Origin of the sequence: Prosthecobacter fluviatilis, assembly GCF_042655725.1 — a bacterium.
GTDB classification, from domain to species: Bacteria; Verrucomicrobiota; Verrucomicrobiia; order Verrucomicrobiales; family Verrucomicrobiaceae; genus Prosthecobacter; species Prosthecobacter fluviatilis.
The window spans coordinates 1-57671 of sequence record NZ_JBHSMQ010000011.1; the positions used below are offsets into that span (position 1 = coordinate 1).

43 protein-coding genes (1 of these 43 running past the window's edge) are annotated in these 57671 nt (G+C 60.7%); 32 read left to right on the forward strand and 11 right to left on the reverse strand.

The window, feature by feature from the left end; genetic code table 11:
• Positions 1–359 precede the first annotated feature (359 nt).
• Positions 360–1694: a DUF4013 domain-containing protein gene (locus tag ACFQDI_RS21740; protein ID WP_377170884.1), complete on the reverse strand. Its 1335-nt coding sequence runs from the start codon at positions 1692–1694 to the stop codon at positions 360–362.
• Positions 1695–1801: 107 nt separating this feature from the next.
• Here ACFQDI_RS21740 and ACFQDI_RS21745 point away from each other — a divergent pair, with 107 nt between their 5' ends.
• Both ACFQDI_RS21745 and ACFQDI_RS21750 read left to right on the forward strand, forming a co-directional pair.
• Positions 1802–3460, forward strand: a complete 1659-nt coding sequence (locus ACFQDI_RS21745; RefSeq protein ID WP_377170886.1) for a DUF1549 domain-containing protein — start codon at positions 1802–1804, stop codon at positions 3458–3460.
• 305 nt (positions 3461–3765) lie between these two features.
• Complete coding sequence (locus ACFQDI_RS21750) at positions 3766–5061, forward strand: DUF1501 domain-containing protein (RefSeq protein ID WP_377170888.1); 1296 nt, start codon at positions 3766–3768, stop codon at positions 5059–5061.
• Here the strand turns inward: ACFQDI_RS21750 and ACFQDI_RS21755 are convergent, their stop codons facing one another.
• Positions 5062–5808 (reverse strand): c-type cytochrome, encoded by a 747-nt coding sequence (locus tag ACFQDI_RS21755; protein ID WP_377170890.1) that lies wholly within the window; start codon positions 5806–5808, stop codon positions 5062–5064. It lies immediately after the preceding gene.
• Between the two features lie 135 nt (positions 5809–5943).
• On the opposite strand from ACFQDI_RS21755, the gene ACFQDI_RS21760 reads away from it, so the two are divergent.
• Positions 5944–7083, forward strand: coding sequence for a M20 family metallopeptidase (locus ACFQDI_RS21760; RefSeq protein WP_377170892.1), 1140 nt, complete (start codon positions 5944–5946; stop codon positions 7081–7083).
• Positions 7084–7140: 57 nt separating this feature from the next.
• On the opposite strand, the gene ACFQDI_RS21765 is transcribed toward ACFQDI_RS21760, so the two are convergent.
• Both ACFQDI_RS21765 and gltB read right to left on the reverse strand, forming a co-directional pair.
• The gene (locus ACFQDI_RS21765) at positions 7141–8619 is read right to left on the reverse strand and encodes a glutamate synthase subunit beta (protein WP_377170894.1); all 1479 of its coding nucleotides are present in this window, start codon (positions 8617–8619) and stop codon (positions 7141–7143) included.
• Between the two features lie 56 nt (positions 8620–8675).
• Entirely contained in the window at positions 8676–13262 is a 4587-nt protein-coding gene (gltB, locus tag ACFQDI_RS21770; RefSeq protein WP_377170896.1) for a glutamate synthase large subunit, read from the reverse strand.
• A 174-nt stretch (positions 13263–13436) separates the two neighbouring features.
• Between gltB and ACFQDI_RS21775 the strand changes: the two genes are divergently transcribed.
• Both ACFQDI_RS21775 and ACFQDI_RS21780 read left to right on the forward strand, forming a co-directional pair.
• Positions 13437–14297 carry an MBL fold metallo-hydrolase gene (locus ACFQDI_RS21775; RefSeq protein ID WP_377170898.1) on the forward strand — a complete coding sequence of 287 codons (861 nt, stop codon included), beginning with the start codon at positions 13437–13439 and terminating at the stop codon, positions 14295–14297.
• Between the two features lie 2 nt (positions 14298–14299).
• Positions 14300–14785, forward strand: coding sequence for a hypothetical protein (locus tag ACFQDI_RS21780; RefSeq protein WP_377170900.1), 486 nt, complete (start codon positions 14300–14302; stop codon positions 14783–14785).
• A gap of 15 nt (positions 14786–14800) precedes the next feature.
• On the opposite strand, the gene ACFQDI_RS21785 is transcribed toward ACFQDI_RS21780, so the two are convergent.
• Together ACFQDI_RS21785 and rpsT are read right to left on the reverse strand one after the other, a co-directional pair.
• Positions 14801–15721, reverse strand: a complete 921-nt coding sequence (locus tag ACFQDI_RS21785; RefSeq protein WP_377170902.1) for an aldo/keto reductase — start codon at positions 15719–15721, stop codon at positions 14801–14803.
• 104 nt (positions 15722–15825) lie between these two features.
• Complete coding sequence (rpsT, locus tag ACFQDI_RS21790; protein WP_377170904.1) at positions 15826–16092, reverse strand: 30S ribosomal protein S20; 267 nt, start codon at positions 16090–16092, stop codon at positions 15826–15828.
• 137 nt (positions 16093–16229) lie between these two features.
• Between rpsT and ACFQDI_RS21795 the strand changes: the two genes are divergently transcribed.
• Positions 16230–16490 carry a hypothetical protein gene (locus ACFQDI_RS21795; protein ID WP_377170906.1) on the forward strand — a complete coding sequence of 87 codons (261 nt, stop codon included), beginning with the start codon at positions 16230–16232 and terminating at the stop codon, positions 16488–16490.
• On the opposite strand, the gene ACFQDI_RS21800 is transcribed toward ACFQDI_RS21795, so the two are convergent.
• The gene (locus ACFQDI_RS21800) at positions 16487–16933 is read right to left on the reverse strand and encodes a SufE family protein (RefSeq protein ID WP_377170908.1); all 447 of its coding nucleotides are present in this window, start codon (positions 16931–16933) and stop codon (positions 16487–16489) included. The genes ACFQDI_RS21795 and ACFQDI_RS21800 overlap by 4 nt on opposite strands.
• Positions 16934–16937: 4 nt before the next feature.
• Entirely contained in the window at positions 16938–17915 is a 978-nt protein-coding gene (locus ACFQDI_RS21805) for a DUF6807 domain-containing protein (RefSeq protein ID WP_377170910.1), read from the reverse strand.
• A gap of 89 nt (positions 17916–18004) precedes the next feature.
• On the opposite strand from ACFQDI_RS21805, the gene ACFQDI_RS21810 reads away from it, so the two are divergent.
• Entirely contained in the window at positions 18005–18856 is an 852-nt protein-coding gene (locus ACFQDI_RS21810; protein ID WP_377170912.1) for a sugar phosphate isomerase/epimerase family protein, read from the forward strand.
• Positions 18857–18910: 54 nt separating this feature from the next.
• Here the strand turns inward: ACFQDI_RS21810 and ACFQDI_RS21815 are convergent, their stop codons facing one another.
• Positions 18911–19903: a GDSL-type esterase/lipase family protein gene (locus tag ACFQDI_RS21815; protein ID WP_377170914.1), complete on the reverse strand. Its 993-nt coding sequence runs from the start codon at positions 19901–19903 to the stop codon at positions 18911–18913.
• Positions 19900–20274 (reverse strand): hypothetical protein, encoded by a 375-nt coding sequence (locus ACFQDI_RS21820; RefSeq protein WP_377170916.1) that lies wholly within the window; start codon positions 20272–20274, stop codon positions 19900–19902. The genes ACFQDI_RS21815 and ACFQDI_RS21820 overlap by 4 nt, the downstream gene beginning before the upstream one ends.
• 161 nt (positions 20275–20435) lie before the next feature.
• Here ACFQDI_RS21820 and ACFQDI_RS21825 point away from each other — a divergent pair, with 161 nt between their 5' ends.
• The 25 genes from ACFQDI_RS21825 (at position 20436) to ACFQDI_RS21945 (ending at position 57031) form a co-directional block, all read left to right on the forward strand.
• Positions 20436–22928 carry a PSD1 and planctomycete cytochrome C domain-containing protein gene (locus ACFQDI_RS21825; protein WP_377170918.1) on the forward strand — a complete coding sequence of 831 codons (2493 nt, stop codon included), beginning with the start codon at positions 20436–20438 and terminating at the stop codon, positions 22926–22928.
• Positions 22925–24349, forward strand: a complete 1425-nt coding sequence (locus tag ACFQDI_RS21830; protein WP_377170920.1) for a DUF1501 domain-containing protein — start codon at positions 22925–22927, stop codon at positions 24347–24349. The genes ACFQDI_RS21825 and ACFQDI_RS21830 overlap by 4 nt, the downstream gene beginning before the upstream one ends.
• Positions 24350–24412: 63 nt before the next feature.
• Entirely contained in the window at positions 24413–25441 is a 1029-nt protein-coding gene (tdh, locus tag ACFQDI_RS21835; RefSeq protein ID WP_377170922.1) for an L-threonine 3-dehydrogenase, read from the forward strand.
• 50 nt (positions 25442–25491) lie between these two features.
• Entirely contained in the window at positions 25492–26475 is a 984-nt protein-coding gene (locus ACFQDI_RS21840; protein ID WP_377170924.1) for a LysR family transcriptional regulator, read from the forward strand.
• Positions 26476–26684: 209 nt separating this feature from the next.
• Positions 26685–27875, forward strand: a complete 1191-nt coding sequence (gene kbl, locus ACFQDI_RS21845) for a glycine C-acetyltransferase (protein WP_377170926.1) — start codon at positions 26685–26687, stop codon at positions 27873–27875.
• A gap of 12 nt (positions 27876–27887) precedes the next feature.
• Positions 27888–31505, forward strand: a complete 3618-nt coding sequence (locus ACFQDI_RS21850; RefSeq protein WP_377170929.1) for a proline dehydrogenase family protein — start codon at positions 27888–27890, stop codon at positions 31503–31505.
• A gap of 8 nt (positions 31506–31513) precedes the next feature.
• Positions 31514–32098, forward strand: a complete 585-nt coding sequence (locus ACFQDI_RS21855) for a MarC family protein (RefSeq protein ID WP_377170932.1) — start codon at positions 31514–31516, stop codon at positions 32096–32098.
• Between the two features lie 13 nt (positions 32099–32111).
• The gene (locus ACFQDI_RS21860) at positions 32112–33131 is read left to right on the forward strand and encodes an alkaline phosphatase family protein (protein WP_377170935.1); all 1020 of its coding nucleotides are present in this window, start codon (positions 32112–32114) and stop codon (positions 33129–33131) included.
• Positions 33131–33751, forward strand: coding sequence for a trimeric intracellular cation channel family protein (locus tag ACFQDI_RS21865; protein WP_377170937.1), 621 nt, complete (start codon positions 33131–33133; stop codon positions 33749–33751). Before ACFQDI_RS21860 ends, ACFQDI_RS21865 begins: the two co-directional genes overlap by 1 nt.
• A 49-nt stretch (positions 33752–33800) precedes the next feature.
• Complete coding sequence (locus ACFQDI_RS21870) at positions 33801–34850, forward strand: NHL repeat-containing protein (protein WP_377170939.1); 1050 nt, start codon at positions 33801–33803, stop codon at positions 34848–34850.
• Positions 34851–34885: 35 nt separating this feature from the next.
• Positions 34886–36568, forward strand: coding sequence for an SGNH/GDSL hydrolase family protein (locus tag ACFQDI_RS21875; RefSeq protein WP_377170941.1), 1683 nt, complete (start codon positions 34886–34888; stop codon positions 36566–36568).
• 95 nt (positions 36569–36663) lie between these two features.
• Entirely contained in the window at positions 36664–37251 is a 588-nt protein-coding gene (locus tag ACFQDI_RS21880; RefSeq protein ID WP_377170944.1) for an RNA polymerase sigma factor, read from the forward strand.
• Positions 37248–37526: a hypothetical protein gene (locus tag ACFQDI_RS21885; RefSeq protein ID WP_377170946.1), complete on the forward strand. Its 279-nt coding sequence runs from the start codon at positions 37248–37250 to the stop codon at positions 37524–37526. Before ACFQDI_RS21880 ends, ACFQDI_RS21885 begins: the two co-directional genes overlap by 4 nt.
• Positions 37523–37891 (forward strand): hypothetical protein, encoded by a 369-nt coding sequence (locus ACFQDI_RS21890; protein ID WP_377170948.1) that lies wholly within the window; start codon positions 37523–37525, stop codon positions 37889–37891. The genes ACFQDI_RS21885 and ACFQDI_RS21890 overlap by 4 nt, the downstream gene beginning before the upstream one ends.
• A complete protein-coding gene (locus tag ACFQDI_RS21895; protein WP_377170950.1) occupies positions 37888–40704 on the forward strand; it encodes a DUF1549 domain-containing protein in 2817 nt (938 codons plus the stop codon). The genes ACFQDI_RS21890 and ACFQDI_RS21895 overlap by 4 nt, the downstream gene beginning before the upstream one ends.
• A gap of 4 nt (positions 40705–40708) precedes the next feature.
• Positions 40709–42055, forward strand: a complete 1347-nt coding sequence (locus tag ACFQDI_RS21900; RefSeq protein WP_377170952.1) for a DUF1501 domain-containing protein — start codon at positions 40709–40711, stop codon at positions 42053–42055.
• Positions 42056–42097: 42 nt separating this feature from the next.
• Positions 42098–42748 (forward strand): GntR family transcriptional regulator, encoded by a 651-nt coding sequence (locus ACFQDI_RS21905; protein ID WP_377170955.1) that lies wholly within the window; start codon positions 42098–42100, stop codon positions 42746–42748.
• Entirely contained in the window at positions 42745–45183 is a 2439-nt protein-coding gene (locus tag ACFQDI_RS21910; RefSeq protein ID WP_377170958.1) for a DUF1553 domain-containing protein, read from the forward strand. The genes ACFQDI_RS21905 and ACFQDI_RS21910 overlap by 4 nt, the downstream gene beginning before the upstream one ends.
• A complete protein-coding gene (locus ACFQDI_RS21915; protein WP_377170960.1) occupies positions 45180–46580 on the forward strand; it encodes a DUF1501 domain-containing protein in 1401 nt (466 codons plus the stop codon). Before ACFQDI_RS21910 ends, ACFQDI_RS21915 begins: the two co-directional genes overlap by 4 nt.
• A 23-nt stretch (positions 46581–46603) precedes the next feature.
• Complete coding sequence (locus ACFQDI_RS21920) at positions 46604–50560, forward strand: DUF1592 domain-containing protein (RefSeq protein WP_377170962.1); 3957 nt, start codon at positions 46604–46606, stop codon at positions 50558–50560.
• 10 nt (positions 50561–50570) lie between these two features.
• Complete coding sequence (locus tag ACFQDI_RS21925) at positions 50571–51902, forward strand: DUF1552 domain-containing protein (RefSeq protein ID WP_377170964.1); 1332 nt, start codon at positions 50571–50573, stop codon at positions 51900–51902.
• Between the two features lie 42 nt (positions 51903–51944).
• Positions 51945–53756: a GMC oxidoreductase gene (locus ACFQDI_RS21930; RefSeq protein WP_377170966.1), complete on the forward strand. Its 1812-nt coding sequence runs from the start codon at positions 51945–51947 to the stop codon at positions 53754–53756.
• Positions 53756–54400: a gluconate 2-dehydrogenase subunit 3 family protein gene (locus tag ACFQDI_RS21935; protein ID WP_377170968.1), complete on the forward strand. Its 645-nt coding sequence runs from the start codon at positions 53756–53758 to the stop codon at positions 54398–54400. The genes ACFQDI_RS21930 and ACFQDI_RS21935 overlap by 1 nt, the downstream gene beginning before the upstream one ends.
• A 73-nt stretch (positions 54401–54473) precedes the next feature.
• On the forward strand, positions 54474–56339 hold the full coding sequence (locus ACFQDI_RS21940; protein ID WP_377170971.1) for an alpha/beta hydrolase domain-containing protein: 1866 nt from the start codon (positions 54474–54476) through the stop codon (positions 56337–56339).
• A gap of 20 nt (positions 56340–56359) precedes the next feature.
• A complete protein-coding gene (locus ACFQDI_RS21945) occupies positions 56360–57031 on the forward strand; it encodes an SGNH/GDSL hydrolase family protein (RefSeq protein ID WP_377170973.1) in 672 nt (223 codons plus the stop codon).
• Between the two features lie 5 nt (positions 57032–57036).
• On the opposite strand, the gene ACFQDI_RS21950 is transcribed toward ACFQDI_RS21945, so the two are convergent.
• A protein-coding gene (locus ACFQDI_RS21950) for a hypothetical protein (RefSeq protein ID WP_377170975.1) crosses the window boundary here: on the reverse strand, positions 57037–57671 show its 3' portion. It continues 559 nt past the right edge of the window; only the last 635 of its 1194 coding nucleotides appear in the window; its start codon lies off the right edge, out of view; it ends in the stop codon at positions 57037–57039.

A 57671-nucleotide genomic window follows, 5' to 3' on the forward strand; every position in this document is an offset into this window, starting at 1 on the left:
CGTCTACGTCAACGCGGCAAACCTGCGAAGGTCGCCATCACAGCTCTCATGCGCAAAATCCTCTGCGTGCTCAACAAACTCCTCACCCAACCCAACTTCACACTTGCGTCGTAACACAGTTGCTGTCTGTCGATCAACGCGCCGCAAACACACTGACACCCGACTGACCCAGCTCATTCGGAGGCATGACGGTCATAGATGACACTCAGCAGCGCCAATCTTCCACCACCTCACCAACTCCACACCACCCTAGCAGCAACCAAACTCATATACCCACTCTTCACCTCCGCCCCCTCTGCCTCATCGCCCCTCTGCGGCAAAACCGAACGTCCCCACGTTCTCTAGACCGGAAACTCCCCCTACAGCGCCATCAGCGGTGCCGGCACCAGAAACGCATGCTGCTCCAGAAGGCTCCACGCCCCGTTCCATGACACATACGGCATGAAGTACACAAACACCGTGTACGCTACCGCCACCGGCACCATCCCCAGCCTCGCCGTCCATCGTGCAAACCAGTGCCTCGGCTGCTCATGCCTCATCGCCCGGCTCATCGCCCACCCCGTCAGCACGCGCGCAGGAAAAATGAAAGTCACAAACAGCAGGCTCGGCAGCCACGCCAGCTCCTTCGGCGTCAGCTCGATCTTCAGAAGATACAGCGGCATCGCAAACAGCAGCGTGATGAGCAGCGAAAACCAAAACGCCAGCGGTGCCCGTAGAAACAGCCGCCGCACCTCGCGCAGCTCAAACATCGCACCAAACCGCCCGCTCTCCGCAAACCGCGCCTGCAGAAACGGCAGGTGAATCGCCACCAGCAGCAGCAGCAGTCCTCCCAGTAGAGACAGCAGCACAGATCCCCCCACCGGCAGCCGCGTCGCCGCCAGCAGAATGCCCACCGGCACGATCAGCCACACCAGCGCCCCTATAAACCCGCGCAGCCCCAGCCAGAAATAAGTCGGCAGATGCAGCCCCACCACGTAGTCCGTGATCCGGCTCTGCACCCCCTCAAACTTTTGCCCCGTCCGCAACCATCGCACAAAGCGCAGCGGCTGCGGCCAGAGGAAATGCCGCAGTTTCCCCCCGCGCACGCACGACCAGGAAAGGTGCGCCAGCGTGATCACGATCACCACCACCAGCCCCGCATGCCACGCTCGCGCCACCCCGCTGCCCGGGGCGATCAGTTCCGCATCCTTCCACATCTTCGAAACCAGCCTCGCAGGCCACACCACGATCCACGTTCCCGCCGTTAGGCTTCCCAGCACCGCCGCCTTCCGCACGCCGATGAACCCATCCCGGAATCGTCCCGTCCTCGCCACCGTCCCGCTCGCCTGCAGCAGATACCCCAGGCTCAGAAAATTCAGCACCGGCACCACCGAGCACCCCGCCACCAGCACCAGCAGCGCCACAAAGCCAAACACCCACTCCAGTCCCGCCCCCACCTTCTCAAAAAAGCCCCGCCGCTTCACCATCGGCTCCGCCACTGTACTGCTGTCATTCCCGCCCTTCACCGCCAGCGGTCCACCGCTCTGAAGGGAGCGCGGGCACTCCTGCCCGCCTCCGTTCTGCAGTTCCGCATCCAGCCGGTCCGGTCCTTTTCTCTCAGCCTCCTCAATCATGCTCCCCTTTGCCCCACCATCAGCCAATGGCTGTGGCGAAGAGGACAAAAGCGTGACAGGCGGCAGCGTGAGCTCGGACATGATAGTGCGGCTATGAAAGCGCTGGGAGCACAGATAGTTGCAAATTTCCTGGAGAAACCAAAGATAACCCTGTGTGTTAGATAAGGGTTCGCTTCAAAAGCCCCCTCATGAACTCCGTTTCCTCCACCCCCAGCTGGCTGCTCTGGCTGCGCAATGCCGTCATCCTCGGTGCGCTGGCTTTGGGTGTCTGCTGGGGCGTCGCAGAGCTCCTCGCACCTCCGCTGCAGGTGTCCGGCAGTATCTCACGTCTCTCCAAAGTCACCCCGCCAGACGTCCAGCTCGCAGCCGCCAAGGTGGACGCAGAGTTCGCCAAGGACTGGGCGCAGAAGCAGCTCCAGCCCGTCGCCAGGGCGGACGATCTCACCATCGTCAGGCGGCTCTCACTCGCGCTCACCGGCAGCATTCCTTCCCTTGAGGAAATCCGCATGCTGGAGGCATTGAAACAGCCGGACCTGCCCCAGTGGTGGCTTTCCCGCCTGCTCTCCGACCGCCGCACCAGCAACTACCTCGCCGAGCGCCTCGCACGCGTGTACGTCGGCATCGAAAACGGCCAGCTCCTCATCTATCGCCGCCGTCGCCTCGTCGAGTGGCTCAGCGATGCCATCCAGCAAAACCGCCCCTACGATCAGATCGCCCGTTCCTTGATCGACTCTCACGGCATCTGGACCACCAACCCAGAAGTCAACTTCGTCTCAGTCACCCGCGAAAACAACAAAGGCCCCGACGAGGTCAAGCTCGCCGCCAAAGTCAGCCGCGCCTTCCTCGGCGTCCGCATCGACTGCGTCCAGTGTCACGACGGCAAGCTCGGCAGCACCTGGAAGCAGACCGATTTCCATCAGCTAGCCGCCTTCTTCGGTCAGGCCGACTTTTCACTCAACGGCCTCCGCGACGACCCCAAGCTCAGCTACAAAGTCCGCTACCTCGGCCAGACCGAGGAGGCCAAGGTCTCCCCCCTCGTGCCTTGGAAGCCCGAGCTGCTGCCCGCCAAAGGAGAGCCCCGCGCCAGACTCGCCGCCTGGGTCACCGCCAAAGAAAACAAAGCCTTCGCTCGCAGCATCGTGAACCGCATGTGGGCACTCCTCTTCAATCGTCCCTTGGTCTCCCCCGTGGATGAAATCCCCCTCGATGGCCCATTCCCTCCAGGCATGGAACTTCTCGCCGATGACTTCACCGCGCACCGCTACGACCTCCATCGCCTCATCCGCGTCATCGTCAGCACCCGTGCCTTCCAGATGTCCAGCCAGTCGGCGGACCCCGGTCATCCCGTCACCACCGCAGCGGAAAACGCCTGGGCCGCCTTTCCCGTCACCCGCCTCCGTCCCGAGCAGATGGCCGGCAGCGTCATCCAGGCCGCCTCCCTCAGCACCATCGACTCCGACACCCACGTTCTCTTCCGCATCAAACGCGACCTCGACGTCGCCAACTTCGTCAAACGCTACGGCGACTCCGGCGAGGACAATTTCGAAGACTCCGGCGGCACCATTCCTCAGCGCCTGCTGCTCATGAATGGAAACATGATCACCAACAACACCTCCGGAAATCCCTTCATCAACGCCAGCACCCGCATCAGCATGCTCGCCCCTGACACCGCCTCCGCCGTCGAGGCCGCCTACCTCTCCATCTTCACCCGCCGCCCCACCCCGGCGGAGGCCCGGCACTTCACCGGATTCCTCGCCTCTGCCCGCAGCCTCCAGGCCCGCAGCAACGCCATGTCCGACCTCTACTGGACACTCATGAACGCCACCGAGTTCTCCTGGAACCATTAACCCATAGGGGCACAAACCCTCCCCAATTTCTGAATTCATCATTCCTAAAAATTCGCGGTCATTCGCGCCCATTCGCGTTTTGAATTCTGATTTTGCCGGCGGTCTCAGTCCTCGAAATCCTGCACCCCCATTCCCCCCACAGCCTCAGAGCCGCCCGCCAAAGTAGCCCAGTTGCGCCGCAACTGGGACTCTCCCCAACAAGCCCCTCCACCCTCGCATATCCATCCGGGCTTTCCCCCCTCCTGCCTTTCTCATACCCCATTCTAATTTCGTCGTCTCGTCTCCTCATTCCGCCCGCGCCTGCCATGAACACCTCTCCCTGCCAAGGCCCTGACCACCTCACCCGCCGCTCCCTCCTTCGCGGCACCACCGCCGCAGGCCTCTCCTGGCTCACCCCTCTGGCCGACATCCTCGCCACCGAAGCCGCCACCGCCTCCTCCGGCAAACCCGCACGTTCCGTCATCCTTCTCTGGCTCGGCGGCGCCGCTTCCCAGCTCGACACCTTCGATCCCCACCCCGAAACCAAAATCGGCGGCGGCGTCAAAGCCATCCCCACCGCCATCAAAGGCGTCAGCTTCGCCTCCGGTCTCGAACAGACCGCCAGCGTCATGCAGGACGTCTCCCTCATCCGCTCCATGGTCAGCAAAGAGGGCGACCACGAGCGCGCCTTCTACAACATCAAGACCGGCTACCGACCCGATCCCACGCTCATCCATCCCAGCATCGGCGCCATCGTCTGCCACGAGCTGCCGGAAGCCAAAATCGAAATCCCCACCCACGTCTCCATCCTCCCCAATCAATGGCCCGCCCGCGGCGGTTTCTTCGGCGCCAAATACGACGCCTTCCAGATGTACGACCCCAAGTCCCCCGTGCCCGATGTCAAAGCACGCGTGAACGACAAACGCCTCGACCAGCGCATGGAAGGCCTCTCCGTGGTCGAGCAAGCCTTCGCCCGTGGCCGCGAGCCCGACATGGATCAGTCCAAAACCCTGCACCAGCTCTCCATGCAGCGTGCTCGCAAGATGATGTCTTCAGAACAACTGAAAGCCTTCAATGTTAGCGATGCTCCCGCCAAGGATCTCAATGCCTATGGTGACACCCCCTTCGGCCGCAGTTGCTTCGCCGCCGTCCGCCTCATCCAGGCCGGCGTCCGCTGCGTCGAGGTCACCCTCAATGGCTGGGACACCCACGCCAACAACCTCGAAGGTCAGGCTGCCCAGGTCAAAATCCTCGACGCCGCCTACGCCTCCCTCATTCGCGACCTCAAAAAGCTCGGCCTCCTCCAAAGCACCATCGTCGTCTGCGGCGGCGAATTCGGCCGCACCCCCAAGATCAACAACGTCGGCGGCCGTGACCACTGGCCCCATGCTTTCAGCATGCTCGTCGCCGGCGGCGGCTTCGCCGGTGGCCGCGTCATCGGCACCACCGACCCTCAGGGCGAGAAAAAAGAGCCCGAACACCCCGTCCTCGTCGAAGACCTCCACGCCACCATCCAAGATCTCCTCGGCATCGACTACTCCAAAGAAGTCATGACCCCCGTCGGCCGCCCTATGGCCCTCAGCAAAGGCGAGCCCGTCAAAGAACTGCAGGCTGGTGCATGATCACTTCTCCGCGCTCTCAAACGGACTGCCCTCAATGATCTGCTTTTGCTGCTGCTCCGGTGTGGCCACAGGGTCAGGATTGAGCGTCATGATGTAGGCCACCACATTGCGCAGCATCTGCTCGTCCTCGATGAAGAGCTTCGTCATCTGCACCATCTTGGCCCCGTTCACGTCGTTCTTCATCGCGCCGCGTTTCCCCGACTTAAACTTTTTAAGCTGCTCCTCCAGGTACCAGCTCTGGCGGCCAATCAACGGGGGGCTCCCGAAGGTCATCTCTCCGCTGGCATTGTACCGGTGGCATTCCATGCAGCGCTCGTGAAAGAGCTGCATGCCTTCCATCGCGTTCGTGTTGGCCAGCTCACGGTTCTGCCCAGTCGGAACCACCATGGGCATTTTTTCAACATACTCGATCACCGCCTTGATTTGCTCAGGCTGCAAGGCCTTGGCTATGGACGCCATCATGAATGACTGAGGGTCGGATGCATCATGTCCCCGGCGGCCTTCGCGCAAATTGGCAAACTGGGTGGTCATGTACCAGCCTGGCATCGCCGCGATGGATGGAGATTTCAGCTCCAGCTTCCCTTCGCCAGCAGTGCCGTGGCACTGGGCGCACACCGTCTGGAAGATCACCTTGCCATCCGTGGATTGGGTGGAGGCCACCGCAGGTGGCACTGGATCTGCCGAAAGCGCCACCCCGCCAATACCGAAGAGCATGGACGTCAGAAGATGAAGGCGGTTGATTTTCATGGGGCAAATTAACGCCGTATGTTGCACGCGGGTTACAACAATGCTGCCCGCCCACGGATTTTGCCAAATCCGACACACCCGCGGACAATTTTGTCCTACACTTGCGCCGGCTTCATGCCTGTGCCTTTCTGCCGCATGGCCTCACTCCCAGCGAACGTCGTCGAACTCACCCAGGCTCTCGTCCGCATCCCTTCGGTGAACCCGGATGGAGACCCTGGCACCGACGGCATCGGCGAGGAAGCCTGCGCCCGGTACGTCGCCGACTTCCTCCGCGCCTCCGGCGCCGAAGCCATCTTGGAAGAAGTGGAGCCTGGTCGCCCCAATGTCATTGGGCGCTTCCCGACGCAACCAGGTGCAAAACCTCGCATCCTCTTCGCTCCCCACACCGACACCGTCAGCGTCGGCGGCATGACCATCGATCCCTTTGGCGGTGAGCTTCGCGATGGCAAAATTTGGGGCAGGGGAGCCTCAGACACCAAGGGCCCCATGGCCTCCATGCTCTGGGCTCTCCACGAGATGCGCCACGAAATCCCCTCGCTTCCCGTCGAAGTCCACTTCGTCGGCTTCATGTCCGAGGAGAGCGCACAGCTTGGTTCTCAACACTTTGCGAAGCATCACGGCCGCTACGACCTCGCCATCATCGGGGAACCGACCAGCCTGAAGACCGTCTTCCGCCACAAAGGCTGCCTCTGGGCGGATGTGCACACCACCGGAGTGGCAGTGCATGGAGCCACCCCTGAACTGGGCGTGAATGCCATCGTGAAAATGGCAAAGCTCGTGCAGGCGATCGATACCGAGTTCCGTGAGATCCTTTCCGAAGCCGGAGGCGCGGATGAATGGCTTGGCTTTAGCACCATCAACTTGGGCATGGTCCAAGGCGGCACGCGGAGCAATATTGTGGCAGATTCCTGCAAATTGCGGGTGGACATTCGCACCACCCCCGGACTGCAGCGTGCAGGCGGAGCACTGGCGTTGCTGACTGAGTTTGTGCACCGGCATGACAACACCGCCAGAGTGACCGTGGCCAGCGAGGCCTTCCATCTTGATACCGATCCTTCGAACCCCTTCGTGCAGAAGCTGATCGCCGCCGGGGCCAGTTTGACCGGGGCACCTTGGTTCTGCGATGCGGCTTTCCTGGCTGCGGCGGGCACACCTGCCATTGCGATCGGTCCTGGCTCAATCGCCCAGGCGCATACCAAGGACGAGTTCATCGCCGTGCAGGATCTTGAGGATGGGGTGGCGTTTTTCCGGCGATTCCTGGCAAGTCTTGGCTGATGGGCGCAAAAAACCCGGGACTCATCAGATGAATCCCGGGTTTGAAGATGCTGAAGGTTACGGGAGAGAGGTTTCGCCCATCAGGTAGCGGTCGCACTCGCGTGCGGCGCCACGGCCTTCGTTGAAGGCCCAGACGACAAGAGACTGGCCACGGCGGCAGTCACCGGCGGCAAAGATGCCGGGGATGCTGGTGGTGTACTTGCCGTGCTCAGCCTTGATATTGCTGCGCGGGTCGCGTTCCACGTTGAGAGCGTCAAGCAGAGGCTGTTCAGGCCCAAGGAAGCCCATGGCGAGGAGCACGAGTTCGGCTGGCAGGACTTTTTCAGTTCCTGCCACCTTCTGCGGGCCGAAGTTGCCTTTTTCGTCCTTCTTCCATTCCACATCGACGACGTGGACGGCCTTCACGTTGCCGTCGGCATCGCCTTCGAAGTGGGTGGCGGTGGTGAGATAGACGCGGGGATCATCGCCGAACTTGGCGGCAGCTTCTTCCTGGCCGTAGTCCATCTTGTAGGTCTTGGGCCATTCGGGCCAGGGATTGTTGGCGGCGCGGGTGAGCGGCGGCTTGGCCATGATTTCCAGCTGGGTGACCGTGGTGCAGCCGTGGCGCACACTGGTGCCCACGCAGTCAGTGCCGGTGTCGCCGCCACCGATGATGACGACGTTTTTGCCCTTGGCGGAAATGTAGGGGCTGGCAGGATCCAGCACCGCCTTGGTGTTGGCGGTGAGGAAGTCCATGGCGAAGTGGATGCCCTTGAGCTCACGGCCCGGGATCGGGAGATCGCGCGGCTTGGTGGCGCCGGTGCAGACGACCACGGCGTCGAAATCCTTGGTGAGCTGCTCGGCAGTGATGTCGGTGCCGACGCTGACGCCGCACTTGAAGACCACGCCTTCATCTTCCAGCAGCTTCACGCGGCGGAGGACGACTTCCTTCTTGTCGAGCTTCATGTTTGGGATGCCATACATGAGGAGGCCGCCCGGACGGTCGGCACGTTCAAAGACGGTGACGGTGTGGCCCGCTTTGTTGAGCTGGGCGGCAGCGGTCAGGCCGGCAGGGCCGGAACCGATGACCGCGACTTTCTTGCCCGTGCGCCTGGCAGGAGGCTCGGGCTTCACCCAGCCTTCTTCCCAGCCCTTGTCGATGATGCTGACCTCGATGTTCTTGATTGTCACCGGGGGCTCGTGAATGCCGAGCACGCAGGAGCCTTCGCAGGGGGCGGGGCAGACGCGGCCGGTGAACTCCGGGAAGTTGTTCGTCTTGTGCAGACGGTCCAGCGCCTCCTTCCAGAGGCCGCGATACACAAGGTCGTTCCACTCGGGGATGACGTTGTTGATCGGGCAACCGCTGGCCATGCCGCTGATGAGAGTGCCGCTGTGGCAGAAAGGAATGCCGCAGTCCATGCAGCGCGCGCCCTGGTTTTTCAGGCGCTGCTCTGGCAGGTGCAGGTGGAACTCCTTCCAATCTTTGACGCGCTCAAGCGGGTCGCGGTCGGCGGGGATTTCGCGTTCGAATTCGATGAAGCCGGTTGGTTTTCCCATGGTCTCTTGTCTTTAAAAAGGTGATGTCTGTTGGTGTGTGACGCGTGATGTCGATGCTAGCTGCCGCCGATACGGGCGACGTCGCGGGCGTTGGCTTCGAAGGCGGCGTTGAGGGCGTCGTCGCCGGTGAGGCCGTCGTCCTTGGCCTTCTTGATGGCCTGGAGCACTCGCTTGTAATCCTTGGGCATCACTTTGACAAACTTGGGCACCATCTGCTCCCAGAGGGCGAGAACCTTGAAGGCTTTCTGGCTCTTGGTGAGGTCGGCGTGCTTCTTGATCAGCTCGTAGAGGCTGTCGATTTCTTCCTTGTCTTCGAGTTTTTCGAGACCGGCCATCTGCGTGTTGCAGCGGGTGGCAAAGTCGCCCTCCTCATCGAGCACATAGGCTTCGCCACCGCTCATGCCTGCGGCGAAGTTGCGTCCGGTGGTGCCGAGCACGACCACACGACCACCGGTCATATATTCGCAGCCGTGGTCACCCACGCCTTCGACGACGGTGTCCACGCCCGAGTTACGGACGGCGAAGCGTTCACCAGCTCTGCCGCGCAGGAAGAGCTCGCCGCTAGTCGCGCCATAGAGCGCGGTGTTGCCGGCGATGATGTTGTCTTCGGCGGCAAAGTCGGAACCTTCCGGCGGGTAGATGATGATGCGGCCGCCGCTGAGGCCCTTGCCGATGTAGTCGTTGCCGTCGCCTTCCAGCTCAAGGGTGACACCCTTCGGAACGAAGGCGCCGAAGCTCTGGCCGGCGGTGCCGTTGAACTTGATGTGAACGGTGTCGTCCGGCAGGCCGTGCCAGTGGCGCTTGGTGATCTCGTTGCCGAGGATCGTGCCGACGGTGCGGTTGACGTTGCGGATTTTGACGTTGGCAGTGACTTTTTCACCCTTCTCGATGGCGGGTTTGCACAGGTCGAGGAGCGTGGTGATGTCCAGCGAACGGTCGATGCCGTGATCCTGGATTTCGGTGCAGTAGCGACCGACTTCAGGGCCGACGTCCGGCTGGTAAAGCAGGTTGGAAAGGTCAATGCCGCGAGCCTTCCAGTGGTCGATGGCGTCGCGGGCTTCCAGCACTTCCGTGCGGCCCACCATTTCCTGCAGCGTGCGGAAGCCGAGCTGGGCCATGAGCTCACGCACTTCCTGGGCGATGAACTTCATGAAATTGGCAGCATGCTCAGGATCGCCGCTGAACTTGGCGCGCAGCTGAGGGTCCTGGGTGGCGACACCCACAGGGCAGGTGTTCAGATGGCAGACGCGCATCATGATGCAGCCCAGGGTTACAAGAGGAGCAGTGGCGAAACCGAACTCCTCAGCACCGAGCAAGGCGGCGATGACCACGTCACGGCCGGTCTTCATCTGACCGTCCGCCTCAACGACGATGCGGCTGCGGAGATTGTTGAGGACGAGGGTCTGGTGGGTTTCGGCGAGACCGAGCTCCCAAGGAAGACCGGCGTGCTTCACGGAGGTCTGCGGGGAGGCACCGGTGCCGCCGTCGAAACCGGAGATCAGCACGACGTCGGAGTGGGCTTTGGCCACACCTGCGGCGATGGTGCCGACGCCGACTTCGGACACGAGCTTGACGCTGACGCGGGCTTCGCGGTTGGCGTTCTTCAGGTCGTGGATGAGCTGGGCAAGGTCCTCGATGGAGTAGATGTCATGGTGTGGAGGCGGCGAGATGAGGCCGACGCCCGGCGTGGAGCCGCGCACCTTGGCGATCCAGGGATACACCTTTGTGCCAGGAAGCTGGCCGCCTTCACCGGGCTTGGCGCCCTGGGCCATCTTGATCTGGATTTCCTTGGCCTGGGACAGGTAGAGGCTGGTGACGCCGAAACGACCGGATGCCACCTGCTTGATGGCGCTGTTCTTGGAGTCGCCCTTCTCGTTGGTCCAGGTGTAGCGTTCGGGGTCTTCGCCGCCTTCGCCCGTGTTGGAACGACCGCCGATGCGGTTCATGGCGATGGCGAGGGATTCGTGCGCCTCCTTGGAGATGGAGCCGTAGCTCATGGCGCCCGTCTTGAAGCGCTTCATGATGGACTCGATGGGTTCCACTTCCTCGATCGGAATGGATTTGCGAGCCTTGAAGTCCAGCAGGCCACGCAGGGTGTAGAACTGCTTGATCTGCGTATTCACCAGCGCGGTGTACTGCTTGAAGGTCTCGTAGCTGCCGGTGCGGACCGCTTTCTGAAGCGTGTGGATGGTGAGCGGGTTGAAAAGGTGGGCCTCACCTTCCTTGCGCCACTGATAGTCGCCGCCGACGTCGAGGGCGTGCACCTGGGAGTCGCGCTCAGGGAAGCCACGCAGGTGGCGCTGGATGGCCTCTTCGGCGATGACCTTGATGTCGCTGCCTTCGATGCGGGTGGCGGTCCAGCTGAAGTACCTGTCCACCACGCTCTTGCTGAGACCCACGGCCTCGAAGATCTGCGCGCCGCGGTAGCTCTGCATCGTGGAGATGCCGATCTTGGAAGCGACCTTGATGACGCCCTTGGTGGCGGCTTTGATGAAGTTGTACACCGCTGTCTTGTGGTCCACATTGACCAGCAGGCCCTGGCGGATCATGTCATCCAGGGTTTCAAAGGCGAGGTAAGGATTGATGGCACCGCAGCCGTAGCCGATGAGGGTGCAGAAGTGATGCACTTCACGGGGTTCGCCGGACTCCAGCACGAGATCGCACTGAGTGCGGGTGCCTTTGCGGATGAGGTGATGGTGCAACCCGCCCACGGCGAGTAGCGCCGGGATGGCAGCCTTGTCAGCGCACACACCGCGGTCTGAAAGGATGAGGATGTTCCAGCCCTGGGTGACGAGCTCGTCTGCCTTGGCGCAGATGTCGGCCATGGCTTTTTCCAGACCAACAGCGCCCTGCTTGGGATCAAACAGGATGTTGATGGTGGCGGCTTTGAACTGGCCATGGGCCACGTTTTTCAGCTTGGCCAGGTCCTCATTGCTGAGGATCGGCGTCTTGAGCTCGATGAGGTGGCAGCTTTCAGGCTTCGGATCAAGCAGGTTGCCTTCAGCACCGATGGTGGTGATCGGCGAGGTGACGATTTCTTCGCGGATACAGTCGATTGGAGGATTCGTGACCTGGGCGAAGAGCTGCTTGAAGTAGTCGTAGAGCAGCTTGGATTTGTTGGAGAGGACCGCCAGAGGAATGTCGGTGCCCATGGAGCCGATGGCTTCCACGCCTTCACGGCCCATGGGGACCATGAGCTTGCGGAGGTCTTCAAAGCTGTAGCCAAAGGCCTGCTGGCGCTGCAGCATGGTCTCGTGGTCCGGCGGAGCCACAGGCTCGCCGTCCTTGATGTCTGCCAGCTTCACGAGGTGCTTGTCCAGCCAGTCGCGGTAGGGCTTTTCAGCGGCGATTTTGGCCTTGATTTCATCATCAGGGACGATGCGGCCTTCTTCCATGTTCACGATGAACATCTTGCCGGGCTGCAGGCGTCCTTTGAGCTTCACGTTTTCAGGAGCGATGGGGAGCACGCCGGCTTCAGAAGCCATGATGACGAGGTCGTCCTTGGTGACGTAGTAGCGGGAGGGGCGCAGACCATTGCGGTCCAGGGTGGCACCCATCATGGTGCCGTCCGTGAAGGCCACGGAAGCCGGGCCGTCCCAAGGTTCCATGAGGCAGGAGTGGTACTCATAGAAGGCCTTGCGCTGGTCATCCATCGACTCATGGCCGCTCCAGGGCTCTGGAATCATCATCATCATGGCATGCGGCAGTGAGCGGCCGCCCATGACGAGAAGCTCGAGCACGTTGTCGAACATGGCGGAGTCGGAGCCGCTTTCGTTGACGATGGGGAAGAGCTTCTTGACGTCTGGGAAGAGAGGGCTGGCCAGCAGGGACTGACGGGCCTTCATCCAGCTGATGTTGCCACGCAGCGTGTTGATTTCGCCGTTGTGGGCGATGTAGCGATAGGGATGGGAACGCTCCCAGCTCGGGAAGGTGTTGGTGGAGAAACGGGAGTGCACCAGCGCCAGGGCGGACTCCATGTCCGGATCCTGAAGGTCGAGGAAATACTGGCCCACCTGCTCAGGCATGAGCATGCCCTTGTAAACGAGCGTGCGGGAGGAGAGGCTGGAGCAGTACCAGAAGCTGTCTGCGTCGGCCGTGCGGATGGCGGTCACCGCGCGCTTGCGGATGATGTAGAGCTTGCGCTCAAAGGTCTGCTGGTCGGGGCAGTCTGCACTGCGCTGCAAGAAGGCCATGCGCATGAAGGGCTCGCTGGCTTTTGCCGAGAGGCCGATCATCGAGTTGTTCACCGGCACGTCACGCCAGCCGAGCACTTTCTGGCCTTCTTCTTCGGCCACTTGTTCAAAGATACGTGCGGCCGCGTCGCGCTGGGCTTTGTCTGGCGAGCAGTAGGCCATGGCAACGCCGTAGTGACCTTCTGCGGGGAGAGTGATGCCGAGCGGGGCGGTGACTTTGCGCAGGAACTTGTCCGGCACCTGCATGAGGATGCCCGCTCCGTCTCCCGTATTTTTTTCGCTGCCGACTGCGCCGCGGTGATCGAGATTGATAAGAATCGTCAGCCCCTGTTGTACTATGGAGTGAGAACGTTTGCCTTTCATCTGACAAATGAAGCCGACGCCGCAGGCGTCGTGCTCGAATTGCGGATCGTAAAGGCCTTGTTTCGGGGGAAGTCCGTAGTTTCTCATTTTTGCGTCAAAAGGGGGTCGGCACTTAGGCCATTCCAGGGAGTAAATCAACCAGCATTCTATTTGCCAAGAACACGCTTATTTTACGACTGTGAAACATTCCAAGATGTTTTTGGGGGCTGGAAGGGGTTCATCCGCCTTGCATCGGGGCGGGCAAGCCGCTAGAAAAAGCGCATGGTGCGTCTCACAATTCTCGGCAGCGGCAGTTCGGGGAACTGTGCTGTCATCTCGACGGAGCGCACCACCCTCCTGGTGGATGCCGGGCTGAGCGCCAAGCAAATCTGCCTGCGGCTGGAGGCTTGCGGCTTCTCGCTGGAGAGTCTGGACGGCATTCTGCTCACGCATGAGCACCAGGACCACACGGGGGGGCTGGAGGTGCTGAGCCGCAAACGGCAGGTGCCGCTTTTCTGCACGGCGCTGACGCAGGAGACGCTGGCGGGGAATCTCAAATTCCGCCAGACGCCCACCTGGCGGCTGATGACCACGGGGGCGGCTTTCGAATTTCAAGACCTGCGGATCGAGTCCTTCCCAGTCCCGCATGATGCGGTTGACCCGGTGGGTTTTGTGATCGCGGACGAGGAATCCCGCCTGGGGATACTGAGCGACGTGGGGTACGTGACCAACCTGATCAAGGACCGCCTCAGGAATGCCGACAGCCTGTTTATCGAGGCAAATTACGACACGCAGCTGCTGGAAAACGACACCAAGCGCCCCTGGTCCACCAAGCAGCGCATCAGCTCACGCCACGGGCATCTTTCCAATGAGCAAGCCGCCGAGCTGGTGCGGGAGGTGGCGCATCCTGGTCTCAGCCATGTGGTGCTGGGGCATCTGAGCGATGACTGCAACGACCCGGCCACCGCTTCCAGGTACATCCGCCAGGCGCTGGATGCAGCAGGGGCCGTCGATGCCAAGGTGCACTGCGCGGAGCGGCACAAGCCCACCCCGACGATCGAAGTGGTGCGCCGACGCAGCAGCGGTGTGAGTTTTTGTGTGGCGGCTTCAGCGGATTCCACCGGGCAGCTGGCCCTCTTTTAACCATGAAAAAGATCATTCTTCGCGGCCTGCTGGTTCTGGTTCTCATTGAGGGGCTATGGCTGGCATGGTGGGTTTTTGGGCGTTCTCCAGAGGCACAGGTGAGGGCGGCGCAGGCGAACCTGATCGAGGCGGTCGAAAAGCGCGACTGGAAGACCCTAGAGAGGCTGATCGCGCCCAATTATACGGATGCCTATGGCCACAACCGCGACACGGCGATCCAGGATGGGCGCAAATATCTCAGCGGATTCTTCACGCTGACCTTGAAGACCGACAAGACCACGGTCCGGGCTGCCCAAAAGCAGGGGCTGGTGACCACGATGCTGCGACTCGAAGGCAATGGCGTAGGCTACAGCCAGATGATCTCAGGGTACGTGAATCAGTTCACGGAGCCGTGGGCGTTTCACTGGAGCAATCCCGGCCGCTGGCCATGGAACTGGCAGGTGAGCCTGATCCATCACGACCAGCTTGTCATCCCGCCCCACGAATAGCGGTGCCGGGCGGCCTCATGGTACGCCGTGGCCCTTGGCGGCCTCCCAAAGGCCGTACCAGTCTTCGCGGTCCAGCCTGATGTCCGCGGCTTTGACCACGGCCTGAATGCGTTCCAATTTATTGGTGCCGATGATGGGCAGCGGGCAGGAAGGGTGGGCCATGATCCAGGCGTAGGCGAGCTGATCGAGCGTGGCTCCGTTGTATTTGGCGGAAAGCTCGGCGGCTTTGGCATGGAGACGGGCGGCGGCGGGATCTGTCTTGTCCATCAGGACACCTTTGGCCAGTGGGGACCAGGCCATGGGCAGGATGCGGTGGCGCTGGCACTGGTCTGCGGTGCCGTCGAATATCGGATCCATGTGAAGGAGGCTGAACTCGATCTGGTTTGTGACCAGAGGCTGGTCCATGCGTGAGTTCAGCAGGTCAAACTGGTGTGTGTTGTAGTTGGAAACTCCGGCGCTGCGGATTTTGCCGTCTTTGAGCAGTTTGTTCAGTCCCTCGGCGGTTTCATCCGCGCTGGTCAGCCAGTCGGGGCGGTGAACGAGGAGCAGGTCGATTTCATCAATGCCCATGAAGCGCAGAGACTTTTCGGCACTTTTGATGATGCGTGCGGCAGTGACATTGTAGTGGGCCACTTTGCGATCGGGGTGGAACTCGCAGGGAATGTAGATGCCGCATTTGGTGACGATCTCGATCTTGCTGCGAAAGGCAGGGTCCAGCCTGAGGGCGCTGCCGATGGCCTCCTCGACCTTGTAAACTCCATAGATTTCCGCCGTGTCCAAGGTGGTGATGCCCATGTCTGCGCAGGCTTTGAAGCGGCTGAGGAGGGCCTGCGGGGAGCAGTTGGCGGGGTCTGCATCGTCGAGAATGCGCCAAGTGCCGTAGATGAGGCGTGAAAACTCAGGGCCGTTGGGGGCGATTTTCTGGCGGGTGATCATGGTGGGAGGTCGATCTTTGCTGGCCTTGCCCCGTCCGACAAACAAAAAAACGGCATCTCATGCGAGATGCCGCTTCAAAATGGGAATGGAAAAAAGCCTGCCGCTTACTTCGTCAGGGCGCTGACCTTGACGGCAAGGCGGCTCTTGAGACGGGAGGAGGTGTTTTTCTTGAGGACGTTGGTCTTGGCGGCCTTGTCTGTGGCGGAGGCGAACTCGCTCAGGCTGGCGGCTGCGGCGGCTGCGTCCTTCTTGTCGATAGCGGCGATCACCTTCTTGCGCAGGGTGCGGATGCGGCTTTTCACCGTCTGGTTGTGAGCGGTGCGAGCCGTCGTTTTGCGGATGTCTTTTTCTGCGGAGCGGATGTTGGCCATAAAAGGGGCGGGGGGAAAGGGCGGCGAGAATAGGGCGACACCCCCCTTCTGTCAAATTGGAATCCTGCCCGTGTATAACCTGGCAGGTTTTGCTTGGCTCCGGCGGGCAATTCCGGTAGAACCTTCACATACCACCCATGATCGAAGTCGAAATCTACGCGCCCGGTCTCCGTTCCGAGTCCAATGTGATGCAGCTCCGCAATCAAATGGACCACTTTCCCAAGGTCCGTTACAAGGTGGATGCCCGTCATGACCTGGTCTATTTCGAGATCGACAGGCCGGGGGACATCAGCCAGATGGAGATTCACCAGATTTTCGACGCCATCGACCTGCAGCCCCGTTTTGTGGGGCAGATACCCGAGGAACTGCGTACCGGGCAGACCACGCGGCTGGCCTAGGCTGGCGGCTCTGAGAGTGCCTTGGCAGCCTGCTTCATGCGGCCCAGCACGTAGTAAACGGTCTGGCTGCGCAGGCGGACGAGATCCGCGCCGATGATGCGCGGGATGAAGTCCTGCGGCACTGCCAGCACCTGGGCAAGGGGGCAGCCATTCAGGCCGCGACAGAGGATGGTGGTGAGCGCCTTGGTCAAAGTCTGCACCCTGGGCCCCAGGCTGATGGCAAAGTGAACGTGGTCTCCGTGCTCCAGCCGTGCGTGCACTCCGACGGTGTCTGTGCATTCCGCATCATGGCGAATGTCCTCAAGGTCGAATTTTTCGCCTTGGTGGGGCGCGCAGGACTCTGCGGCGGCAGCGAAGTCGATCAAATTGTCCCGCCTCTCGCCTTCCGGGAGGGATTCGAAAAAGGAGATCAGTTCGCCAAGCGCGGGGGGATAGTCGGCCATGCCCTTATTTCTTGGCCGGTTTCAGCGCCAAATCCACCACGGGCATGGCGGAGAAGGTCTGCCACTGGGCCTCGCTCTCCGCCTGGGTGGCCACGCCATCATGAACCCAGAGGGCGTAGCGCACGCGCAGCTTTTTTTCCTCGGTGACTTCCACGGGGGTGTCCAGGCTCAGGCAGCAGCCCATCCAGCCGTCATTGCGCACATGGAAGGCGGTGGGGTTGTGCGGATTCATGGGGTGGTTCATGAGGGTGATGCCGCCGAAGCCGTCGGCGTCATTGGTGATGCGCCCGCTGTAGTCGCACCAGCGCGCGGGCTTGCGAAAAACGGCTTCCTCATTGAGCAGCCCCTCGGAGTTGAGGATGCGGCCGCCGCCATCATGCACGCCGATGCTCCTGGCCATGCGGACTGCCACCAGTCCGAAGCCGGTGGCGCCCAAGGTGGCGGTTTTGCCCTTGGGCGGGGAGAGCTCCAGATCGATGATCATGAACCAGCTTTTTGCTCCGTCGATGGGGCGGATCTCTGTGCGCCGGACCTCGATGAGCTGCACAGATTTGTCCGCCTCGCTGATCCAGTGGTTGACCATGCGCATGGAGGCGTGTTCGTCGGTGTCTTCGTAGCCTTCGCGGGAAACCTCCACATTCACGATGCGGCCCTGTTTTTTGGCGTAGTCGCCCCAGAAGTCGAGGTCGTTGACCATGTTGTGAGACACCCAGACGCTGTTGTGGTGGGAATGGGTGAGCGGATCGTGCGGGTGGCCCATGCGGGTGAGGCTCACATCCCGGGAGGCCCGGACGGGGTAGCAGAAGGGCCGCATGTCCTGAGGGTCGAAATGCATGGCGGAGAGCTCACGACCATCGAGCTGGAACGAGGTGACATGGTGGGGCAGCGGCACCGCCTGCATGCGGGGGATGGGCTTGGCGGAAGGCAGCTGGGCCAGGGCGGCTGTGGTGGAGATGAGGAGAAGGGTCGGGAATTTCAGCATTTCTTCAGAACGCGAATGCATGCGCTCATTTTCCATTCTCGGTTCTTCCATTTCGCCGGGAACTCGCCAGACTTTCGCCTCCACCCACCATGAAGCACCTACTTCTATCCCTCCTCTTCGCCACCGCGTCGTTTGCGGCCACGATTCCTGAAGCCGCCAAAGTCGGCCAGTTCTTTGCCGGCTGCCAGGCCTACAGCTTCCGCATGTACAATGTGTTTGAAGCCATCGACAAAACTGCGCAATGCGGCGGCAAGACGATTGAGTTTTACCCAGGGCAGAAGTTTTCCACGGCCAAGCCGGACGCGAAGTGGGACCACAATGCGACGCCGGAAATGATCGACGAGGTGATGAAGCACCTCGAAGCCAAGGGGCTCACGGCCGTGGGGTATGGTGTGGTCAAGCTTGGCCAGGACGACGCCTCCAACCGCAAGATTTTCGAATTCTGCAAAAAGCTCGGGATTGGCGTCATCGTCACCGAGCCGGATGTGACGGCTCTCGACAAAATCGAGGCGCTGGTGAAGGAATTCGACATCAAGATGGCCATCCACAACCATCCGAAGCGCCCGCTGGACCGAGCCTACATGTTCTGGGACCCGAACTACGTGCTCGATCTCGTCAAAAACCGCGACCCTCGCATGGGCTCCTGTGCTGACGTGGGCCACTGGGTGCGCAGCGGGCTGAACCCTGTGGACTGCATCAAGATTCTCAAAGGGCGCATCTTTGACAGCCACATGAAGGACCTTACGGCCTTCGGTGACGTCAAGGCCCATGACCTGCCTTTCGGCACCGGCAAGAGCGACATCCCCGCCATCCTCGCCGAGTATGCCGCGCAGGGGTATCCAGGCCCGCTGCATTGCGAGTACGAGCACAACTGGGAGACCAGCGTGCCGGAGATCACCCAGTGCCTCGATTTCGTGCGCAACTGGAAGCCTGCGAAGTAAGGCAGACGATCTTTCTGAGAAGCAGGGGATTTTCAATTCCCTGCTTTTTTGTGCCTATTGAGTCTCGCCCATCAGGTGCTTGACGGTGGGCTCGATGGCTTCCGCCCAGATGCGATAGCCTTTTTCGTTGGGGTGAAGGAAGTCGGGCATGATGTCTTTGGTGATCAGGCCTTCAGGCGTGAGGAATTTGGGGCCGATGTCGAGGAAGGCGACGTTGTGAGTGCCGTGGAGTTTGGCGATGATGCCGTTGATTTCAGTGATCTTCTCGCGCTGTGGGTTGGGCTTTTCGCCACGTGGGAAGATGCCCAGCAGGAGGATTTTCGACTGAGGCAGGCGTTTGGAGAGCTCCTGGACAATGGCTTCGATGCCGACGGCGATGTCTGGCGCGGAGCAAGTGCCCGTGTTGTTGGTGCCGATCATGATGACGATCAGCTCGGGGGAGATGCCGTCCACTGCACCGTGCTGCAGCCGCCAGAGGACGTTCTCGGTCTTGTCCCAGCCGAAGCCAAGGTTGCCGGCGTTGCGGGGTGCGTAAAACTCACCCCAGGTCTGCTGGCCGCGCAGTGAATAGCCGTCGAATTGTTCGCCGCCGAAGAAGTGTGTGATGGAGTCGCCGATGAAGAGGATCTGAGGTTTGGCTTTTTTCACGGCAGCGCTGGTGAGGGCGTGGCGCTTTGCCCAGTCATACTGTGGCCAGCTGCGGTCCTGGGTCACAGGAACCACGGTGCTCGGCAGCGGTTTGTGACCGGCCAGCGGTTCAAAAACAGCCTGGGCGGGTTCGCTCATGGTTTTGCGGTCCAGGGCAAAGGTTCTGGTTTTCAGCGTGCCGCCTGAGGGGAGGTCGATGGGGGCGAGGTAGGGGTTGGACTTGGCAATGGGGTCCGCGCCGTCGAGCGTGTAGAGGATCGTGGTGCCTGGAGCGGTGCTTTTCAAAGTCACGGTGCCTGCGGCGTCCCGGCTGATTTCCGGCGCTGTCAGCTGAAGTGCGCTCTGGGCGCAGAGCAGAGTGCTGGAGAGCAGAAAGGAAAGAAGCAGGGATTTGGTCATGGCAGGGCCACGCTAACGAGAAGGCCGCGTGCTGTCCATGCGAGCGTGCGGATCCAGTTGGTGCGGATGACATGACGGACGAGGGCGGCATCCAACCCGCGCATGAGTCTGGTGTGGGCGGGGGCCTGAAGGATGGCGGTGGAGAGCCAGATGACTCCGACCAGGCCCGCGCTGAAGAGAAACGGCACCGTCCTTTTTCCTTCGTAGATCAGCCATGCGGCGGAGCTGGCTTCAAGAAACAGCAAGGGGCCGACAATGAGGCTGATCCTGAAGCAGTGGGCCTGGTGGTAGTCTTTGAAGTCTGCAGCCGCAACCCGCAGGAACTGAGGATAAACGAGGATCTGCACCACCCAGATGAGTCCTACGAGCATCCAGGTGACGGCGAGGTGGGTCGTGGCGATCCAATGAATCGGCCATTCTGCAACGGGGCGGGCGGCTTCGCATCTGACTTTGTGGAGCAGGCGATGAGAAGATGCTTGTGGATCCTAAAGAGTCTCCCGGGATGCGGCGTAATGTCTGGGTCTCCCATTTCATGCAAAAAGCCGTGTTTCAGCCGTTGAGCCACCTCGTTCCGCCACGAGGCTGGATGGTGGGTGCGTGTGTGGCTTCACTGGCTCTGACGGTTTCGGCGGTGGATTATGAGAAAGAGATCAAGCCCCTGCTGAAGGAGCGCTGCTACGCCTGCCACGGAGCCCTGAAGCAGAAGGCCGAGCTCCGGGTGGACACGGCGGCCGCCATGCGCAAGGGCGGCGACGGGGGAAACATCCTGACCAAGGAGCACTCGATGCTGCTGGAGCGTGTGACCACCAGCGACAAAGACGACCGCATGCCGCCCGAGGGTGAGGGGGCCATGCTCACGAAGGAGCAGGTGGCCAAACTGAGGGAGTGGATTGCTGCGGGGGCTCCGGGGCCTGCGCAGGAAAAGCCGGAGGAAGACCCGCGTGCGCATTGGGCCTACCAGCCGCCCCGTTCATCCGGGCGCTCGATGGATGCTCTGCTGGCTGCCCGCCTGGCGGCGAAAGGCCTGAAGCCGCAGCCTGAGGCTGCGCCGGAGCTCTGGCTGCGCCGCGTGTATCTGGACCTCATCGGACTGCCGCCCACGCCGGCGCAAATCCAAGCCTTTTTGCAGGACACCTCTGTCCCGGCGCGGCAGCGGGTGGTGGATCAACTGCTGAGCACGCCACAGTACGGCGAACGGTGGGCGCGCCACTTCATGGACATCTGGCGCTACTGCGACTGGTATGGCCTTGGCGCTCAGCTGCGCCACAGCCAGAAGCACCTGTGGCACTGGCGGGACTGGATCGTGGAAGCGCTCAATGCCGACAAGGGCTACGACCAGATGATTGTGCAGATGCTGGCAGCCGACGAACTGGCGCCGGAGGATCGCAGCAATCTGCGCGCCACTGGTTTCCTGGCGCGCAGCTATTACCTCTTTAACCGCACCACCTGGCTGGATGAAACGATCGAGCACACCTGCCGTGCCTTCCTCGGGCTGACGATGCAGTGCGTGAAGTGCCATGACCACAAGTATGACCCAGTGGAGCAGGCTGACTACTACCGCATGCGCGCCATCTTTGAGCCTCTGCACGTGCGTCTCGATCCTTGGGAAGGGGAGTCTGATCTGGAGAAGAACGGGCTGCCGCGTGTCTATGACCTGCACCTCGACCAGAAGACCTACCGCCATGTGCGGGGAGACGAGAAAAATGAGGACAAGTCGCGGCCTATGACCGCAGGTATCCCGCGCGTGCTGGAGTTTGCCTCCTATGAGCCCAAGGCTGTGAAACTGCCGCCATTTTCGTCGCGTCCGGTGCTGCTGCCATTTGTGCTGAAGGATCATCTTGCAGCAGCGGATCAGCAGCTGGCCCAGGCACAGAAGGCCGGTGATGCCGGGGCGGTGAAGCTGGCGGGGCTCCGCCTCGCCATGATTCAGGCGGTGTATGCCGCCGACCTGGCGAAAGGGGACAAGGCGATTGCGCAGGCTGCAGCGCTGGCCGAGGCACGGTATGCCGAAGCCAAGGCGGAGGATGACCTGGCCAAAGCAGAGGCTGCGGCCAAGGCCAAGGATGCTGACAAGAAGATCAAGGCCGCCAAGGAGGTGCTGGAGCAAGCCCGTGCGAAGGCTGCTGCACCGGGGGACGTGTATGCTTCGCTGCCGGTGAGCTTCAAAGCTCAGGAAGGGCCCGAGGAGAATGGGAATGCCAAAGTGCAAACCTATCCTGAGACCAGCACGGGGCGCAGGCTGGCGCTGGCGCGATGGATCGCCGACAAGCGCAACCCGCTCACGGCACGCGTGTTGGTGAACCACGTGTGGACGCGCCATTTTGGTATGCCGTTGGTTGCCGATGTGGGCGACTTTGGCCGCCGCGCCAACGCTCCGCTGCATCAGGATGTGCTGGACAGTCTGACGACTGGCTTCATGGAGAGCGGCTGGAGCATGAAGTGGCTGCACCGCACGATGGTGCTGTCGGAGTTGTACCGGCGCAGTTCCTCCAATGCGGGAGCTGATCCGCACACGATTTCAGCAGACCCTGACAATCTTTTCCTCTGGCGCATGAACCCGCGCCGCATGGAGAGCCAGCTCGTGCGTGACAGCCTGCTGCATCTTTCGGGACGGCTGGACCTTGCCCTAGGAGGCCCGAGCATTGATCCTGCCATGGCGGAGACCAGCCCGCGGCGCTCGCTGTATTTTATCCAGAACGCCGATGTGGAGCACCGTTTCCTGGCGGTCTTTGACAACAGCAATGTGCTGGAGTGCTACCGCCGCAATGAAAGCGTGGTGCCGCAGCAGGCGCTGGCGCTGACCAACAGCCAGCTGAGCCGTGAGTGTGCGAATGCGCTGGCTGGCTCGCTGGCCAAGCTGGATGCGCCCGCTTTTATAGATCAGTCATTCCTGGCCATCCTGGGCCGTCTGCCGGCGCCTGCCGAGAGGCAGGCCAGCCTCGAAGGCTTTCGCGCTTTGAATGAGGACCGCAGCCTGTTTCTGCAGGCGCTCATCAACCACAACGACTTCGTCACTCTGAGATGACACCGCACCTGCCACCCACGCCTTTTCTCCGCCGGGACATTCTTGGCGGGCTGGGCAGCATTGCTGTCGCGTCCATGCTCAGGGCGGAGGATGCCTGGCAGCCGCCCGACGGTCTGCCGATGATCCCCCAGCGTGCCAAGCGTGTGATCTGGCTCTTCATGCGCGGCGGGGTGAGCCACATGGAGAGCTTTGACCCGAAGCCCATGCTCACGAAGTATGCGGGCAAGTCGATCGGTGAGACGCCCTACAAGGACGTGCAGGACCCCGAGAAGCTCAAGAAGGTGCGAGTGGTGGTGGTGAATGACGCGAACGGCAAGCAGCGCAATGTCATCTATCCGCTGCAGACCGGCTACAAGCGCTACGGGCAGTGTGGCATCGAGATCAGCGACTGGTTTCCAAACATCGGCTCCTGCGCGGACGAGATCGCCTTCATCCGCAGCATGTGGACCACGGATGACAATCATGGGGCGCAGGTGCAGTTTCACAGCGGACGGCACATGCTGGAGCCGCGGGTGCCGACGCTCGGCGCCTGGGTGACCTACGGCCTCGGCTCGATGACGGACAACCTGCCGTCCTTCATCAACATGGGGCCGCGCTTTTTTGATGTGCGGGACGGGCACTACCTGGGGCCGGCCTATGATGCGGTGAATCTGAAGGTGGACCCGAAGAATCCGCTCACCTATGCAGCACCGGAGTTTCAGATCGGCAAGCCACAGCAGGTGGCACAATTTGACCTCATTCACCGGCTCAACATGCTCAGTGCAGAGCAGTACCCTGGTGACAAGACGCTGGCCGCGCGCATGAAGAGCTACCAGCTGGCCTTCAACATGCAGACGGCCGTTCCGGAGACGATGAACCTGGACGCTGAGAGCGCGGAAACCAAGAAACTGTATGGCATGGATGACAAGGTGGCGGAGCCTTTTGCCCGGCAGCTGATCGTGGCGCGCCGTCTGGCGGAGCGCGGAGTGCGCTTTATCCAGCTGCAGCACGGAGACGGAGCCGCCGGCGCATGGGACTCGCACTCCGGGCTGAAGAAGAACCACTCCAGCCTGGCGCAGCAGGTGGACAAGCCCATCTCCGGCCTGCTGAAGGATCTCAAACAGCGCGGGATGCTGGAGGACACGCTCGTCGTTTTTGCCACCGAATTTGGCCGCACGCCCGGCAGTCAGGGCAGCGATGGCCGTGATCATCATCCGTATGGCTTCAGCGTGTGGATGGCCGGCGGCGGCATCAAGGGCGGCACGATCCACGGCAGGACGGATGAGCTGGGCTTTCACGCTGTGGAGCACCCCCACTATGTGACGGACGTGCATGCCACCATCCTGCATCTGCTGGGCCTGGACCCACACCGCCTGGAAGTGCCTGGCCGTAAGCGGCTGGAGCGCGATTTTGGCAGGGTGATTCCCCAGATCCTGGCCTGAGGTCAAAAATAACGTTTGCCAACTTAATGGACAAGTGTCCAATATATCGAATAACCAACCACTATGAAAGCACTCGTCAAGGCACGGTCGGAACGCGGTCTCTGGCTCCAGGATGTCCCGGAGCCGCAGGTGGGCATCAATGATGTCCTCATCAAAGTGCACAAGACCGGGATCTGCGGCACGGACCTGCACATTTACAAATGGGACGCCTGGGCGCAGAAGACGATACCCGTGCCGATGGTGGTGGGGCATGAGTTTGTGGGAGAGGTCGTCTCCGTGGGCTCCAACGTGAACGACTTCCATCCGGGCGAGATCGTCAGCGCGGAGGGGCATGTGGTGTGCGGGCGCTGCCGCAACTGCCTCGCGGGCCGGCGTCATCTTTGCAAAGACACCGTGGGCATCGGCGTGAACCGCACCGGGGCCTTTGCCGAATACATCAGCGTGCCGATGACGAATGTCTGGCACCACCGCGAGGGGGTGGATGAGGATGTGGCGAGCATCTTTGATCCCTTTGGCAATGCCGTGCACACGGCGCTGGCGTTTGAATGCCTGGGTGAGGATGTGCTGATCACAGGGGCGGGGCCCATCGGCATCATGGCCATTCCGGTGGTGAAGCATGCCGGGGCGCGCCATGTCGTCATCACGGATGTGAACGAATACCGGCTGGATCTGGCGCGCCAGATGGGGGCGACCCGGGCGGTGAACGTGAAGAACGAATCCATCGAAGACGTGCAAATGCAGCTCGGGATGAAGGAGGGCTTTGACGTCGGGCTGGAGATGAGCGGAAACGCCGCCGCCTTTCGCAGCATGATCGACAACATGTGCCACGGCGGCAAGATTGCCATGCTGGGCATCCCGAGCGAGCAGATCGCCATCGACTGGAACAAGGTCATCTTCAACATGCTGACCATCAAAGGCATCTACGGCCGCCAGATGTATGAGACGTGGTATTACATGAGCGTGCTGCTGGAGAGCGGCGTGAACATCAAGCCCGTGATCACGCACCGGTACCACTACACGGAATATGAAAAAGGCTTTGCCGCCATGGAGTCCGGCAACTGCGGGAAGGTCGTGCTGGACTGGTCCGCTTAAATTTACGGCTCTTGCTATCGTCTTAAAATTCTCTTAGGAGAAGACTGACGATGAAAGCAAAATCCAGCGCCCCCCAAAGAATCGGCAGAACAGCCGAGTCTCCGGCGCGTCGTTATTTCAAGGAGGTGCGTTTCCGGCAGATCCGCTCTCTGGTGGAGCTTTCGCGGCAGGGCAGCTTTGCGGCGACTGCGGCGGCCATGGGGCTGGCTGTACCCTCCGTCTGGCAGCAGATCCGTGCGCTGGAGGATGAATACGGGGTGCAGTTTGTCGTTGCGGAAGGATCCAAGGTTTCACTCACCGATGATGGGCGTGCGCTGGTGGACCTGGCTGCGCCGCTGGTCGAGTCCTTTGATGGTCTGCGGGCGTTGTTTGAGGATCAGCGCAGCACTGCTGCGCGCACACTGACGGTCGTGGCACCGGCTGCGATGCTCACCGGCGCGCTCAGGCGGCCCATCATCCTGTATCGTCAGAATCATCCCAATGTGAAGCTGGTGCTGCTGGACCGGCCCTCCTACCTTGCCCGGCAGGTGATCGAGAGGGATGAGGCGGATCTCGCCATCATGGGCAAGGCAGCCGGAGACCAGGTGATGCCGCAGTTTCAATACCAGCCGCTGGCGCGCTATGCCTTTTATCTCATGTGTCCCGCGGATCATGCGCTGGCGCGTGTGCGCCAGCTGACGCTGGAGGGCATCGTCAGCCAGCCCTTGGTGCTGGCTCCGGTGGAGAGCAGCTCCCACCGGCAGATCCGCCAGGTGTTTGCCCGGGCCGGGCTGGCAGACCGCATGAACGTCACAGTGACAGCCACGAACCGCGCCCTGCTGATGAACTATGTCGCCATCGGTTTTGGCATCGCGATCGGAACGAGTGCGGCGAGTGTGAAGCCGCCGAAGCGTGGAGCGGGTGAGGTCGAAGTCGTGGTGCGGGAAGCCGCCGCGCTGTTTGGCCACGAGGAGGTCTTTCTGGTGCAGCGCAAGGGGCGCTTCGAGCCTGCGCATGTCCGGGCTTTTCGTGAACTGGTGGTCAAAGCTTTTTGAGACGCTGGGATCCGGCGGTGCGCGCCGCTTCCGATTGCGTTATGGGTAGGGGTTGCGCCTGGTGCAAAGCTCAAGGTGACCCGACGTCATGAATTGTGAGGTGTGATACGCCTGGCGGGTGGCGTTCTTATGAAGGCAGCGCCTGTCCGAGCAGGCGAAAAATGCTTGTTGCTAATATATGGGAAGTTAATCCATTATACCGTTCAATCATGAGCCCAACCTTCACGACTCACCTTGGAACACAGCTCGATGCCATCCGCGCTGCGGGCACCTACAAACGCGAGCGGGTGCTGTCCACGCCCCAAGGGACGCTGGTGCGTGCCAACGGAGGCGGCGCGGTGCTCAACCTCTGTGCCAATAATTACCTCGGCCTGGCACAACACCCCAAGGTGCGGCAGGCTGCGCATGAGGCGCTGGAGCACTGGGGCTACGGGCTGGCCAGCGTGCGCTTCATCTGCGGGACGCAGGGGGTGCACAAGGAGCTGGAGGGTGCTCTGTCCGACTTTCTTGGCATGGAGGACACGATTCTCTACGGCTCCTGCTTTGATGCGAACGGCGGGCTGTTTGAAACGATTCTGGGCCCGGAAGATGCGATCATCAGCGACGAGCTCAACCACGCCTCCATCATCGACGGCGTGCGTTTGTGCAAAGCGCAGCGCTACCGCTACAAAAATTGCGACATGGCTGACCTGGAGGCACAGCTGATCGCGGCGGATGAAAAAGGCGCGCGCTTCAAGCTCATCGCGACGGATGGAGTCTTCTCCATGGATGGATTTATCGCGCCGCTGAAGGCCATCTGTGATCTGGCGGACAAATACCAGGCGCTGGTGATGGTGGATGACTCGCACGCGGTCGGCTTCATGGGCCGGACAGGCCGTGGGACTCACGAGCACTGCGAGGTCATGGGCCGCATTGACATTCTCACGGGCACTCTTGGCAAAGCGCTGGGAGGTGCCAGTGGCGGCTACACCAGCGGAAAAAAAGAAATCATCGATCTGCTGCGGCAGCGCTCGAGGCCGTATCTTTTTTCCAACACGCTTTGTCCCAGCATCGCAGGCGCGTCCATCGCGGCGCTGAACCTGCTGAAGCAGTCCACCAGCCTGAGGGATCATCTGGAGGTGAACACCCGTTTCTTCCGCGAACAGATGGCAGCGGCAGGTTTTAACATCGTGCCTGGGGAACACCCCATCGTGCCGGTGATGCTGGGTGACGCAGCACTGGCGGCACGGTTTGCGGATGCGATGCTGGAGCGCGGTGTCTATGTGATCGGCTTCAGCTATCCAGTCGTCCCGCAGGGCAGGGCGCGCATCCGCACACAGATCAGTGCCGCGCACACGCGTGCCGATCTCGAAAAAGCGGTGCAGGCGTTTATCGCTGTCAAAGAGCTGCTGGGAGTCTAACCTGGCAGCGCCATGAAAGAAGAACTGATTTCACAGGCAGTCGAGCTGGCGCGCCGGCTGCAGCTTCGTGCTGCCGAGCTGCAGACACCGGCGGAGAGGCGGCAGCAGGCGGAGCTGGACCGGATGCTGCAAAACCCTGCGGACAAAGCCACGCTGGTGCAGCTCACAGATCAGGCATTTCGTCCCAGGTCGGCGGCGCGGGTGGCAGATCAGTTCACCCACATTCTGGATGTGCAGGGCGTGCCCCGCTTCTTCAGCCCGCTGGACCGCGCGATGCTGCGCGGCTTTCAGACCTTTGGAGGCTGGCTGCCGGGTGTCTCCGTGCCGATGGTCAAGGAGCATATGAGGCATGAGACGGCCAATGTCATCCTGCCTGCGGAGCCCGAGGTGCTGGCCGAGCACCTGCGCCAACGCACTGCACAAGGGGTGCGAATGAATGTGAACTTCCTCGGGGAGGCCATTCTCAGCGAGGCGGAGGCGGAGCGCAGGCTCAGCTTGTACCTGGAAGCCTTGCAGCACGCGGAGACGGAGGTGTTTTCGGTCAAAATATCCACGCTTTACTCGCAGATGTCTCCGATCTCGCGGGAGCATACGATCTCGATTCTCAGCGAGCGGCTTGAGCGGCTGTATCGCAGCGCCGCACGCGCCACTTTCACGCGACGTGACGGAACGCAGGTGCCGAAATTCATCTACCTGGACATGGAGGAGTACCGGGACCTGAGCCTGACGTGCGAGGTTTTTATGCGCGCGCTGGAGCGGCATGGGCTGGAGAAGGTGAGTGCGGGCATCGTGCTGCAGGCCTACATTCCTGACTCATTCATCTGGCAGCAGCGCGTGCATGAGTGGGCGCGGGGGCGTGTGGCCGGAGGCGGGGCGGGCATCACGATGCGCATCGTGAAAGGGGCGAACATGGAGATGGAGCGCTTTGAGGCCGCCGTCAAAGGCTGGCCGCAGTCACCCTATGAAACCAAGGCTGACACGGATGCGAACTACAAGCGCATGCTGCATGAAGGATTCCGTGCTGACAATCTGGCTGCGGTGAAGCTGGGTGTGGCCTCGCACAATCTTTTTGATGTGGCCTATGCGCTCACGCTGGCCCGGCAGAACGACGCGATGGAGCGTGTACAGTTTGAAATGCTCGAAGGCATGGCCAACCATCAGCGGCGTGCGCTGTTTGAGGAGGCTCCGCAGCTGCTGCTGTACGCGCCTGTGTGCCGCAGGGAGCACTTTCTCAGCGCGATAGGCTACCTCATCCGCCGTCTGGATGAAAACACCGGGCCTGAAAATTTTCTGCGCCATGCCTTCAATCTCGTGCCGGGCAGTGAGCACTGGCACCAGCTGGAGCGGGGCTTTCGCGAGGCCTTTGCACGTATCAGCACACTCAGTGCCGAGCCACGCCGAACGCAGGACCGCAGAAAAGAGATCCGGGCGGATCAAGCCTCTCCCGCAGCGGGTGCAAAGTCTGATTTTCGGGCTTTCACCAACGAACCTGACACCGACTGGGCGCTGCCGCACCATGCGCAGTGGGCGCAGGGCATTGTGGCGTCATGGGAACGGCGTCTTGTGGAGGTGCCGCTGGTGATTGATGGCGTGGAAATTTCCGCCGGGCGTGAGGTGCGCGAGTGCCGTGACCCGTCGCGTCCGGGAGCGGTGGCAGGGCGCCATGTGCAGGCCGACAGCCAGGACATTGTGCGTGCGGTGGAATGCGCGGCCAGGGATGAAGATGGGTGGCGCGCCTTGTCCTGCCACGAAAGACAGGCGGTGATGGCGCAGGTGGCCAGGGAAGTGCGCCGGGCGCGTGCTGACCTGATGGGGGCTGCGCTGGCAAACTGCGGCAAGACGCTGGCTGAAGCGGACCCCGAGGTGAGCGAGGCGGTGGATTTCATCGAGTTCTACTCACGGGCGGCACACGCCTTCCACGAGCTGCCGGATGTCGCTGCTTCTGGCAAAGGAGTGGTGGTCGTAGTGTCGCCATGGAATTTCCCCATAGCCATTCCCTGCGGTGGCATTGCCGCTGCGCTGGCGGCGGGGAATACGGTCGTTCTGAAGCCTGCCTCTGATGCCGTGCTGCCTGCGTGGGAGCTGTGCCAGTGCTTCTGGCGCGGCGGTGTATCCAGAAAGACGCTGCAGTTTGCCCCCTGCTCAGGTGGCAGGGAAGGGGCGCAACTGGTGCAGCATGCCAAGGTGGATGCAGTCATTCTGACTGGAGGAACGGAGACGGCGCTGAGCATGCTGCGCGCCAAGCCGGACCTGCCGCTGAGCGCTGAGACGGGTGGCAAAAACGCCACCATCGTCACGGCAATGTCTGACCGTGACCAGGCCATCAAGAATGTGCTGCACTCGGCCTTCAGCCATGCGGGACAGAAGTGCTCCGCCACCTCCCTGCTGCTGCTGGAGGCGGAGGTGTATGATGATGAGGGGTTCAAACGTGCGCTTGTGGAGGCTGCGGAGAGCATCACCGTCGGTTCTGCGTGGCAGCTTCAGACCAAGATGGGCCCGCTGATCCGGCCACCGTCAGGAGATCTCGAAAACGCCCTGCTTACGCTTGAAGAAGGGGAATCCTGGGCGCTGATGCCGTGCAAGCTGGAGGGCAACGAATGCCTCTGGTCACCTGGCATCAAATGGGGGGTGCGGCCGGGCAGCTACACCCATATGACCGAGTTCTTCGGGCCGGTGCTGGGAGTGATGAGATTTGAAAAACTGCATGAGGCCATCGCGATCGTCAATCAAACCGGGTATGGCCTGACCAGCGGTCTGGAAAGCCTGGATGACCGTGAGCAGGCCGAGTGGAAGGCTGGCATCCGTGCCGGGAATCTCTACATCAACCGCGGAACCACAGGTGCTGTCGTGCTACGGCAGCCCTTTGGAGGCATGGGCAGGAGTGCTTTCGGTCCTGGGCTCAAAGCTGGCGGGCCAAACTATGTGGCGCAGTTCATGAAGTTTGAGGTGGCTCTGAAACGTCCGGGTGATGAACCTCTGAGCAATCCAGCTTTGGAGCAGCTGAATGCGAAAATCGTGAATGATTCGTGTGGCGTGCCGCCAGAGCAGCATTGGCGCACCCTGCAGGCATTGCAGAGCCTTGATCAATGGTGGCGCACTGAGTTCTGCTGTGAGCACGATCATTTCCGTCTTGCAGGCCAGGATAATGTCCGACGTTATCTGCCGCTGCGTGCTGTCCATGTGCGTGTAAGCCGCGAGGACGGCTTTTTTGAAATCTTCACGCGTGTGGCGGCAGTGAGGGCGACGGGTGCGAGAGCGATTGTCAGCAGGCCTTGTGGACTGGACACCTATGAATTGGATCTTCTGGAGAAGCTGACGCTGGACTGGGCAGGTCTGATCGAATTTGCAGAAGAAGACGACGAAGCATTCGCGGGGTCCATCCGTGACGGTCATGTGTGCCGTGTCCGCTACGCCGCCGCAGATCGTGTGCCTGAAGCAGTCCGGCGTGCCGCTGCGGAGTCCTGCATTTACATTGCCGATGCACCGGTGCTTGCTGAGGGGCGCGTGGAACTGCTGTGGTATGTGCAGGAGCAGAGCGTGAGCTTTGATTATCACCGCTACGGCAATCTGGGATCTCGAACGGGGGAAGAACGTGCAACCTTGGTTGCACCCGTCACAAACAAGGGCTGAATGCCGCCATGGACACGCTTTCCGCCACGCTGCTGCTGATCACGATCATGGACCCGCTGGGGAATGTGGCCACGTTTGTGTCAGGGCTGCGTCCGGTGCCGCCAGAGCGGCGCCTGCGGGTGATTGCGCGGGAACTCATCATAGCGCTGGTGATTCTGATCCTGTTTCTCTTCCTCGGCCCCTGGGTGCTGGGGCTTCTGCATTTGAAGCAGGAGGCCCTGTTCATCAGCGGTGGCATTGTGCTCTTTCTCATCGCCCTGAAGATGATTTTTCCGCCATCGCGCCGTGAGAAGGAGGAAGTGATGACAGAGCCGTTCATCGTGCCGCTTGCCGTTCCGATGATCGCGGGGCCTTCCGTGCTTGCCACGCTGCTGGTGCTGGTGAGCACGCATCCTGAGCAGCTCTGGAGGTGGTTTGCCGCGCTGATGATCGCGTGGTGCGTCACGGCTGCGGTGCTGCTGTGCGCACCTGCCATTGCCCGAGTGCTCAAGGAGAAAGGATCGATGGCCGTGGAGCGTCTCATGGGCATGCTGCTCGTCATGGTGGCAGTGCAGATGCTGCTCAACGGCATCGAGCAATACACCAAGCACTGAGCTGCTACATCCTATGAAATCTGCCATTACCCTTGTTTTGATCTGCCTTGGCTGCGCCGGCCAGCTGTCCGCCTACGGGCCGGGAAAAGACAGCGACTTTGCCGGCAAACGGGTGCTGTTTATTGGCATCGACGGCTGCCGGGCGGATGCGGTGGCTGCTGCCATGGAGCGTGGACTTGCGCCGCAACTGAAGATGCTCTGCGAGAGCGAGCGCGGGGTGTTTACACGAAAGTTTTATGCGGGTGGTGAAATGGGCGCGGCTACTCATCAGCCCACTGTCAGCGGGCCGGGCTGGACCAGCCTGCTCACCGGAGTGTGGATGGACCGGCACGGAGTCAAAGACAACCGGTTCATCGGCGGGCGCTTCCAGACTTATGCCCATTTCATGAGGCGGATCAAAGAGGTGCAGCCGCAGGCTTTTTGCGCGTCGTTTGCAGACTGGCCGCCGATCCATGACTTCATCGCGGACGGATCGCGCAAAGGGGATGCGGAGTTTCTGGATGTGAAATTTACCCGGGCGCCAGATGCTTCGCGACACTTTGTGGACAATCCTGAAAAGGACATCGAGGTGCGGGATGCCGCGCTCAAAACATTAAGCGGCAGAGATCCGGACGTGATGTTTGTCTATTTTGGACAGGTGGATGAATTTGGACATGGGGCGACAGATTCGCGAGCCAGCTTTTCGCCCGACAGCGCGCTGTATCTGAACGCCATCAGCCACGTGGACTCGCACATCGGAGAACTGCTGCGGGCCATGCGGGCGAGGCCCAGGTTTGCCGAAGAGGACTGGCTGGTGCTCGTCACGACGGATCATGGCGGGCTCGGCAACAAGCATGGCGGCGACAGCGATGAAGAGCGACAGATCTGGCTTGCTGCCCATGGTGCAAGTCTGCCCAAAGAGAAAATGCTCACAGAACCAACGCCACAAACCGCACTCGTGCCGATGATCTACCAGCATCTCGGCATCCGGCCCTCTCCGGAGTGGAACCCGGAACCGCCTCCTGTGCAAAAACCTGAACAACCCGTGAAGTGATGCCTGCCTGGATCGAATATTTTGCCGTCGCCGTCTGCGCCATTTCCGGTGTGCTGGCTGCTGAGGGGAAGCGAATGGATCTCTTTGGCGTGATGGTGCTGGCGCTGGTGACGGCGGTGGGCGGCGGCACGATCCGTGACCTCTGCCTCGGCGCCCAGCCGGTGTTCTGGATCAAGCAGCCGATGCATGTATGGACGGCGCTCATCGCTGCAGTGGCTATGTTTGTCTTTGTCCGCTTTACACACGTGCCCCCGAGGTTGCTGCTGCTGGCAGATGCCTTTGGGCTGGCGCTCTTTGGCATCGCCGGCACGGAGAAGGCGCTGGCCTTTGGCGTTCCCGGGGTCGTGGCGGTGCTGCTGGGGGTGGTGACTGGCGTGGCAGGCGGCATTTTGCGAGATGTGCTGCGTTGCGAGGTGCCGTGGGTTTTCCAGGCGGAGGTGTATCTGTATGCAACGGCTGCGTTTGCCGGGGCGCTGGTGTTTGTGCTGCTGCGCCAGTGGTTCCCAGCCTCGGAGAGCGACCGCTACATTGGCATGGCGGTCATCCTGTCGCTGAGGCTTGCGGCCATACGCTGGAAGCTGCGGCTGCCGACCTTCAGGAGCCGGATATCAGAGCTGTAGCGCTTTCTTTCTCGAAAGGAGCCGAGGGATTGGGGTGTTACGTTGGGTCATGAACCGCCGCCGTTTTATCTCCACGACCACTGCCTCCGCTCTCGCGGCCCCTTTTGTGAAGGCGCAGAGCAAGACCTCGCTTAACGGAGCCATCATCGGGCATGGCGAGCATCGCTACCGTGTGGATCTGGAATGGTGCAAGGCGAACCGGGAGAAACATCCCGTGAAAAACTGCCATGAGATGGTCATGGATGCGCAGAAGAGGCTGATCATGATCACTGACGAGGCGAAGAACAACATCCTCATCTTCGATAAAGAGGGCAAGGTGCTCGATGCCTGGACTCTGAAACTGCGCGGAGGCCATGGGCTGAGCCTGGATGTGCGAGATGGCAAAGAATCCCTGCTGCTTTGTGATCCGGGCGGTGGCCGCGTCGTCAAAACGAGCCTGTCGGGCGAGGTCGTGTTGGAACTGCCGCATGCGAAGGACTGTGGTGCTTACGATGCCGTGACCAAATACGCTCCCACCGAGGCAGTGGCGGGACCGAATGGCGACATCTACGTTGCAGACGGCTACGGCTCCCAGTTCATCCTGCAGTTTGACGCTGCTGGGAAATTCATCCGTAAATTCGGCGGTAACAGCACCCAGGCGATGAATGCGGGGAAGTTCATGCAGGCGCATGGTGTGACCATCGACACCCGTGGACCCACGCCGCTGGTGCTCTGCACGGAGCGTATACGTAATGAATTTCACTGGTATCAGCTCGATGGCACCTATTCGCATTCCGTGTATCTTCCCGGGGCCTTCATGAGCCGCCCGGTTATTGCGGGAGATCTGCTGCTCTCAGGCGTGTGCTTTGGCATGAAGCCCAATGACTACCGCATGTGGCGTGAGCGGGGCTTCATCATCATCCTGGACAAGAACAACCGCGTCATTTCCGCACCGGGCGGGCAGCAGCCCAAGTATGAGGGAGACCAGGTGAGTCTGCTGCTGCAGGACCAGCCTGTTTTCCGGAATGTGCATGACGTCTGCGTGGATGATGCAGGCGATCTTTATGGCTGCCAGTGGAATGCGGACCAAGTCTATCCTTACAAGCTGCACAAGGTGTGATAAAAGACTGCTGAAATCACCGACTTGATCATTCCATGCGTTCCATCCTGCTTTCCCTGCTCCTCACTGCCACCGCTGCTTTTGCGGCGGAGCTCCCCAAAGAACAGCGCATCGTCTTTTTGGGCGACAGCATCACCCAGGGAGGGGGCTACATCGAGTTCATTGATGCGGCCTTGATCGCCCAGCATCCGGAGGTGACGAAGGACATCATCCCGCTGGGGCTCAGTAGTGAGACGGTGAGCGGTCTGAGTGAGGAGGGGCATGCCGGTGGCAAGTTTCCGCGTCCGGACCTGCACGAGCGTCTGGACCGTGCGCTGGAAAAGACCAAGCCAGAGCTCGTCTTTGCCTGCTATGGCATGAATGACGGCATCTACCTGCCGCTGGGCGCGGTGCGCACGAAGGCGTTTCAGGATGGGATGAAGAAGCTGCATGACAAAGTCACCGCCGCAGGCGCACGCATCGTGCATCTCACACCGCCGGTGTTTGACCCCGTGCCGATCAAGGCGCGCGTGGTGCCTGGCGACCAGGTGAAGCCGGGCCAGTTTTACCAGGGTTACAACGAGGTGCTCGACTTCTACTCCGACTGGCTGCTGGAGATGCGCCAGAAAGGCTGGGAGGTGCTGGACATTCACGGGCCTATGAATGCCGCCATTGCAGAAAAGCGGAAGACGGAGCCTGAGTTTACCTTTTCCAAAGACGGTGTGCATCCTGGCCCGGAGGGGCATCTGATCATGGCCCGTGCCGTGCTCGATGCCTGGGGGCTCAAAGTAAAACCAGATGGCACACCTGACCATCCCAACGGGGCCGCCATCCTCGCGCTCGTCAAAAAGAAGCATGCGATCCTGCGTCCGGCCTGGCTGAGCTATGTGGGGCACAAGCGCCCCGGCAATCCTCCGGGGCTGCCCATTGAGGAAGCCAAGGCGAAGGCTGCCGAGCTCGATGCTGAGGCGCGCAAGCTCGCCAACTCCAAGGAAATCGTGTTTCCGAATCAGACTGGCGAATGGAACGGCTATGCAAAGCACGAGCTTACCATCGCTGGCAAGCCGGTGACCGTCGTCGCACCGAAGACCGCCGCTCCGGGCAGGCCATGGGTCTGGCATGGGGAATTCTTCGGGCACAAGCCCGCGCCGGACATCGCCCTGCTCGGCAAAGGCTTCCATATCGTGTATATGAAGATCAATGACATGCTCGGCTGTCCAGATGCCGTAAAGCTGTGGAACCAGTGCTACGCCGAGCTGACCAGCAACTACGCTCTCAGCACCAAGCCCTCACTTGTCGGGCTCAGCCGCGGCGGCTTGTACTGCTACAACTGGGCGATCGCCAATCCTGACAAGGTTTCCTGCATCTACGCCGATGCGCCGGTTTGCGACTTCAAGAGCTGGCCCGGCGGCAAGGGCAAAGGCAAAGGCGATGCGAAAAACTGGGCGCTGGTGCCCAAGCTGTGGGGCTTCAAGGACGAAGCCGAGGCGCTCGCTTACAAGGGCAACCCCGTGGACAATCTTGAGCCGCTGGCAAAGAATCATGTGCCGCTTCTGCATGTCTTTGGAGACGCCGACGACGTAGTGCCGTGGGATGAAAACACCGGTTTGATCGAGACGCGCTACAAGGCACTCGGGGGCAGCATCACCCTCATTCGCAAACCCGGCGTGGGCCACCATCCCCACGGTCTGGACGACTCGACGCCGATCATCGAGTTCATCGAAAAAAATGCGAAGTAAGCCCGTTGGGACATATCTTTTCCGGAAGCTGTAACCGCTGCTCATCCTGCCCGTAGAAGCCGGGAAAGGATGTGTCATCGTGATCTCCAGCTTCCATGATTCTGACCGACAGCGAATCCCGCGCCTGCATGGCAGCATGGCTGCGATGCAGCGACGAGCGGGCGGCACGCTCTCTGATGGAGGCGTTCTATCCCTTTGTCGCCTCCCTGATCCGTCGCCACGTCGCAGATTCCGGATGCGTGGAGGATCTGGCGCAGCAGACCTTTGTGCGGTGTTTTGCCAAGGCCTCGCAGTGGGATGTATCCAAGTCTCTGGAGCCCTGGCTGGCACGAATCGCCATCAATCAGTGCCGCGACTATTACCGCGCACGCCGTGCAAGGCCGGAGCTGCGCTGGAGCGATCTCACCCAGGGGGAGCAGGATGCCCTGCAGGCCACGCTGACGGCTGCGGAGCCGAAACCGGAGGCGCTGAACGACGAATCACGCTCACTCATGCTGCGCCTGCTGGACACGCTGACTGCGGACGACCGCATGGTGCTCAGCCTTTTGCATCTCGAAGGCAAATCGACCGAAGAAATCGCCGCAATCAGCGGCTGGAGCCGCACGCTGGTGAAGGTGCGTGCCTTCCGCGCCCGCCGCAGGCTGCGCGCGGCTTTTGAACAACTCGAAGCATCACACACATGAACGAAACTGATCAACGACTCGAACAACTCGCCTCTCGAGCACGAAGCGCGCCGACTGTTGTGCCGGAGGAACTGCCCTATGGCTTTGTGACACGTGTGCTGGCCGCCTCGACCGAAATGCCAGACAGCTCTACCCTGTGGGCCCGTTTTTCGCTCGGAGCCCTGCCCGTGGCTGCCGTAGCGACGGCCGCCTGCCTTTGGTGGTCTGCCGGTGCCATGAGCGCCGACGCGCACGATCTTGCGCAGGTCTTCATCCAAACGCCGCTTTTCCCATGAAAAAATTCTACATCGTCATCTCACTTGTCGGGCTCTTCATTCTAGGCACCCTGTTCGGTGTTGGTCTTGCGCTGCCTTTCGCGAAGAAGCTCATTAGCGAAGATCACTTCGTGCAGCAGCGCATGAAGGAGGAGATCAAGCGTCTGAAGCTCACTCCCGAGCAGATCGAAAAGTCGAAGCCGATCTATGACCAGCTTCTGCTGGATCTCGCAAATATCAAAAACGATACGCTCACCGCCATCGCCCAGGCTTCGATTCGTCAGTCCACCGAGCTGGCCGGGCTGCTCACACCCGAGCAAATTGAGGAGTTCAAGAAGCTCGGTGACGAGCGCCGCGTGAGATTTGAAAAATTCATGAAGCCATGAAGACGCATTCATTCCTCCTGCTGATCGCCTTTCTCGCCTCGGCTGCGGCCCAGGATGTCGCGCTAAATCAGAAGCTTGAACAGGGATTCACCGCTTTTGACCAGGACCATGATGCCGCCCTGAACGCTGCTGAGTTCAAGGCGCTCGGGGAGTATTCGCCGAAACTCAAGGGCAAGCCGCAAGTGGTGGACTACTTGTTTCACATACTTGATGTGAATCAGGATGGCAGGCTCTCGCATGATGAATACATGAACATCGCCGCCATCAGCGGCGGCACGAAGCCTTCTGCCGAAAAGCCGGTGGTCGCCGAGACTCCGGGCAGCGCTGACCAGGTGGCATTCTTTGAGAAGAAGATCCGGCCGGTACTCGCGGAAAAGTGCTACAAATGCCATGCCGAAAATGAAGAGAAAATCAAAGGAGGCCTAGTGCTGGATACCCGGGATGGCATCCGACGCGGTGGAGACAGCGGCCCGGCTATTGTTCCAGGTGATCTCGTGAAGAGCCTTCTCATCGAATCTCTGCGCTACACCAACAAGGATCTGCAGATGCCTCCGGAAAAGAGCGGCGGCAGGTTGCCGGATTCTGTCATCGCTGACTTTGAGCAGTGGGTGCGCATGGGGGCGCCCGATCCCCGCGAAGGCAAAGCTGCCGTGGTCAAATCCGAGTGGGACACGGAGAAGGCCAGAAGCCACTGGGCCTTTCAGCCAGTGAAGCAGCCAGCGGTGCCGTCTGTGAAACACACAGCATGGCCAAAAACAGACGTAGACCGCTTCATCCTTGCCGGGCTGGAAGCGCGGGGGCTGAAGCCGGTTGGTGATGCTGCGCCAGCCGTGCTGCTGCGCCGGGTGTGCTTTGATCTTACCGGACTGCCACCCACACCTGAGCAGGTAGATTTTTTTGTGGCGAATCCTGATGTGAAGTCTTTTGAAAAGATCGTCGATAGCCTTCTCAAGTCACCTCGTTTTGGCGAGCGCTGGGGGCGGCATTGGCTGGATGTGGCACGCTATGCCGAGTCCTCTGGAAAAGATGTAAACTGCCTCTATCCGCATGCCTGGCGCTATCGTGACTATGTCATTGAAGCATTCAACAGCGACAAGCCCTTCGATGACTTTGTCCGTGAGCAGATCGCTGGTGACCTGCTCCAGGCCAGAGACAACCGCGACCGTGCGATGAAGCAGGTCGCCACCGGCTTTCTTGCCATAGGCACACACAGTCTGAATGAGCGCAGCCCCAAGCAGCTGGCGCTCGACACGGCTGACGAGCAAATCGATGCCGTTTCCCAGGCCGTGCTCGGCCTCACGGCGGCCTGTGCGCGCTGTCATGATCACAAGTTTGATCCCATCTCTCAGCGCGACTACTACGCGCTCGCTGGCATCTTCCTCAGCACGGAGACGCTGTATGGAACCGCGCCAAATTTCCAAAATATTCATGCCACACCGCTGATCGAGCTGCCAACGGACTGCGGCCTTCCACGCATGCCCCTCGTGCTTACGCCAGAGCGCCGTGCCGAACTGGAAAAGGAACTCACCAAAACGGCGCGTTACGGCGCGCTGCAGTTTTACACCACAGCGGCAAAAGCCCTCTTCACGGGCAAGGGGTTCAATGTGAACAATGACCCGCAAAAGCTGGTCATGTTTGTGGGCATCAATGCCAAGATCGGCGAGTGCAAGACCGAGCTGGCTTCCTATGACAGTGAGGGTCGGCAGAAGCGGTTGGCCATGGGCGTGCGCGATTATCCCGCCACGCCCGCCGCCGGGCCGCCTACGAAACCGAAGTCCGTGGAGGAGACTTTTCAGATGATCGCTGGACGTCCAGCACAGTATTGCTCGATCAATGACAGCCCGCTGTTTGCTCGTGGCGATGTGGAGAAGCCCGGTGCCAAAGTGCCACGTGGCTTTGTCAGTGTGCTTTCAGCGGCAGCAGCCGAGATTCCTGCCAGGGAAAGTGGTCGCCGTGAGCTTGCCGAATGGCTGGTGTCATCTGCCAATCCTCTGACCGCACGTGTGTTTGCCAATCGCGTCTGGCACTGGCTTTTTGGCAGAGGAATTGTTTCTACAGTGGACAACTTTGGCACCACCGGCCAGCCTCCCGCCAATCAAGCGCTGCTAGACCATCTGGCGCTTCGTTTGCAGGCCGGAGGCTGGTCCATGAAGTCCCTCATCAAGGAAATCGTCATGAGTCGCGCCTACCAGATCTCCTCGGCACATGAGGCTGAATCCTTCGAGGCGGACCCTGAAAATGCGCTGGTCTGGCACATGTCTCCACGTCGCCTGGACGCAGAGTGCATCCGTGATGCCATGCTGGCCGTCAGTGGTGGGTTGAAGACGGATGCACCGGTTGGCTCTGCTGTCGCGCAGTGTGGAGATGCGGCGATCGGTGGCTTTCCCATTAAAAGCCTTCGTGCTCCTTTGAGCGAGGAGCCTTTCCTGACCGCAGGCGGTGACATGCGCAGCGTCTATCTTCCGGTGCCACGCAATGCCGTCCCTGATGCGCTCAACGTTTTTGACTTTGCCGAACCCAGTGCTGTGAATGGCAGCCGGGATGCGACCACGGTGCCCTCGCAGGCCTTGTTTCTTCTAAACAATGACTTCGTGGGTGCGCAGGCCAGACGTCTTGCGGACAGGCTCCGCCCTCTGCCTGAAGACCAGCGAACCGCCATGGCGTTCAAGCTCTCTTTCGCCAGGCTGCCCACCGCTGCCGAGACTCGTGCAGTTCAGCGCTTCTTTGCTGATTTCCCGCGTCTGGAAAATGACGTGCTCACCTCCTTCTGCCGCGCCCTGCTCGGCAGCGCTGAATTCCGCTCCATCGACTAAACTCATGAACTCCCGTCGTCATTTTCTTCAGACCAGCGGAGTCGGCTTTGGCTGGCTGGCATTTCAGGCACTGGCTCAGGCTGAGGCCGGCAACCCTCTGGCGGTTAAGCAGCCGCACTTCAGCGCCAGGGCCAAGCGCGTCATCTTCCTGTGCATGCGAGGTGCGCCCTCCCACGTGGACACCTTTGACTACAAGCCCAAGCTTGCCGAAGCTTCCGGAAAGGATGGACGTGCTCCTGGCACCAAGCTTCATGGCTCACAGTGGAAGTTTTCACCTCAGGGAAAATGCGGGCTGCCGATCAGTGAGCTCTTCCCTCATCTTTCCAAGCATGCGGATGAGCTGTGCCTCATCAATTCCATGCACACGGAGCTGCCAGCGCATGCTCAGTCTTTTCTGAAGCTGCATACGGGCAATTCACAGTTTGTGCGTCCCTCACTCGGGGCCTGGGCGCTTTACGGCCTCGGCACCCTGAATGAAAACCTGCCGGGTTTTGTCACCATCGCGCCTCCCTCCTTGTTTGGAGGAGCGCAAAATTATGGCAGTGCCTTTCTGCCCGAGATCTATCAGGGCACCCGCGTCGGATCGGACGCGCGGCCCATTGCCAATGCGCAGGTACGCAATATTACGCCACCCGTCAGCAGTGTCGCTCAGCGGAAGGAGATCGAACTGATCCAGACACTGAACCGGGAAAAAATGAAGCGCGATCAGTTCAATCCCGAAATCGAAGGGGCGATCGAGTCCTTTGAGCTGGCTTTTAAAATGCAGAGTGAGATGCCAAAGGTCATGGATCTTTCCAAGGAAAACCGACAGACGCTGGAGGCCTACGGTATTGGCGATGGCCGGGCGACGGATGATTTTGGCCGAAAATGCCTCCTCGCCCGACGCATGGTCGAGGCTGGAGTGCGATTTGTGGAAGTCACACACAGCGACTGGGACCATCATTTCAAAATCTCGCAGGACCTGCCAAAGACCGCCGCCGCCGTGGATCAATCCATCGCCGCGCTGCTCGCGGATCTGCAAAGCCGGGGCCTGCTCAAGGACACGCTCGTGGTCTGGTCAGGAGAGTTTGGCCGCACACCCCATGGACAGGGCGTGGATGGGCGCGATCACAACAGCAAAGGCTTCACCGCCTGGATGGCCGGCGGCGGTGTGAAGGGCGGGCTGCGCTACGGCAGCACGGACGATCTTGGCTACGAAGCGGTGGAGGACAAGATGCATACCCATGACTTTCACGCCACCATTCTGCATCTGCTGGGCCTGGACCACGAGCGGCTCACTTATCGCTACGCTGGCCGCGACTTCCGGCTCAGCGATGTGAAAGGCAGTGTGGCAAAAAAAATCCTCGCCTGAGATAGACAGTGGTATTCGGCCCGTATTAAAACGGTATACCGAATGAAAACAGCCGCTGCTTCTCCCTCGCGCTCAGATTCCACAGCCTTGCTGCTGCGGGCTGAAATTCTCAATGGCAGCTCTGCGCCTGGTGCGCTGCTGGCAGAGTCTGCCGTGGCCCGGAGGCTGGGGGTCAGCCGTGTGCCGGTGCGGGAGGCGCTCTTCGCGCTCGAGCGTGAGGGGCTCGTCGAGTTCAGCCCCACGGGGCGTGCTTTTGTCAAAGACCTGACTCCGCAGGATTTTGAAGAGCTGTATGTGCTGCGCCTTGCTCTGGAGCCGCTGGCTTCACGTCTCGCGGCGCAGTCATTCAGGGCAGATGTGACTCTGCTGGAAAAAAATCTGTCCGCCACCCGCAGGGCCCGCTCTGTGCAGGATGTGACGCTGCTGGATCTGGACTTTCACCAGATCATTCTCGAAGCCTCCGGAAATGCGCGTCTGGTCAAGCTCTGGAACTCCCTGCGTGGCGAACTGGAACTCTGGCTCGGACGTTTGCACCGCACGCATCAAATGCAGACCAAGGAGACCCTCCAGCAGACGGTCGATGCGCATCAGTCCATCGTCGAAAGTTTCAAGACTCAAACGCCCTCCACCTGCGAGCGCCTGATGCGCGAGCACATCCTCGGCTGGCGTGAATGGCTGCCTCTTGCCCCATGAACCGCGTCTTCCAAAGCCTGGGCATCGGCATGCTCGCGGTAGCCTCGATGAAGGCGGAGGATAACCTTGCCTTTTTTGAGGCCAAGGTGCTGCCATTGCTTCAGAGCCGCTGCTACGAGTGCCACTCGCATGAAAAGAAGATCAAAGGCGGGCTAGCTCTGGACTCAAAGACTGGCTGGCAGGCTGGTGGAGACAATGGCGCGGTCATCGTGCCAGGAAATCCGAAGCAGAGTCATCTCATTGAGGCGGTGCACTACACCAATCCTGAAATGGAAATGCCGCCCAAGGGGAGGCTCGCAGCAGATGAGATTGCCATTTTCGAGCAGTGGGTGTCCATGGGAGCGCCGGACTCTCGCGTCAAAAAAACTGCCAGCTCTGCTCGCGTGATCGATTGGGAGGCCGGGAAAAATTTCTGGGCCTTTCAGCCGGTGCACGCTGAAAAGCCGCCTGGAGTAAGACATAAGGAATGGCCGCTTGTTCCAGTGGACCGATACATACTGGCCGCACTTGAGGCCAAAGACATGATGCCTTCGCAAGATGCGGATGCCTATACCTGGCTGCGTCGTGTGACGCTTGACCTTACCGGCCTGCCACCGGCGCCGGAAGAGGCGGCTCGTTTTGATGGGGCGGCTTCTGAGCGTGCAGCGGTGGTCGAGCGTCTTTTGCAGTCACGCGCCTTTGGCGAGCGCTGGGCCCGCCATTGGCTGGACCTCGTCGGCTACGCAGATCAGATAGGCACTTCAAACAACGTCTTTGCCGAGCACGCGTGGCGTTACCGGGATTACGTCATCGACGCCTTCAATTCCGACAAACCGTTCGACCTGTTCATCCGTGAGCAGATCGCCGGAGATCTGCTGCCTGCTAAAACACCCCAAGAGCGCGCGGCAAACATCACCGCCACGGGATTTCTGGTGCTGGGGGATGTTGAAATCGTCGCCGTGGACAAGCTCAAGATGGAGCACGATCTCGTGGACCAGCAGGTCAGCAAGATCGGCACTGCCTTCCTTGGCATGACGCTGGGCTGCGTGCGCTGCCACGATCACAAGTTTGATCCCATCTCACAGGCCGATTATTACGCCATCGCCGGCATGTTCCGCAGCACGGATGCGACTTACAAGACTGACAATGGCGTCTGGAGCAGCGTCAACAAAACCGAGCTGCCGGAAACAGCGGCGCAGAAGGCCAGGCGTGAAGTGCTGCTCGCTGCAAACGACACTCAAATCCGTGAGTGGGAAGCCGAGCGCGATCTCGCAAACAAAGAAAAGGCCGAGGTGGAAGAGCAGATCGCGAAAGTGACCAAAGACGCGAAGCCAGAACTCGAAAAGAAACGCGATGAAACTGCCGCGCGCATCAAGACGCTCAATGCCCGGATCGAGCACGCGAGGTTCTTCGCCCCTGTAGCGCCGAAAGCCTTTGCCGTGCACGACCGCGAAAAGCCTGCCGATATGCGCATCACCATCCGCGGCAATCCTTACGCACTGGGAGACTCAGTGAAGCGCGGAGCCTTGCGTGTCGCATCGTGGTCTGATTTCCCTGCGATCCCAGCAGGGCAAAGCGGCAGGCTTCAGCTCGCGGACTGGGTGGCTGACGCACGCAACCCGCTCACCGCCCGGGTCACAGTGAACCGCATTTGGCAGAAGCTCTTTGGCGAAGGTCTTGTGCGCAGCGTTGACTACTTCGGTGTCCGTGGAGAGACCCCCACGCATCCAGAGCTGCTGGATTACCTCGCGGCACGTTTCATGAAAAACGGCTGGTCGCAGAAGCAGCTCATCCGCGAGCTCGTCCTCAGCCGTGCCTACCGCATGAGCAGCGCCAACAATGCCACCGCTGCAGCCAAAGATCCTGACAACCGCCTGCTCTGGCGCATGAACCGCCAGCGACTGGATGCCGAGGCGATCCGCGACTCCATGCTCGCAATCAGCGGCGGTCTTGCATCTTCAGTGGGTGGTCCTGCACTGCCGCTGGAGTTTCCAGAAAACGTCACCAGCCTTAGCCCCAAAGCGGTCAATCCTCCGGCGTTTTCATTCAAGAAGATGCGCCCGGTGCATGACTACGAGCGCACCATTTATCTGCCTGTCATCCGAACGGCTGCCCAGCCGGGCTCTGCCAAGCTCAGGGATGTGTTTGATTTTACCCAGCCTGCGCAGATTGCCGGCAGGCGTGCAGAGACAGCCGTGCCCACTCAGGCTTTGTTCCTGCTCAACAGCGAGCTCGTCCGCACCCGCGCCATTGAGACAGCCCGGCGGCTGACCGCTGAAGAGTCAAACGTGGGAGGAAGGCTTGAAGCACTGTGGCTGCGCATCCTCAGCCGCCCCATCAGCAGTGCCGAGCGCGAAGATGCCCTGAAATTTCTCGAATCCATGCCAGCTGACAAGTCGTGGGTCGAACTGTGCCACGCGCTGCTCTCCTCCAACGAATTTCTGCTCCGCCTATGAATGCACCTTCCATTTCCCGCCGCTCATGGCTGCAGCGTTCTGCCGCTGGTTTCGGTGCTCTCGCGCTGCATGATCTGGTGCAGGCGGCTCAAAGTCCCCTCGCCGCCCGGGCACCGCAGTTTCCGGCCAAAGCCAAACGCGTGATCTTTCTGTTCATGTCCGGCGGGCCTTCGCAGCCCGACTTGTTTGACCCCAAGGACTACATCCGCCGCATGCATGGCCAGACCATCACCGCGCCCATCAATACCAAGGAGCTGCGTGTCGGCACGGACAAGTTCCTGGCGCTGGCCACTCAGGGAGAGGTGCGTCCGCGTGGGCAGTCCGGCATGATGATCTCCGACCTGCTGCCACATACCGCAAGCATCGCCGATGAGATCTGCCTGCTGCGCGCCGTGCATGCGGACAACAACCAGCACCAGCCTGCTGCCTTGCAGTTTCATACCGGGGTGACAGCGGATGTGCGTCCGTCGATTGGGGCCTGGATCAGCTACGGCCTCGGCATGGAAAATCAAAATCTGCCGAGCTTCATCAGCATCCACCCTGACAGCGACACCCGGCTTTATGGTTCGTCCTTTCTGCCTGCGGCCCATCAGGGCACCAAGGTGGTCATCCCCACCAGCGACAAGCAGTCGCCCATCGACTACCTGGCGGATGTCTCCGGTGATGTGAAGGCTCAGCGTGCGCGCATCGATTTCACCCAGCGCATGAACCGCCGACTGATGGGACAGACGGGCTCCGATGCCCGCATGGAGGGCATGATTGAAAGCATGGAGACCGCCTTCCGCATGCAGACTACAGCTCCTGAGCTGGTGGACATTTCGAATGAGTCCGAGGCCACCCGGAAACTCTACGGAGTCGGAGGCAAGGACACGGATAAAAACGCCCGAGCCTGCCTTCTCGCCCGCAAGCTGAGCGAGGCTGGCGTGCGTTTTGTGCAGGTCACCATGGGTGGCTGGGACCATCACGGCGACATCCGCAATGCACTCCCCAAAAGCTGCGCCGCCAGCGATCAGCCCTGCGCTGCACTGATCAAAGACCTCAAGTCCCGTGGCTTGCTTGATGACACGCTGGTGGTCTGGAGCGGTGAGTTTGGCCGCACGCCATGGAGTCAGGATCTTAGCGGCACCTCGCCGATCGAAAAGCATGGGCGTGAGCATCAGCCTGAAAGCTTCTGCTCCTGGATGGCAGGTGGCGGCATCAGACCCGGATTCACTTTCGGTGAGACAGATGATTTCGGCTTCCGCCCCGTCTCAGGAAAGGTGCACCTGCATGACCTGCACGCCACCATCCTGCATCAGCTAGGGCTTGACCATGAAAAGCTGACATGGCGTCACCTCGGCCGCGACTTCCGGCTCACGGATGTGCATGGAAACGTCGTGAAGGAGATTTTGTCATGAGGCCTTTGTTTTCAGTCCTGTCTTTGTCTTCATTCCTGGCCCTGCATGGCGCAGCGTATGGTGCGGATGATTTTCAGGCATCGATCCTCCCTTTGCTCAAAGAGCGCTGCAACTCCTGCCACTCCACCGAGAAGCAGAAGGGCGATCTGGACCTGGAGCGCTTCACCTCCGTGGCGGACATCAAGCGCGAGCCCATGATCTGGGAGGGGGTGCTGGACCAGATTCACCTGGGTGAGATGCCGCCAAAAAAAGAGCCGCAGCTCACTGATGAGCAGAAAAAGCGGCTCGTGCAGTGGGTGCAGTCCAGGCTGGACGAAGTGGCCCTGGCCAATGCTGGAGATCCCGGCCCTGTGGTGCTGCGTCGTCTCTCCAACATGGAGTACACCTACACGCTGCGTGATCTCACCGGAGTGGAGTCGCTCGACCCCGCCAGAGAGTTTCCCGTGGATGGCGCTGCGGGTGAGGGGTTCACCAATGCCGGTGCGGCGCTCGTGATGTCCCCCGCATTGCTCAGCAAGTACCTTGATGCAGCCAAGGAGGTCGCTTCTCATGCGGTGCTCACTCCTCAGGGCATGCACTTCTCCCAGTCCAACTCACCGCGTGACTGGGCGGACGAGGCTCTGGCCAAGATCCGCCAGATCTACCGCCGCTACAGCGAATCTGCGGGACAGTCAGAAGTGAAAGTGGCGGGTGCCAAGATCATCGCCAAAGACGAGGGGCGTCTGCCGCTGGGTAAATACCTCGCTGCATTGCAGGGGCAGGGGAGTGCCGATGGGCTGAGTCCGAAATACCTGGCACTGCTCAGACAAGCTCTCAGCAGTTCGCAGCCATCCATGCTGCTGGATCCGCTGCGCGCCAGGTTTCGTGCAGGAAAGCTCACTGTGGCAGATGTGGCCGCCTGGCAGCAGGCCTTGTGGCGCTTTGCCAGTGTGGGGCACATCGGCAAGGAAAACGGTCCCAAAGCCTGGCAGGAGCCCGTGGCTCCTTTGGTGGCCCGGCATGAAATCCGCATGAAGCTCACGGCTCCCAAGGATGGAGGAGATCGCACCCTCTATCTCACCACGACAGACGCAGGAGATGGCAGTGAGAACGATTCGGCCGTGTGGGAAAATGCGCGGCTGGTGGCCCCTGGCCGTGCTGATCTTCCGCTGCGCGACTTGCCAAAGCTCATGGAGCGTCTGAAGCAGCGGCGTGCACAACTGATTGCCGGTGTGCAACCCTGCCTGGCTGCGGTGCATGAGGCACAGATGAACCCCGAGCGCACGGATGTGGTCGTGCTGGCGCAGAAACATGGCGTGGATCCCGCGCTGCTGCTGGGGTGGCTGGACTATGTCGGCGTCGGATCGGCCAGTCAGGTGAAGCTGGAGCCGCTGCTCACCAAGAAGGTCCAGAGTGTTCCGAATTACAATTTCATCAAGGGATGGTCCGGCGAGCAGGCGCTCAGCGTGCTGGCAAACTCTTCTGACAAGACTCCGCGTATTCCGGGTTTGATGCAGGCGCACAGCGTCGCCACGCATCCCTCTCCCACACGCGCTTCGGTCATCGCTTGGCGCAGCCCGGTCAGCGGCTCGCTGCATATCCAGGGGGATGTGGCGGACGCAGACGTAGCATGCGGCAATGGCATCACCTGGTCCCTGGAGGTGCGCCGGGGCCACATGCGGGATGTGCTCGCCTCCGGAGTCAGCAAAGGATCGGAACGCATTTCCACAGGAGCCTTCGACAAGGTTCAGGTTATGAAAGGAGACGTGGTAGCCCTGGTGATCGGCCCCAAGGATGGAAACCACAGCTGCGATCTTACCACGGTGAATCTGACTCTCACGGATGGCCAGACGACCTGGGATCTGGCAAAGGATGTGTCTCCCAACATCCTGGCGGGCAATCCCCACGGTCCCTGGCATTTCCTCACCCAACCTGCGTCTCAGCAAGTGGACTCGGCGATTCCTGATGGCTCTCCTCTGGCCCGCTGGCGCAAGACCAAGGATGCGGCCGAGCGTGAGATGATCGCTGGGGAGGTTCGGGCATTGCTGGAAAGAGATCCCGTCACACTTCCTGCCGCTTCGCCCGAGCAGGCTCTGCGCCGCCAGCTCCTTTCAGCAACGGGGCCTCTTCTCATGGCTGTCTTGAAGGAGCCTGCTCCGGGCACTCCTGCGGCATCCAGCTATGAGGTGAAAGCTCCCTCGGTGGTCGAGATCAAAGTTCCCGCCGAATTGATTGAAGACTCGGAACTGGTGGCTACAGCCCGGCTGCTGAACCCCGAAGGCAGCCTGCAGATGCAGGTGCATGAAGTCAGGCCCGAATCGCTCAAAGGCCTCGCCGTTGACGAAGCGCAAACCGCGCAGTCCAAGGGCCTGTGGTCTGACAACAATCTGCACACGCATCACAGCGCACCGGTGATCGTGAGCGAGCAAAGCGCCGCCCGCAGCCGCTTCCAGGCCGCCTTTGATGAGTTTCGCAGTCTTTTCCCCATCGCGCTATGCTACACCCAGATCGTGCCGATTGATGAAGTCGTCACGCTCACGCTCTTTCACCGTGAGGATGATCATCTGAAACGCCTCATGCTCTCCGAGGCCGAAGGCGCCGAACTCGACCGCCTCTGGGATGAGCTGCGCTTCGTCAGTGAATGGCCGCTGAAGCAGGTGGATGTCTTTGAGCAGCTTTTCCAGTTTGCCACGCAGGACGCCAAGCCCAGCGCCTTTGAGCCGATGCGTGCGCCTATCATGAATGCGGCCGCTGCCTTCAAGCGTCAGCTTGTTGAGACAGAGCCGGCGCAGGTTGCCGCCGTGGTTGAGTTCGCGGAAAAAGCCTGGCGTCGGGCACTGAGCCGTGGGGAGCGTGAAGGGCTGCAGGACCTCTACCAAAAAATGCGCAGCCAGGAGCTGCCGCATGCTGTTGCCACACGCATGATGCTGGCACGTGTGCTTGTCGCCCCTGCATTTCTCTATCGCGGGGAGAAGGCCATGCCCGGCTCCAAAGCCGCGCCGGTCAGTACGCATGAGCTTGCCACACGGCTCAGCTACTTTCTTTGGTCATCCTGCCCGGATGCTGAGCTGAGCCAGCTTGCTGCTTCTGGAAAGCTGAATGATCCCGCGGTGCTCTCGGTGCAGGTGCAGCGCATGATGAAAGACGCCAAAATACGCCGCCTCGCCACGGAGTTCGGCTGCCAGTGGCTGCATGTGCGCGATGTCGGCACGTTGGACGAGAAAAGCGAACGGCACTTTCCCACCTTCGTCTCACTGCGCGAGGACATGCAGGAGGAGGTGACCCGCTTCTTCATCGACATCCTTCAAAACAACGGCAACGTCCTCTCACTGCTGGATGCCGATCATACCTTTGTGAATGCCAGCCTCGCGAAGCACTATGCGCTGGAGGTGCAGGGGGATGCCTGGCAGCGCATTGATGGACTGCAGGCCAAAGGACGCGGTGGCATCCTCGGCTTTGCCGCCACGCTTGCCAAGCAGGCAGGCGCCTCCCGCACCAGCGCCATCTTGCGCGGCACATGGCTGAGCGAGGTCATCCTCGGAGACAAGCTGCCCATCCCGCCGAAAGGCGTGCCCGTGCTTCCTGAGGAAACGCCGGCCAATCTCAGCGAGCGGCAGCTTATCGAGCGCCACAGCCGCGATGAAAACTGCTCCGGCTGCCATCGCCGCATCGACCCCTTTGGCTTTGCTCTCGAAGGCTTCGACGCCATCGGACGCGCGCGCAAAGCAGATACAAAGACCATCTTGCCAGATGGCACGGCTGTCGATGGTCTGAATGATCTGCGTGCCTACCTGATCGACAAGCGAGGTGATGACTTCGTGCGTCAGTTCTGTCGCAAGCTGCTCGGTTATGCCCTGGGCCGCAGCGTGCAGCTTTCAGACAAGCCTTTGATCGAGTCCATGGTCAAAAGCGACCGCCGCATGGTTTCTCTGATCGACCTCATCATCCACAGCCCGCAGTTCCTGGAAGTGCGGGGAAAAAACACCATCGCCCAGCACTGATCTGACTCCTATGCACACACATCATTTTTCACGTCGAGCCTTCCTGCGTGGAGCAGGCGTCTCCATGGCACTGCCATGGATGGAGTCTTTCAATGTCTGGGGAGACGAACCCAAGCGTGACAAGCCCGCCAGCGAGGCTCCGGTGCGCCTGTGTGTCACCTTTTCAGGCAATGGCTTCCACTCCCAGGAATGGTGGGCCAAAGGCGAGGGGAAGGGGATGGAGCTGGGCAAAGTCCTGCAGCCCCTGCACGAATTCCGCGAAAAACTTCTCTTTGTGCGCGGTCTCTACCATGAGGAGGCCCGGAAGGGAAACATCCACTCTTCGCAGACCGGCAACATGCTCTCCGGCGCACCGATTGCCTCCGGTGGTGAGATTCGCTCAGGCACCAGCTTTGACCAGGTGCTCGCGCAGACCTATGGCCGCAGCACCAAGGTGCCCAGCCTCGTGCTCGCGTGTGAGAAGTCGAACCCCTCGGTGCATAAAAACTACTCCATGCTCTACAGCTCGCACATCTCGTGGAGCTCTCCCACCACACCGACTCCGCTGGAGCTCTACCCCGCGCTGGCCTTTGACCGCCTGTTTAAAGATGAGGCATCCCCTGCCGACAAAAGCGTACTGGATGCGGTGCTCGCTGAGGCACGGGACCTCAAACGTGACATCAGCCTCAATGATCAACGCAAACTTGATGAATATCTCGATTCCGTGCGCGATGTGGAAAAGCGCATCGAAAACGCCGGCAAGCGAGGCGAGCTGCAGGGGTGGCGGCCCACGCTCGAAAAGCCGAACATCAAGCGCCCTGCCGACGGCATCCCGCAGGACATCGGCGAGCACATGAAGCTCATGATTGATCTCCTCGTGCTGGGTTTCCAGACCGACACCACGCGCATCACCACGCTCAAGCTCAACAATGACCACAGTGCCCTGCGCTTCCCCAATCTCCCCAGTGTGCAGCAGGCGGGACATGGCATCGACTACATGATCCACCATCTGCTCTCCCACAGCGATGGCGAAGACTGGCTGAAAGTGAACCAGTTTTTCATGGAGCAGCTCGCCTATCTTGCCCGCAAGCTTGACTCCATCCAGGAAGGTCCGCGCACGCTGCTGGACAACACCATGATCATGCACTGCTCCAGCATGATGGCCGGGGCCAGGCACGACAACGACCAGCTCCCGGTCATCGTCCTCGGGGGGGCGGGCGGCAGAATCAAGGGCGGACGAGCACTCGATTACAAGGACAAGCCTGAGCGCCAGCTGTGCCGTCTATTTATTTCGATGATGGATAAAATGGACCATCATCCGAAGACTTTTGGCGATGCAAAAATGATGCTGGAAGAGGTTTGAAAAACGCGCGTTTTTCATTCTCTCCTTCCCCGACCGCACGCCATGCCCATCATCACCGCCGACAAGCTCCAGGATTCGTATGACGTCGTCATCGTCGGCTCCGGGGCAGGGGGCGGACAGACGGCCTACACGCTGACGATGGAGGGCCTGAAGGTCCTCATTCTGGAGGCGGGACGTTCCTTTGATGTGCAGTCCGAGGTGGCGATGCTGCAGCTGCCCAGCCACGCCCCGCTGCGCGGCGAGAAGACGCCGGACAAACAGTACGGTTTCCACGACTGCTCAATCAACAGCGGCTGGGACATTCCCGGCGAGCCCTACACCAATGCGAACAAGGAGCCGGAAAACCAGTTCCGCTGGTGGCGTCAGCGCATGATGGGCGGGCGCACCAACCACTGGGGGCGCATCACGCTGCGCAACGGTCCGTATGACTTCAAACCACGCACACGCTTTGGCCTGGGCTTCGACTGGCCGATCAGCTACGACGACATTGCGCCCTATTATGACAAGGTGGAGATGCTGATCGGCGTGTTTGGCACGAACGAGGGGCTGGAAAATTCGCCTGATTCATCACCCGGCGTTTTGCAGCCTGCGCCGAAGCTGAGAGTGGGCGAGCTTTACGCGCAGAAGCATGGCAAGAAAGTCGGTGCGCATGTGACCTCGATTCATCGGGCCGTGCTGACGCAGCCGCAGGATGCCAGTACGCTCCCCGCCAAGCTCCATCCGGGAAATGCGAAGGCGCAGAGCATTCTGGCAGACTCCATGCGCAGCCGGTCTCCCTGCTTCTGGGCCACCGACTGCCATCGCGGCTGCTCGATCCGGGCGAACTACGATTCGCAGACGGTGCACCTGCGGCCAGCACTGGCCACGGGGAACCTGGACATCCTACCCCATGCGATGGCGCGTGAGGTCACGCTGGACAAACAGGGCAGGGCCACAGGCATCACCTTCATCAACAAAAAAGACGGTAGCGAAGGCCATGCCAAAGGCCGAGCCGTGGTGCTGGCCGCCAGTTCGCAGGAGTCGGTGCGGCTGCTGCTGAATTCCAAATCGAACGCGTTTCCCCAAGGTCTCGCGAATTCCAGCGGCAAGGTGGGCAAATACATCACGGATTCGGTGTCGAGCAGTCTCAGTGCGCACATTCCCGCCTTTGAAGGCATGCCCATTCACAATGAAGACGGTGCGGGCGGGCCGCATGCCTACGTGCCATGGACGCGGCATGCGCAGAATGCCAAAGGTGAGCTCGGCTTCCCTGGCGGTTATCATCTGGAGTTCACCAGCGGTCGGCAGATGCCATCGCTTACAACATTGAACGGCATCGAGAGCAGGCTGGGGCACGAAGGTGTGCTGTTTGGCGCAAAGTTCAAGGAGGAGGCCCGACGCTACTACGGCTGCCACCTCGGCTTTGGGGCCCAGGGCACCATGCTGCCGAATGAGGGCTCCTTCTGCGAACTCGATCCCGAACTGAAGGATCAGTGGGGCATTCCCGTGCTGCGCTTTCACTGGAAGTGGACGGACTTCGAGCTCAATCAGGCGCGCCATCAGCAGCAGCACATCCGCGATCTTCTCGAAGCCATGGGCGGCAAAGTGTCTGCGAAGTCCACGCCAGATGTGGCCAAGCTGCTGAAAAAAGGCGGCGAAGTGATCCATGAGGTCGGCGGTGCCATCATGGGGGCGGACCGCGAGACCTCAGTGACAAATCAGTGGAGCCAGACTTGGGATGTGAAGAATCTTTTCATGGCCGATGGCGCACCCTTTGCCAGCACGGCGGACAAAAACCCCACCCTCACCATCATGGCGCTGGCCTGGCGCATGGCCGACCACCTGATGGATGAAATGAAGAAAGGAAACATCTGATGAGTGCTCCCGAAGACCTCACACGCATGGACCGCCGCAAGGCGCTGCAATGGATGCTCAGCGCCACGGCGACCATGGCCGTGCGCGATCCCAGCCTCTTCGCGGCGGATGCCGCCCCCGTCAAAGCGCAGGGTTACGGTCCAGATCCGGTCATGGTGAAGGTGTACAAACCTGGGGACGTGTGGCCACTCACGCTGACCGAGCCCCAGCGCCGCACCACGCGTGCCCTGTGTGATGTCATCATCCCTGCGGATGAGGCCTCTCCCAGTGCCTCATCTCTGGGTGTGCCGGACTTCATCGATGAATGGATCAGTTCACCTTATCCCGCGCAGGCAGGAGATCGTCGCCTCATACTCGAAGGGCTTCAATGGATCGACCAGGAGGCGACGACCCGCTTTGGCAAAGCCTTTGCCGATCTCGCACTCGCGCAGCAGACCGCCATCTGCACCGATCTTGCAGCCGCCAAGCCACAGGCGGCGCACAAAAAGGCCGCAGGGTTCTTCAAGCGCTTTCGCGATCTCACGGCCGGCGGCTACTACACCACGCCCGAAGGCATGAAGGCCCTCGGCTACGTGGGCAACATGCCCTCCGGCTCTTTTGAAGGTCCGCCCATCGAGGCTCTGAGGCATGTCGGGCTCGCATGAGCTCTGCACGGCCCCCCACGATCGTGAGGTGAGGCTGTTTCCAAAAAGCAAAAACCGCTGCTGTATTTAAACGATGTCCCTGCTTCCCCGTCTCCTCCTTTCACTCCTGATCGTCTGCCACACACGTGCCGCCGTCGTGCGCGTGGAGGTGCTGGAGCGTTCGGACATGGCGAAGACGGGCTATGAGCAGATTGTGGGACGTCTGCATTACGAGATCGATCCGGCGCTGCCGGGCAATGCTGTCATCGCCGATGTGGCGCTGGCTCCGGTGAATGAGGCTGGCCGTGTCACTTTCACCGCTGACCTGCGGCTCATGAAGCCCAAGGATATGGCGCGCAGCAATGGTGCGGCGTGGGTGGAGATACCAAACCGTGGCGGCAAGGCTGCGCTGAGAGATTGGATCGTGAAGCATGGCTTCACCGTGCTCAATGTCGGGTGGGAGTTTGATGTGCCTGCGCAGCCAGGAAAAATGCGTCTTCAGGTGCCCTCGGCAAGAAACAAGGACGGCAGCCCGGTGCGTGGTGTGGTCAGTGCCATACTCATCCCGGAAAAGGCTGCAGATGAACAAACCCTCACCGATCTGGCAGACTACCCGCCCGTAAATGTGGACGGTCCTGAGAGCCGCCTGATCGTGCGCACGCGCATGGCGGATGCCGGTGGCAGAGAGGTGCCGCGAAAATCATGGAGCCTGAAGGAGGGCAGCCTGCGCCTGAAGGGTGGCTTTGAGCCGGGAAAGACGTATGAGATTTTCTACCTGGCCGAAGCACCGCCGCTCGCTGGGCTCGGCTACGCCGCCATCCGCGATGCCGTGGCCTGGCTGAAGCATGATCCGGGCTCGCTTGCGCCGGTGCGGCATGCCTATGCTTTTGGCGCTTCGCAGTGCGGGCGCTTTTTGCGCGATTTTGTTTATCTGGGGTTCAATACCGATGAGCAGGATCGTCAGGCTCTGGACGGTGTGATGGCCCACATCGCCGGTGCGGGCCGTCTGGTGCTGAACCAGCGCTGGTCCACGCCGCGTGCTCTGTCAGGCTTCTACACGGCATCCTATCCCTTTGCCGACACGGCTCAGGCAGACCCCGTCAGCGGACACGCGGAGGGAGTTTTGGAAAACACGCGAGTGAAGCATCCGCCCAAAATATTCTACACCAACACCGCTGCTGAATATTGGGGCGCGGGCCGTGTGGCGGCGCTCACGCACACGAGTCCGGATGGGGCCAAAGACATCGCCTTCCCGGACAATGTGCGCTCTTACTTCTTCGCAGGCACCCAGCACGGCCCGGCAACATTTCCCCCGACGGCCCAGGCGAAAGACGCGCCGCTTGCAAACCCGGTCAATGCCAGCGCCGTCGTCACAGCAATGCGGCTGGCCATGCATCGCTGGGTGACGGAGGGTGCGGCTCCTCCTCCCAGTGTGCATCCGAAAATTTCAGATGGCACACTCGTTCCCGTGGCAGGTGTGCGCTTTCCCAAAGTGCCTGGCCTGGGCGATCCACGGCTTCTGACAGCAGGCTGCCGTGTGCGCAATCCCCAGTGGGCGGATGGTGCCGGTGCAGGTGCGGAACTGCCGCTGCTGGTCCCGCAGGTGGATGCGGATGGCAATGACATTGCCGGTATCCGCATGCCCGATGTGGCCGTGCCTCTTGGAACCGCCACGGGCTGGGTCTTTCGATCTGCGTCAATGGGCTCGCCCCATGAGCCCGTGCTGCTGCGCGGTGCCTGGGCTCCTCTCGCTGCCACACACGAACAGCGTGAAGCCACGCACGATCCACGCCCCGCACTGACGGAACGCTATGCCTCCCGCGAGGCCTATCTGTCCCAGGTGAAAGACGTGCTGCAAAAGCTCATCCGGCAGCAGCTTCTCAGCGAGGATGATCTCGAGCCTCAGCTCAAGCAGTCAGCCATCCGCTGGGATTGGGTGATGCGCCAGCCTGCCAGATAGCCGCTTTTTTACTTACCTATATGACATACCATCGCCTACTCTTCGCTCTCGTCTTTGTCTGTGCCACCGTTCATGCCTCGGCGCAGGCCAGTTACCGCAAGGTGCTCTTTCTCGGCAACAGCATCACCAAGCATGGTCCGAAGAAGGACATCGACTGGTCGGGCAACTGGGGCATGGCGGCCACCTCCGAGGCAAACGACTACGTCCACCTCGTCACCAAGGCGCTGACGGAAAAAACCGGTGCCGCACCCGAGATCATGGTGAAAAACATCGCCGACTTTGAGCGTGCCTATGCCGGCTACGACGTGCCCGCCAAGCTCAAGGAAGCCATCGATTTTCATGCCGATCTCATCATTCTGGCAATCGGCGAAAATGTACCCGCTTTGAAGACAGCCGAAGACAAGGCAAAGCTACAGGCCAGCGTGACCACGCTGCTGAAAGCTCTAAAAGCAGACGGAAAGCCCACCATTCTTGTGCGCAGTTGTTTCTGGGCCAATCCCGCCAAGGACGAAGCGCTCCAGCAGGCCTGCACGGAAGTCGGCGGCATCTACGTCAACATCAGCAGCCTCGGCAAGGACGAGACAAACTACGGACGCTCAGAGCGCCCCTACAAACACGCCGGCGTCGCCAATCACCCCGGGGACAAAGGCATGGCCGCCATCGCAGCAGCTTTGGTCAAGGCAGTTCCTTGAGCAGCTCAGCGCATTGCTCTGAAATACTCCGCAGTGGCTTTTTGGAACGCCTCGTTTTCCGGCACCTTCCCCGTCCGCGTCACACACTCTCCTACAAACGCTCTCGCCCACTCGTAGTATCGCCGGTGCGTTTCATAAATGGGCTGCTTCACGCCTTTGTCGTTGATCATCCAGTAGCCACGGTGCTGTTCGTTGGGTTCCAGTTCATTGTTATAAAGTTCCCAGTAGAGGATAAAGGGGCAGCCCCACTCCAGCGCCGACAGGATGGTGATGCGCGAGAGGCGGTCCTGCTCCTGAGGTGAGTGGTGCGCTTTGCCGTGGTGAAGCACCGAGTAGCCATATTCACCGATGAACACCCGCCTGCCCGGAATCCCCGGCTTGGGCTTGAGCTGAGACTCAATGTAGCTCAGCACCTCTTTGATCTCCTCTGCCTTGGGTTCGTTCGTCACGTCGTAGGCCGAGTAGGAGACAAAATCTACGGGCACCTTTGGCAGCACCTGGTTGACCAAAGTCGGCCGGCTTTCACGCATGGAGATCGTGGGATGGTTCAGCTCCGTGTAGTGCCACACCTGCACGTTCTGGTGCGGTGTGTCGCGCTTGGCGTCATCCACGGCTCGCTGGCGGGTCGTCAGCCAGTCGA

Bases quoted from the DNA above. Each gene is read 5' to 3' on its own strand.
- ACFQDI_RS21740 (WP_377170884.1), bottom strand. From the start codon at position 1,694: ATGTCCGAGCTCACGCTGCCGCCTGTCACGCTTTTGTCCTCTTCGCCA.
- ACFQDI_RS21745 (WP_377170886.1), top strand. From the start codon at position 1,802: ATGAACTCCGTTTCCTCCACCCCCAGCTGGCTGCTCTGGCTGCGCAAT.
- ACFQDI_RS21750 (WP_377170888.1), top strand. From the start codon at position 3,766: ATGAACACCTCTCCCTGCCAAGGCCCTGACCACCTCACCCGCCGCTCC.
- ACFQDI_RS21755 (WP_377170890.1), bottom strand. From the start codon at position 5,808: ATGAAAATCAACCGCCTTCATCTTCTGACGTCCATGCTCTTCGGTATT.
- ACFQDI_RS21760 (WP_377170892.1), top strand. From the start codon at position 5,944: ATGGCCTCACTCCCAGCGAACGTCGTCGAACTCACCCAGGCTCTCGTC.
- ACFQDI_RS21765 (WP_377170894.1), bottom strand. From the start codon at position 8,619: ATGGGAAAACCAACCGGCTTCATCGAATTCGAACGCGAAATCCCCGCC.
- gltB (WP_377170896.1), bottom strand. From the start codon at position 13,262: ATGAGAAACTACGGACTTCCCCCGAAACAAGGCCTTTACGATCCGCAA.
- ACFQDI_RS21775 (WP_377170898.1), top strand. From the start codon at position 13,437: ATGGTGCGTCTCACAATTCTCGGCAGCGGCAGTTCGGGGAACTGTGCT.
- ACFQDI_RS21780 (WP_377170900.1), top strand. From the start codon at position 14,300: ATGAAAAAGATCATTCTTCGCGGCCTGCTGGTTCTGGTTCTCATTGAG.
- ACFQDI_RS21785 (WP_377170902.1), bottom strand. From the start codon at position 15,721: ATGATCACCCGCCAGAAAATCGCCCCCAACGGCCCTGAGTTTTCACGC.
- rpsT (WP_377170904.1), bottom strand. From the start codon at position 16,092: ATGGCCAACATCCGCTCCGCAGAAAAAGACATCCGCAAAACGACGGCT.
- ACFQDI_RS21795 (WP_377170906.1), top strand. From the start codon at position 16,230: ATGATCGAAGTCGAAATCTACGCGCCCGGTCTCCGTTCCGAGTCCAAT.
- ACFQDI_RS21800 (WP_377170908.1), bottom strand. From the start codon at position 16,933: ATGGCCGACTATCCCCCCGCGCTTGGCGAACTGATCTCCTTTTTCGAA.
- ACFQDI_RS21805 (WP_377170910.1), bottom strand. From the start codon at position 17,915: ATGCTGAAATTCCCGACCCTTCTCCTCATCTCCACCACAGCCGCCCTG.
- ACFQDI_RS21810 (WP_377170912.1), top strand. From the start codon at position 18,005: ATGAAGCACCTACTTCTATCCCTCCTCTTCGCCACCGCGTCGTTTGCG.
- ACFQDI_RS21815 (WP_377170914.1), bottom strand. From the start codon at position 19,903: ATGACCAAATCCCTGCTTCTTTCCTTTCTGCTCTCCAGCACTCTGCTC.
- ACFQDI_RS21820 (WP_377170916.1), bottom strand. From the start codon at position 20,274: ATGCTCGTAGGACTCATCTGGGTGGTGCAGATCCTCGTTTATCCTCAG.
- ACFQDI_RS21825 (WP_377170918.1), top strand. From the start codon at position 20,436: ATGCAAAAAGCCGTGTTTCAGCCGTTGAGCCACCTCGTTCCGCCACGA.
- ACFQDI_RS21830 (WP_377170920.1), top strand. From the start codon at position 22,925: ATGACACCGCACCTGCCACCCACGCCTTTTCTCCGCCGGGACATTCTT.
- tdh (WP_377170922.1), top strand. From the start codon at position 24,413: ATGAAAGCACTCGTCAAGGCACGGTCGGAACGCGGTCTCTGGCTCCAG.
- ACFQDI_RS21840 (WP_377170924.1), top strand. From the start codon at position 25,492: ATGAAAGCAAAATCCAGCGCCCCCCAAAGAATCGGCAGAACAGCCGAG.
- kbl (WP_377170926.1), top strand. From the start codon at position 26,685: ATGAGCCCAACCTTCACGACTCACCTTGGAACACAGCTCGATGCCATC.
- ACFQDI_RS21850 (WP_377170929.1), top strand. From the start codon at position 27,888: ATGAAAGAAGAACTGATTTCACAGGCAGTCGAGCTGGCGCGCCGGCTG.
- ACFQDI_RS21855 (WP_377170932.1), top strand. From the start codon at position 31,514: ATGGACACGCTTTCCGCCACGCTGCTGCTGATCACGATCATGGACCCG.
- ACFQDI_RS21860 (WP_377170935.1), top strand. From the start codon at position 32,112: ATGAAATCTGCCATTACCCTTGTTTTGATCTGCCTTGGCTGCGCCGGC.
- ACFQDI_RS21865 (WP_377170937.1), top strand. From the start codon at position 33,131: ATGCCTGCCTGGATCGAATATTTTGCCGTCGCCGTCTGCGCCATTTCC.
- ACFQDI_RS21870 (WP_377170939.1), top strand. From the start codon at position 33,801: ATGAACCGCCGCCGTTTTATCTCCACGACCACTGCCTCCGCTCTCGCG.
- ACFQDI_RS21875 (WP_377170941.1), top strand. From the start codon at position 34,886: ATGCGTTCCATCCTGCTTTCCCTGCTCCTCACTGCCACCGCTGCTTTT.
- ACFQDI_RS21880 (WP_377170944.1), top strand. From the start codon at position 36,664: ATGATTCTGACCGACAGCGAATCCCGCGCCTGCATGGCAGCATGGCTG.
- ACFQDI_RS21885 (WP_377170946.1), top strand. From the start codon at position 37,248: ATGAACGAAACTGATCAACGACTCGAACAACTCGCCTCTCGAGCACGA.
- ACFQDI_RS21890 (WP_377170948.1), top strand. From the start codon at position 37,523: ATGAAAAAATTCTACATCGTCATCTCACTTGTCGGGCTCTTCATTCTA.
- ACFQDI_RS21895 (WP_377170950.1), top strand. From the start codon at position 37,888: ATGAAGACGCATTCATTCCTCCTGCTGATCGCCTTTCTCGCCTCGGCT.
- ACFQDI_RS21900 (WP_377170952.1), top strand. From the start codon at position 40,709: ATGAACTCCCGTCGTCATTTTCTTCAGACCAGCGGAGTCGGCTTTGGC.
- ACFQDI_RS21905 (WP_377170955.1), top strand. From the start codon at position 42,098: ATGAAAACAGCCGCTGCTTCTCCCTCGCGCTCAGATTCCACAGCCTTG.
- ACFQDI_RS21910 (WP_377170958.1), top strand. From the start codon at position 42,745: ATGAACCGCGTCTTCCAAAGCCTGGGCATCGGCATGCTCGCGGTAGCC.
- ACFQDI_RS21915 (WP_377170960.1), top strand. From the start codon at position 45,180: ATGAATGCACCTTCCATTTCCCGCCGCTCATGGCTGCAGCGTTCTGCC.
- ACFQDI_RS21925 (WP_377170964.1), top strand. From the start codon at position 50,571: ATGCACACACATCATTTTTCACGTCGAGCCTTCCTGCGTGGAGCAGGC.
- ACFQDI_RS21930 (WP_377170966.1), top strand. From the start codon at position 51,945: ATGCCCATCATCACCGCCGACAAGCTCCAGGATTCGTATGACGTCGTC.
- ACFQDI_RS21935 (WP_377170968.1), top strand. From the start codon at position 53,756: ATGAGTGCTCCCGAAGACCTCACACGCATGGACCGCCGCAAGGCGCTG.
- ACFQDI_RS21940 (WP_377170971.1), top strand. From the start codon at position 54,474: ATGTCCCTGCTTCCCCGTCTCCTCCTTTCACTCCTGATCGTCTGCCAC.
- ACFQDI_RS21945 (WP_377170973.1), top strand. From the start codon at position 56,360: ATGACATACCATCGCCTACTCTTCGCTCTCGTCTTTGTCTGTGCCACC.